Genomic DNA, 57,671 nt, shown 5'->3' with positions numbered 1-57,671 from the left:
CACTGCTTGGCCGAGATCGGCAAAGCCTTAGACCTGACCGGGGCGACGATCGCCCGATGGCGCGTTGGCGGCGATCCGGAGATTCCTCGCGCGGTGCGCCTCGAAGGCTCTTGGGGACGAGTACCCGACTGTTTCGCCGAACGGGACGAATGGACCGTGCTGCTCGACGCCATCCCGCCGCTCACGGGAGCCGGGGTCGTGGCGATCGCCGATTGTCAGGCCCTCCCCGCCGGGGCGATGCTCCGTTCGCGAAGCGACTCCAAAGGAGTCAGGAGCCGCTTCGCAAACGAGTCGGACCGCTCCCTCGACGAAGCCGGAGTTCGCGCCCTCCTGTGCATTCCCATTCGTCCCGCCCCAGAACAGTCGCCGAGAACCTTACCCGAAGGGCGGATCTGCCTCTACGACGATCGCCGTTCCCGCTATTGGTCTCCCGAACAGATCCAACCCCTCGAATGGCTCGCCGAGGCGATCGCCGGACTCTGGGAACGAGACGACCCCAGCGCCAGCGACACCGCCCCTTGCCCGCAATCGAGGGAGTGCGAAGCCACCCAAGAGGCTCTCGAAAACAGCGAACGGCGCTATCGGGAGTTACTCGAACTCTCCTTTGAAGCGATCCTGATTCACCACCACGGTCAGATTGTCTGGAGCAACGCCGCCGCCGCCCGCTTGTTGGGGGCTGCCGTTACGGGGGACCTCGAAGGGCGTTCGGTGTTCGACTTCGTAGCGCCGCCGTATCGAGAACTCGTGCGCCAACGGATCGAGAATGTCACGGTCGGACACCCGACCCCGACCGTGGAAGAACAATTTCTCCGCCTCGACGGCGAGACGATCGACGTGGAAGTGACCGCCATGCCGATCGCCTACGACGGACGAAGCGCCATTCAAGTGTTCGTGCGCGATATTAGTTCCCGGACGAAAGCCGTCGCCGAAGTGCGATCGCGCGCCCGCCAGCAGCAAGCCGTCGCCCAACTCGGCGAGCGCGCTCTCAAAGGGATTCCCAGCGCCGTGCTGATGCAAGACGCGGTGCAACTGGTCGCCGACACCCTCGCGGTGGAATACTGCAAGATTTTAGAACTGCTTCCCGACCCTGGAGACGATCGCGACGCCCCCCCCACCTTCCTCGTGCGGGCGGGAGTCGGCTGGAAAAGTGGGATTGTCGGTCGGGCGCGGGTCGAAGCGAGCGAACGGTCCCAAGCCGGGTATACCCTCAGACAGGGCGAAAGCGCGATCGTCGAAGACCTGAGAACCGAAACCCGATTTGAGGGAATGCCCCTGCTGCACGAACACGGGGTCATCTCCGGCATGACCGCCATTATCGGCCACCCTCCCCATCGGACGCCGCCATCGGGTACGAATCCGGAATTGGCGTTAGTCTCCGAGGTGCCATTTGTCGGAATTTTGGGGGTTCACAGTCGCAAATTACGGGCGTTCAGCGCGGACGACTTGCATTTTTTAGAGGCGATCTGCAATATTCTCGCGGCGGCGATCGACCGGGAACGCAGCGACGCCAGGGCGTACATCATGCAACGGGCGATCGCCGAATGCGCCAACGGGATCGTGATTACGGACGTTCGATCGCGAGACAATCCGATCGTCTATGTCAATCCCAGTTTCGAGCAAATTTCCGGGTACTCGGCCCGGGAGGCGATCGGTCGCAACTGCCGCTTTTTACAAGGGGGCGATCGCGACCAGAGCAGCTTGGAAACCGTGCGCTGGGCGATCGCCGGAGGTCAGAACTGTCACGGCATCTTGCGCAATTACCGCAAAGACGGCAGCATGTTTTGGAACGAACTGTCGATTTCGCCGATTCGCAACGAAGCCGGGGAGGTCACCCATTTTATCGGCATTCAAAGCGATATTACCTATCGCGTCGAAGCCGACGCCCGCTTGCGCGAGTCTCACGAACAGACGATCGCCATTCTCGAAAGCATTGCCGATGGCTTCGTCGCCCTCGATGCTGACTTTTGCCTGACTTATATCAACCGCACCGCCGAAAGCCTGTTGACCGACCGCGAAGGGGAGGCGATCGGACGATCGTTCTGGGATGCCTTTCCCGAGGCGATCGCCCTCGCGTTCGAGTCCGAATACCGACGGGCGATCGCCGAACAAGTCTCGATCGCCTTTGAAGCCTTCTATCCCGAAGACAATCGCTGGCTCGCCATTCACGCTTATCCCGCCCGAGAGGGCCTCTCGGTTTACTTCCAAGACATCACCGCCAACCGTCGCGCCCAAGAAGCCCTGCGCGAGAGCGAACAACGTTACCGCCGCATCGTCGAAACCATGACCGAGGGGGTCTGGAGTCTCGACGCCGAAGGGAACACCACCTTTGTCAATCGCCAACTCGCCCGGATGCTCGGCGTGCGCGTCGAACAGGCGATCGGCAAACCGTGGCTGTCGTTTGTAGACCCGAAGCATCGCCCTTGGGCGCAGCTATTTTTAGAACAAGTCCGCCAAGGTCTCACCCAGCAACAGGATTTTCGCTTCCGTCAAGCCGACGGCGGCGATCGCTGGACGATCGTTTCGGCGAATGCGGGACAACCGGGGGACAGCAAAGCGGGAATTTTACTGACGATCGCCGATATCAGCGATCGCAAACAAGCGGAAATGGCCCTGGCGCGCCAAATTCGCCGCGAACGCTTGATGGTGAAAATTCAAAACCGGATTCGCCAGTCTCTCGACCTCGACGATATTCTGCAAACCACCGTCGATGAAGTGCGCCCGTTTTTACAGGCCGATCGCGTCTTGATTTATCAGTTTAAACCGGATTGGAACGGTCAAATCGTGGTCGAGTCCGTCGAACCCGGTTGGTTGCCCCTCTTGGGGATGGAAATTAAAGATACTTGCTTTAACGATCGCTTCGTCGAGAGTTATCTCGACGGGCGTATCGGCGCGATCGCCGATCTGGAGCGCTCGAAGTTGAGCCAATGTCACAAAACCTTACTCTCCGAGTTCCAAGTCAAAGCGAACCTCGTGGTCCCGATCGTGAAAAGCCTCGGTCAGGGTCATCCTTCCGGCGATCCGAGTCGCGAAACCCCGAAGCGCCATTTGTGGGGTTTACTCGTCGCCCATCACTGCAGCCAACCGCGCCAGTGGTTGCCCCAGGAAATCGACTTGCTGCAACAGTTGGCGACTCAATTGGGAATCGCGATCGAACAATCGGAGTTATACGAAACGGTCCGCCAAATCGGCAGCGATTTAGAAATTCAAGTTCGCAAGCGCACCGCCGAGTTACAGCAATCCCTAGAATTCGCGCACGTCGTGCGGCGCATTACCCAAAAAGTCGGCGAAAGTTTGGACGAAGGGCAAATTTTGCAAACCGCCGTCCGCGAAATCGCCCAAGTGTTAGAGATCGATTACTGTTGTGCGGCGTTGTACGACGGCGATCGCACCACCGCAACCATCTGTTACGAATACAGTACGGACGATGTCGGCTCGGGTTTGGGACAAGTCCTCAAAATTGCCGACGCGCGCCAGATTTACGAGCGACTCTGGCGCGGGGAGTATTTCTTATCCTACGATCGCGGACGAGTCCCGTTAATCGACCCCCAAACTTTGGGCGATTTAGCCTGTCCCGATTTAGACCGGATCTTGCAAGCGCGCATTTTAGTGCCGATTTTCGACGATCGCGGCACCATCGGCCATTTGAGCGTCTTGCACTCCCAAGTGCGAACGTGGAGCGACATCGAGATTCGCCTCTTGCAACAGGTCGCCGCTCACTGCGCGATCGCCCTGCGTCAAGCCCGACTTTACGAAGCCTCCCTCGCTCAAGTGCGCGAACTCGAAAAGGTCAACCGTCTCAAAGATGAATTTCTCAGCACGGTTTCTCACGAACTGCGAACGCCGATGGCTAACATGAAAATGGCGATCCAGATGTTGAAAATCGGTTACAAACAGTACGATCCGAATCTCACGAACGATCTGCAGAAACAAGAGGCGATCGCGGCCAAACTGTCGCGCTATTTCCAAATCCTCGATGACGAATGCCATCGCGAAATCAGCCTGATTAACGACTTACTTGACTTACAACGGCTCGATTCCGGTCTGGCGAAGGAGTTTACCCCCGTAGACCTCGGCGAATGGTTGCCCCAACTCTTGCACGGCTTCCACGAACGCGCCCGCAATCGCCAACAAACGATCGCCTTGGAACTGGCGGACAATTTACCGACCCTGACCACGGATGTATCCGGTTTCGAGCGGATCGTCAGCGAGTTACTCAACAACGCCTGTAAGTATACGCCTCCCGGGGAAAGTATCCGTCTGGTAGCGTGCGATGCGGGCGATCGCCTGCAATTACAAGTCATCAATACCGGAGTCGAGATTCCCGCCAACGAGATCGGTCATATCTTCGAGAAGTTTTACCGGGTTCCCAGCGCCGATCCTTGGAAACAAGGCGGAACGGGTTTGGGACTGGCATTAGTCCAGAAACTCGCCACCCACCTCGGCGGGGCGATCGCCGTCGAAAGTGCTTCGAGGGTCACCTGTTTTACCTTAGAGTTGCCCTGGGACTTGGAAAGTTGACACGGGCAGGAACTGAGTTCGATTGAGCAATGGATCGATGGATTCGATGTCGCTCCTCCCGAGAGGGCAGGCAGGAGCGGCATACTCTATGCTTCGCTGGTGGGAGAGGGCAAGAGCTGTTCGTGCAGGAACTGGCGGACTCGCTCCAATTCGCGATCGAGGCGGGGGAGGACGTCGGGAATTGAGTCTAATTCGCCGTTGCGGGCTAAATTTTCGACTTGAGCGGCGATATCCGCCAACGATCGCGCGCCGATGTTGCGACCTGCCCCTTTAACGCGGTGAATGTGACTTTCCACCCCTTGGGCGTCGGCCCGATCCAACGCTTCCCGGGTGGCGGCTAAATCCGCATCACTGGCGTCGAGAAAGGTTTCGAGTAACCGTTGTTTTAACGCCAATTTACCCCGGGAAACCTGTTCGAGGCGTTTGAGATCCATACAGTTCGCCGATTCCGGAGAACTTGGGGGGGACACGTCGCCGACGGGTTGGGGTTCGCAGGCGGGAGAATCTTGAGCGGGTTCGGGTTTCCAGCGTTCTAACACGGCTTGTAAGCGTTCCAAATTGACAGGTTTGCTGATATAGTCGTCCATCCCCGCCGCCAAACACTTTTGGCGGTCTTCGGGCATGGCATGAGCGGTTAAAGCGACGACAATGGTATGACGGCGATTCCCTTCCTGGCGGCGAAGTTCCTGGGTAGCTTCGTAACCGTCTTTGATGGGCATTTGACAGTCCATCAAGACCAGATCGTAGTCTTTCTCGGTCAACCGAGTTAAGGCTTCGGCGCCGTTGTCGGCGAAGTCGGCGCGATGACCGAGGACGTCGAGTTGGGAAGAGATCACCTGTTGGTTAATTTTGTGGTCTTCGGCGACTAAAATTTTGAAGTTCGACGGGGGAAGGTCGCTCGTGCGCTTTGCTGGTAAAGTATGAAGGCCCGATTGGGCGATCGCCCCTTGCGTTTCCGGGGATCCTAACAGGGCGATCGCCCGTTCCAACAAACGAGACGGACGCATCGGTTCGATCGCGTACCCGTGACAGGCGCCGATCGCCACTAACGCTTGAGCTTGAGAACGGCGATTTAAAGGCGTCATCAACAAAATTTTCGCCTCCTGGGCCGCCTTTGGCAAGGCTTCCTGAAGTTCGGGACCGAACAATTCCAATTCGATCGCGATCGGATTGTAAGGGCGATCGTCCGCCACTGCCCCTCTCACTTTCTCTAAGGCGCTGGCTCCGTCGCGGGCTTCGTCACTCTCCATCCCCCAGCGTTCGGCCATGTAGCGCACCGATTGGCGCTGGATCTCCCGGTGGCTCACTACCAGTAACCTCGCCCGTTTCACCTCCGGCGGCAACGGCTCACTTTCTACACTCACTTGTTTGATAAAGGGAATACTCACCCAAAACGTCGATCCCTTGCCCCAGTCACTCTCCACGCCGATTTCGCCGCCCATCAGTTCCACCAACTGCTTGCAAATCGCCAAACCCAATCCAGTCCCGCCATACTTGCGGGTTGAAGAAGCATCGAGTTGAGAAAACGACTGAAACAACTTGTGCGCTTCTTCCGGGACGATGCCGATGCCCGTATCGCTCACCGACAGGCGAATCCGCGCTTTTTGGGGCGTTTCGGATTCCAAAACCGCTTGTAAAATCACTTCGCCGCGATCGGTAAATTTAATGGCATTGTTGAGTAAGTTGAGCAGAATTTGGCGCAAACGAGCCGGATCGCCGATTAAAAATTGCGGGACTTGACTGTGAATCAACAAAGTGAGATTCAATCCCTTTTCTTGGGCCGCAGTCACCATCAGATCGACCACCGCTTCCATACACTCTTGCAGGTCAAAACCGATCGTGTTGAGCTTCATTTCTTTAGCTTCGAGTTTGGAGAACTCCAGCAAATCGTTAATGATCGCTAACAAGTGTTCGGCGCTGGTGCAAATGGTTTGAGCGTATTCGCGCTGTTGGGGAGTCAGGTTGGTTTGCAACATCAAGCGGGCCATCCCGACCACTCCGTTCATCGGCGTGCGGATTTCGTGACTCATGCTGGCGAGAAACTGACTTTTGGCGCGATTGGCAGCTTCTGCGGCCCGTTTGGTTTTGTCGAGGACGATATTTTGTTGGGCGAGTTGTTCGGACGTGCGAGTTTCTTGTTCGAGTAATTGCGCTTGTGCTAAAGCGATGCTCACCTGATTGGCCAACTGTTCTAACAGCTCGATTTCCCACGGGGTCCACTGTCGGGTGTGGCTGCATTGGTGGGCGATCAGCAAACCCCAGAGTTTTTCGCGTTCGAGTAAGGGGACGACTAAATTCGCTTTGACGCCGCAACTTTTGAGCAGGTGGATATGACAGTCTTGCAAGTTGGCATTTTCGATATCGGCGATCGCCGTCACCCGTCCGGAGCGATATTTTTCCGTATATTTGTTTTTAAAACAGGGATCGTCGAATTCCTGACCTAAAATCGGGATCGTGTCGGAAATGACGGCTTCGGTGACGATCGTTCCCGACCCGTCGGGCCACAAACGATAAATAATGACGCGATCGGTGTCGAGAAATTGGCGGACTTCTTCGACGGTGGTTTTGAGGATTTCGCCGATATCGAGGGACTGGCGAATTTTAATCGTCAATTCGGCGAACAGTTGCGATCGCTGATTTTGCTTGAGCAGTTCTTCGCGCGCTTGTTGGGCGCTGGTAATATCTTGGGCGATCCCGAGAACGTACTCGGGTTGACCGGATTCGTTGAAAATGGGGACTTTGGTGGTTTGTAGCAGGCGGGTTCCGCGATGGGGCGTTTCTAAAGATTGGGCGGCAATTTCGATCGCCTCGGCGTTATCGAGCACTTGGCGATCGATCGCGCCGAGACAATCTGCTTGAGTGGGGGGGAATAAGTCGGCGTCCGTTTTGCCGATCGCCGCGATCGCCGGGTAACCGAACAGTTGTTCGCTGGTTTTATTCCAGGAAACGATCGTCAGATTCGCCGCCTCTTTGATAAACACGCCGACGGGTAAGTTTTCGACCACGGAATTGAGAAAATTCTGGGTTTGCGATAATTCCGCTTCCGCATGTTTGCGATCGCTGATATCGATAAAACTGCAGATCGCCTGTTCTACCACCCCCTCGTCATTGGCGATCGGATTGACATTGACCAACAACCAGCGTTTCACGGGGGCGATCGCCTCCTCGGCGGTCTCGGTGGCGCGCGAACGCCTCTGAATTCCCATCACTACATTATGCACCGGAGACCCGGTGGCGATCGCCTGTTGCACCGGACGTTCGGCTTTCGGGAACGGGGTGCGATCTTCGCGCACGATCGCCCAGGTTTCCTCAAAGATCGCCTCTTTTTGCAGTTCTTCGACGGTGACACCCAACAATTGCGCGGCGGCGGGGTTAGACAGCACAATTTTTAAATCCGGCGTCAATAACAAAACGCCGACTTGCATTTCTCGGATAAAGGTTCGCAGACGATCGAGGGTTTCTTGCTGGGTGGCTAAATGGCGATCGACCACGGAATTGAGGCTCGTTAAGCCTAAAATAGCCAATGTGGTAATCGCGATCGCGATCGCCAAATCTTCGCGATCGAGGGTGTAATCCGTCGCGAGGGCGACCGGATCCGTGGGCCAGCGAAAGCGCACCGCCGCCATACTGGTATAGTGCATCCCGCTAATGGTCAAACCCAAGATCGTCGCGCCGCCGAGTTTGCTCAACGGTTGCGATCGCCCGGAACCGATGGGAAATGCCAACCAGAGGGCGACTTCCGAACCGCCGATCGCCACGGCGATCGACAATCCCACGAATAAGGGATCGTAGTCGATATGATTCGGTAATTGCAGCGCCCACATTCCCAGATAGTGCATCGAGGCGATCGCCTCTCCGAGAATGCTTCCCGCTAACAGTAACTCTTTAAAACCACACGGCGATCGGTTGACCAACACCAACCCCGCGCCACAGGCGATCGCCGTCACCACCAGGGAACCGACGACGGTGGGGATATCGTAATTTAACAAAAACGGCAATTTGAGCGCCAACATCCCCACAAAATGCATCGACCAAATCCCCACCCCCATCGCGATCGCGCTGAGTACGACCCAGACCCACCCTTCGAGGCGATGTTCGTAGTGACCTTTACGACTCAGTTCGATCGCCGTATACGATGCCAACATCCCCACGACGATCGAAACGACAACCAGACGCCAGTCATAATAGGCGATCGCTCGGGCTTCAACGGGAATGTTTAATAAAAATTGCCAGCTTGCAGACATATGCTTAGATTTTAGATTTTAGATTTTAGATTTTAGATTTTACAAGGGAATATTTTTCCGACGTTGAAAGTTAAAAGAAAGATGGCGATCGCCGAGATTTCTAGAGAGTGTGTAGGGCTTAAACTCGCGCGCGACAGGCTAGATCCGTCATCGACACAGACGTACAAAATCCACAAAAACACGACTGTACTCCCGCCCTTGAGAACAGTTCTTTAACGATCTTCTTTAAGTTGTAAAGTTTAAGTTCTAAAATTGTCTTAAACTTGTCGTGACGATCGCGAAGTTTCCCCTGCTTTCCCTACCGCTCTACCGACGCGATCGATCGCCAATTTCCGCACCCAAGGAAATGACGAGTTTAGCGTCTGCGCGATTCTCTTCGGTCGATGCTTTGCGAACGCGACAAAGACGACAACCCCTTAGCTTGGTGTCGTCACACGCCACAGAATCAACAGGGTCATCCAGAGGAAGACCGACCTGGATCGACTCACTAGCAACGCGCGAATGCCCCTTATTTTGAATTTAGCATTCCCCCTCGGCGAAATCTTCTTTCTAAAGACAGAAAAGTCGATCGCGATCGAAACCCGGGGGTTGAGTGCGACCGATGGATGCGTCGATGGGGTAAAAGTTATTCAGATCGAAGCTTAACGAAAGGGTCAATGAGATCGCCTTCAAACGACCCGATCGCGAAATGACCGATCCGGGTTAAGTGGGATAGATTTTACAATGACCCTAGACCGTCAATTTTTTGTAATTTCCATCAAAACAATGATTCAAAATACCGAACTCGAAAATGATATTGTCACCCTCAGCGTCGTGCAAGTTGGATTGCGCGCTCAAGATTGTTCCATTCCTTCGGAACTGTCGGCAATGAGTCGCGAAGCGGATACGACGACGCCCAAAGGATTGTTACAAATTTTGCAAAATTCGGCGCGATCGCTATTAAATCATTCCCCGTCGTGGACTCATGTTTTAGGTTATTCGCAAACCTTCCCAAGCCGCGATCGCGCTGACGCCGAATTTCAACAAATTTCCTGGAAAGAACGGCAAAAATTCAGCGCCGAAACCCTAACCAACGTCGAAGGAAAAATTAACGAACCGAGTGCTTTACCCTATCCCAATCCCGGAGATCCGGCGTATATTGTCGTTACTTTGCTGGTCGGAACCGCCCACGATCGCCCTTTATTCGATCGCCTCAATTCGCGAGACCAACTCCATCGGGCGATCGAAATCCTCACGGAGATTTCCGAGGAATATTTGCTCGTTTTCGAGTTATTGTGGACCCCACAAATCGAAACCGATACCCTCAGCGAAGCCCAAATGCACGAACACTACGGACAGACCATTCCCATTAGTTAAAAAGTGCAGTTGGCGGGGATCGTCGCTGGACTCGATCTCGGAAAGGCTATATCCGCAAATCGGATAAAAATCGGGGTCGTCGATGGGATAAGCTAAACGATCGAGATTGACTTGGCAAGCAGCAACCCCACGAATGAACATCCGAATCGGGAATGGCTACGACATCCACCGCCTGACGGGCGATCGCCCGTTGATCCTCGGAGGCGTTAAAATCGAACACGAGTTAGGATTACTCGGTCACAGCGACGCCGACGTATTGACCCATGCGATTATGGATGCCATGTTAGGGGCGTTGAGTTTGGGAGATATCGGGCTTTATTTCCCTCCCAGTGACCCGCAATGGGCCGGGGCGGACAGTTTGAAGCTACTCGCCCAGGTGAACGCACTGATCGGCGATCGCGGCTGGAAAGTGGGCAATATCGATTCAGTCGTCGTCGCCGAACGGCCCAAACTCAAACCCCATATCGCCGCCATGCGCGATCGCCTCGCCAACGTCCTCGGCGTCGATTCCGAGCAAATTGGCGTCAAAGCGACCACCAACGAAAAACTCGGTCCGGTCGGTCGCGAAGAAGGAATCGCCGCCTATGCGGTCGCCTTACTCGAACGGCGATCGTAATTCCCGTTTTTCCGTGCATTCCGCCACAGGCGATCGCCGATTTCTCCCCTACAACCGATCGAAATTCAGCCGTATGTTCACACCGATCGTCACGATCCAAACAGTTATCAACTTAGGGCGATCGCCCCGCCGGATTCTATCCCTTGGCTTGGCGTTTCTCTTAAGTTTTAGTTTAGCCGCTTGCAATCCGGCGCGTTTCAAAACCGATGCGGCTGAAGTCAATCAATTAGTCTGGACGATTCTCAGCGATCCAAAAACCTTTAACCCCGCCTTAAGTACGGAAGTTCCTAATATCTTCAGTTTGACTTTTGAAGGATTGACCACCACCAACGGAATCACCGCCGAAGTCGAACCCGGACTCGCCGAATCGTGGGAAATTGCCGAGGACAAACTACGTTATGTTTTCACCTTGCGCGAAGGATTGCAATGGTCCGACGGCGAACCTCTGACCTCCGACGATGTAGTTTTTAGTTTTAACGAAGTTTACTTTAACGAAAAAGTCCCCACCAGTACCCGCGACGTCTTGAGAATTGGGGAAAGTGGGGCGTTACCCAAAGTCCGCGCGATCGACGATCGCCGCATCGAATTTACCTTACCCGAACCCTTCGCCCCCTTTTTACGCACGATGGGAACGGAGATTTTACCCGCCCATATTTTACGTCCCACCATCGAACAAACTGACGCCGAAGGTAACCCACTTTTCCTCTCCACCTGGGGGATCGATACCCCACCAGAAAACATTATCGTCAACGGTCCGTATCAACTCGAAAGTTATTTAACCAGCGAACAAGTTATTTACCGTCGCAATCCCTACTATTGGCGAAAAGATGCCGAAGGCAATTCCCAACCTTATATCGAACGGATTGTCTGGCAAATTGTCGAATCGACGGATACTTCTTTATTAAAATTCATTTCCGGAACGTCCGACTCAATTGGTGTTTCTCCAGAAAATTTTTCCTTCTTAAAACCGCGAGAAGAACGGGAAAACTTTACCATTTACAATGGCGGTCCGGCGTCGGGAACGACATTTATCGCCTTCAACCTCAATAAAGGGCGCAATCCCGACGGAACCCCCGTGGTCGAACCGATGAAATCGCGCTGGTTTCAAAAAGTCGAATTTCGACAGGCGATCGCCTACGCGATCGATCGCCAAACCACGATCGACAATACTTTTAGAGGATTAGGAAAACCGCAACATTCCCCGATTTCCGTCCAAAGTCCTTACTATCTCTCTCCGGAAGAAGGACTAAAAACGTATGATTTCAATCCGGACAAAGCTAAAGAATTACTATTAGGTTCCGGCTTTCAGTATAACGATCGCGACGAATTACTCGACGCCGAAGGGAATCGCGTTCGCTTCACCCTGATTACGAACGCCGGAAATAAAACCCGCGAAGCAATGGGGGCACAAATTAAGCAAGATTTGAGTAAAATCGGGATTCAGGTCGATTTCCAGCCGATTTCCTTTAACGCCCTCGTCGCCAAGTTATCGGACTCTCTCGATTGGGACTGTCATTTAATTGGCTTTACAGGTGGCGTCGAACCCAATGGCGGCGCTAATTTCTGGCTACCGGAAGGACGCTTGCACATTTTCAACCAAAAACGACAACCGGGACAAACCCCTTTAATCGGTTGGGAAGTGGCGGACTGGGAACGTAAAATCGGCGATCTTTATATTAAAGGCGCCCAAGAGTTGGACGAAGCGAAGCGAAAAGAAATTTACGCCGAAACTCAGCGATTGACTCAGGAATATTTACCCGTGATTCATTTAGTCAATCCCCTCTCTTTGGCGGCGGTACGCGATCGCGTCAAAGGGATTGAATATTCCGCCCTCGGTGGCGCGTTTTGGAATTTGTACGAGTTAAAAATAGAAGAGTCTACCGAGGAATAGAGGACAACATCAAGACCGACAGTTGCGATCGCTATCCCAAAAGATCGGCGCTGACGCTGAATTTGATTGACTCACTTGAGGTGGATTGGATTGAAAAGATAGGTTTCAATCCAGCGATCCGTAGGCTTGGGGGGAGATCCCCCTAAATCCCCCTTGAAAAGGGGGACTTGAAGAAGTTGCCATCTCCTGGGTACACTTCTTTGACTCCACCATCTAATACCTACAATCTAATCATCTAAAATCTAAAATTATTCAATGAAACCGGAAGCTTTACAGTCCCTCTTAGAAGCGGTAGCGTCGGGAAATTTGCCCCCTGAAAAAGCATTAGAAGAGTTGAAACATTTGGCATTCGAGCCCGTGGGTGGCTTTGCTCACATCGACCATCACCGCAATTTGAGAACTGGGTTTCCCGAGGTGATTTGGGGGCCGGGTAAAACCCCGGATCAAATTGCCGAAATTATGGAAGTCATGCGTCAGCGCAATCCGGTGGTCATGGCGACTCGCATCGCGCCGGAGGTTTACGATCGCTTACAAGAGCGCGTCAAGGGTTTATTTTATTATCGAGAAGCGCGGATTTGTACCTTGGGACTGCCCGCCGTCGAACCGACCTATCCCGGTAAAATGGGGGTGATTTGTGCGGGAACTGCGGATCTCCCGGTGGCGGAGGAGGCGGCGGTGACGGCGCAGTTATGCGGTTTTGATGTTTGTCGTTTTTGGGATATCGGCGTGGCGGGGATCCATCGCTTGCTGGCCCATCGCGAGGCGATCGCCGCCTGTGACGTGGCGATCGTGGTGGCGGGAATGGAAGGCGCCTTACCCAGTGTCGTCGCCGGATTGGTCAGTTGTCCGACGATCGCCGTGCCCACCAGTGTCGGTTACGGCGCCAGTTTCAACGGTTTGGCCCCTTTATTAACCATGCTCAATTCTTGCGCCGCCGGGGTCGGTGTCGTCAATATCGACAATGGCTTTGGCGCCGCTATTTTAGCCGGACAAATTTTGAGGACGGGTCTGCGGTTGGCGGGGAAGGGGTAGGGGGACAAGCGGTTAGCGGCGATCGCGCCGATGTCGAGGCTTCTCCAACCCTCTCCCTTTAAGCGCTCAAATCGAAAATCTCAAATCCAAACCCCCCTTTGCCTCTGCCAAAACCATAAGGGTCGCCAAGATGTGACAATAACTGTACCGGGAGCGATCGCGCTGCTGCTCGCATCGAACGCTATTCCGGTACTGTTGCCTAGGAATCATACTCATGTTTAAACGAATTGCAGCCGTTTTCTTAGTGGTACTCACTCTGGCGCTGACCAGTTGTTCGACTTCGGTGGTCGGCGCCCTCAAAAGTTATGCCAATACCACCAAGGGTTATGAATTTCTCTATCCCAACGGTTGGGAACAGGTGAAGGTGAACGGCGGCCCGGATGTAGTGTTTCACGATTTAATCGAACAAAGTGAAAACGTCAGCGTCGTGATTAGCGAAGTTCCCAACAACAAATCGTTAGAAGAGTTGGGAACGCCGACGGAGGTGGGTTACAAGCTCTCGAAATCGGCGATCGCCCCCCCGGATTCGGGACGGACGGCGGAGTTAATCGACGCGCAAATGAAGGAAAAAGGCTCGAAAACGTATTATTTATTGGAATATCGGGTGAAATTCCCCGATCGCGAACGGCACAATCTCGCCAGTGTTGCGATTTCTCGCGGTAAGCTGTTTACCTTGAATGTGTCCACCACTCAATCACGCTGGAAGAAGGTAAAAGATTTGTTTGAAGCGGTGGTCAATTCCTTTTCTGTTTATTAAGCGATCGCCTTCCCTTGAGGAAAACCCAGGGCGGACAGATCGCCTTGGGGTCTGTACAACCGATTCATTTGATATGGTCATTCCTGCATTTGTCCTAGCTTCCACATCTCCGGCGCGCCTGCGGTTACTCGAAAGTGCTGGAATCGAGCCGATCGTTTGTCGTAGCGACTTTGACGAGTCTCAGGTACAGTTGAGCGATCCGGACGAACTGGTCAAAACCCTCGCCGAGTGTAAGGCGAAAGCGGTGATCGAAAAGTTCAGTCCGACTCCGACAACGGGCGCATTGACGGAGGAGACGCCGAAGCGATCGCCGTTGTTAATTTTAGGTTGCGATTCGGTGTTGGTTCTCGATGGGGAAATTCACGGAAAACCGGAAGATCCCCAAGAGGCGATCGCCCGTTGGCAGAAAATGCGCGGTTCGTTCGGCGACTTGTATACAGGTCACGCTTTGTTGGATTTAGCACAAGATCGGGCGATCGTGCGGACGGCAATTACCCGGGTTTATTTTGCCAATATCGGCGATCGCCAGATCGAAGCTTACGTCGCCACCGGGGAACCCCTACGTTGTGCGGGGTGTTTTGCGATCGACGGTCGCGGCGGTCTGTTTGTCGAAAAACTCGAAGGATGTCACACTAACGTCATCGGTTTGAGTCTGCCTTTATTGCGTCAAGCGATCGACGATCTCGGCTATGACGTGACCGATTTTTGGTCGCTCCCCCATTAAGTTCTCACTTTTACCATCGGACGATCGCCCCGGGATCTCCCTCGGACAACCGATCGGACTGACGGGGCGATCGGTTCGATGTTCTGCTCGGTGACAGGCGATCGATCGCCCTTCCGTTTAGTCAGATCTTCTCGACGATTCCCCAACAGAGGCGCTGGCGTTTTTGGTCTTTCTTGAGTTTCACCCCTGTGGTAATAGTAAAAAAACTTGCTACTATTCTCCGAGGATCGAGCCGTGTTTCGATTACTTCATCCCTTTGTGGAAGTCATCCAACCTTTTTTAATTCCTCTTTGCTTTTGTTTGGCGTGGGGATTGACGTTACTCGTCGCGTGGAGTGTGGGAAGTGCGATCGCCAGTGGAGTCAGCCAAGCGAAGCGAATGCACCAAATTCCCTGCACCGGGTGCGTCTTTTTCACCAACGACCATCGCCTGAAATGTCCGGTCAGACCGAAAGTTGCCATGACGGAAGAGGCGATCGGCTGTATGGACTATCGAGAGCATTAAAAATACTAAGTGAGTTATTCAATAGTGAGTTAATCAATATCGAGTAACACTTTCAGAACCCCTCGGGTTTGGGCGCGATCGAACGCGGCGATCGCCTCATCTAGGGGATAATGGGCTTGAATTAACGGTTTGACATCGATGCGATCGCCCGCCAAAACCGCGATCGCCTCCGGAAACGGACCGCAACGCGACCCGACCAGGGTAAGTTCGTCAACCACGATCGCCGACGCATCGATCTCCAACCGCCCCGCATAGGTGCTTTTTAACACCAACGTCCCGCGCGGACGCAATGCACGACGGGCGACCTCGAATCCCTGCGGATTCCCCGTACATTCCACGGAAACATCGAAACTGCGGGCGATCGCCGCCTCCTCAAATCCCGTTTGAATCCCCCGCGCCGCCAATAAATCCAGCTTTTCCCGGTGGCGCCCGATCGCCACCAACTCGCAACCACTCAACGCCAGAGTTTGCGCCACCAACTGCCCCAACTTCCCGTCTCCGACCACCAACACGCGATCGTTCGGCCCAATTTTCACCTGTTTTTGAATCTCTAACGCCGCCGCTACGGGTTCGGTAAACGTAGCAACATCTGTATCAACATTATCCGGAATTAGATGCAAGTTTTCAATCGGTAGGGACAGATATTGAGCAAAAGCGCCATTGCGATTGACAATGCCCAAAACCGTGCGATTTTCGCAATGAGTCGGCACCCCCTGACGACAGAAACGACAGTCCCGACACGCTGCATTAATTTCGCCAACAACGCGGCGATTGACTAAATTTTCTGGACCGTTTTCGACCACCCCCACGAACTCGTGACCCAACACCCCTCGATAAGGATAGTAACCGCGCAATAATTCTAAATCCGTATTGCAAATTCCGGCGCGCAATACTTTAACTCGTGCTTCTCCCGCTTGTAATTCCGGTAGGGGAAGATCGGTTTTTAATTCTAATTTTTGATTTTCCAGCCAAACTGCTTTCATTGTTAAATAAATTACGGACAACTTTTCTTAGTTTAACCCTGGGTCTCTTCGCCTTCCAAAGATTTTAGAGTATTTTAAATTATCAATTAGGAGCGAGTAGATTTTTCCTCCCACCGTTATTCGCTTGGGTGCAAAAATCACCGGATCGGTTTGTGGAACGCCTCGGCGATTTCTCGATATCTTATCGATTCATCAGATAAATTGGTCAAACTCTGCGAATTCAAACCAATTAAGTTACAATACCCAATAATCTAAATCATTTGAATCGAGGAGCTTAGAGTACAATGCGACCTCAACGGATTCCCCCGGGTCCCGGTCAAGAGTCAGTATGGGATTACCCGCGTCCCCCGCGTATCGAACCCGTCAGCGAAACTTTAAAAGTTGTTTTAAATGGAATTACGATCGCCGAAACCGATCGCAGCTATCGAGTTTTAGAAACGAGCCATCCTCCCGTTTATTATTTTCCTCCAGAAGATGTAAACTTGGAATATTTACAAGAGACAGGACGTAAAACCTGGTGTGAATTTAAAGGATGGTGTCGCTATTTTTCTTTAAAAATGGAAGGCGTGGAATCGGCGATCGCCGCTTGGTCTTACGATCAAGTCACTCCCGGATTTGAAGCCATTCAAAATTACATTAGTTTCTACGCACAACCGATGAGTTGTTATGTCGGCGATGAATTAGTGCAACCTCAAGCGGGGGATTACTATGGCGGTTGGGTCACTAAAAACATTGTCGGTCCGTTCAAAGGGGGTCCGGGAACGATGGGATGGTAAATTTTAGGAGGGGCGGCGATCGCAAACACGCCATCCCCGAAGCCATTTTTATGCGAATTGCGGATAAGTTTTAACGAATTTGACATCGATCGCCCGTCCTTCACAAAAATTAATGAATCGAAGGAAGATTACCCTCGAATTTGATACATTCTGTATCATTTCTCAAGGATAATTCATGGTTATTGCTAAAGAGTTTCGATAATCTAAGAAATAAGAGATAGATTTTAGAGGCAATTCTTATGGCAATTATTCCTACGATTGAAGTTAGAAAACCCGCATGGCATATTATCGCGATGTTCGCCTTGGGGTTTTGGCTCAGTGCGATCGCCGTAGTCGATTTGGTCGTGATGCCGACGATGTACGCGGCTGGAATGACCGTAGAATCTGGGTTTGCTTCTGCCGGATACGTGATGTTCGGAACCTTCAACCGCATTGAATTACTCTGTGCGGCAGTGGTGTTGACCGGGTTGCTGACGATGGTTTACCGCCACCGCAGCGAAAGAAATTGGGGCAAAACGGAAGTTATTTTATCGGTCATTTTACTCGGCATCGTCCTGGCGCAGACCTATGCGCTGACACCGCAAATGAGCGCGTTAGGGATTCAACTCAACTGGCTCGATCGCGAGGTTTCCGTTCCCGCGATTATGGATGGGATGCACGAAAGTTATTGGTTCCTCGAATTAGTCAAACTCGGATGTGGCGGCTTTTTACTCAGTTGGTTGTATCGCAAAACCAAAGAAGACGAATTGCTGGTGCAATAAGTTTTGTGCGCAGAATTAAATTGAGAAAAAACCCTCACGATGGTGGGGGTTTTTATTTATTTATCGATCAACTCGCCCCACTGCCGAGTAAAAATAGACTGACCAAAGTTCCACTATTCCAAAGAGAATGTAACAACATCGGGGCGAGGAGATTGCGCGATCGCGTGTAAACCACTCCCAAGACCAAGCCGAGGGTAACCAAGGGCAAAACTTCCGATAAATTTAAGTGGGCGATCGCAAATAACAGACTGCTGAAGATAATAGCGCTCGGAACCGAGAAATATCGCGTCAGGGAAGGGAGTAAGAAACCGCGAAACATGATTTCTTCAAACATCGGCGCCGCCACGGAAGCAGTCAGAAAAAACACCGATAAAGCGAAACTGTCGCGACCTTCGAGGGCGATCGGTAAAATGGGGTTACTGCCGCCGCGTCCCTGCCAGAATTGCTGATTGAGGGCCGAAACCAGGATCACCAAAGGCAACGCCGTCAAATAACCGCCGACGCCCCATAAAATCCAATTCCCCCGCCAGCGAAAGCGGAACCAGCCCTCGGGGAGGGGGAAAAACGAGCGAACCGAGAAATAGAGAACCGACAGACCGCCGCCAGCGAGCATGATGTAACTGGCGAGAATGTAAAGCGCTTGGGTTCGGACGTTTAAACTACCCATCTGCCATCCGAGGGCGCTGGTACCGAGGGAGAGAATCACCGGAACCAGGATTTGACCGACGAAGAAGAAGCCGAGAATCAAGACTTGCCAAATCGTTTCCCAATCCCAGGGAGTTTGCCAGACTTCGTCTTCGTGACGGGCCAAGAGAGCTTCTTTACCTTTGACGAGGCGGGAGATGGCGACAAAGAGCAAGAGAATTAAGCCCAAGACAAAGCCCAATCCCGGCAATCCGGTGAGGAGGGCTAGTTTTAACAGGGCATCCCGTCCGATGTCGGCTTCTTTCGCTTCCAAGGTCGCTAAAGCATCCGGGCGTTGTTGCCGTTGGTAGAGTTCGCGCAGGACTCGATAGCGAAACCAGCCGTCTAAATTTTCGTTAACAATGGCTTCGGTATTGGGTGACAGGCGCGGCGGGTCGCTCCAAATTCCGGTAACCGCTTGGAGTGTTTTTAAAAAACTTGCATTGTTTGCCACCGAGGGGCGATCGCCCAACTGCTGCCAACGCGATCGCCCGGCGGCCACCTGGGACGTGTGAGCCTCAAGGATGCCAATTTTGAGGGTCAACTCGTTGCGTAACGTCTCCAATTTGGCGATCGTCTGGGTTAACTTCGAGGTTTGTGGCGAAACCCCCGATGGGTCTACCAAAGGCGGGGTCGGGGTTTGCGGCACGGTTTGCGGTACGGAAGGATTGACGACGACAGCTTCCTCTAACTGCTGCTGGGCGCGATCGAGATTGTCCTCAACCGATTCGAGGGCGTCTCGATATTGTTTTAACGCCGTTTCGTAGGGAGTGGCCCCGATTAACGTCTCAGTTCCCGCCATTCCCGGTTGTTCTTCCCCAAGCTGCACCTGGGCGGCATGAAGTAATAAATTGGTTTGATACAACTCCAAACGACTTTGAATTTGGGGTTGATTCCAGCTTTCCACCAGGGACACACTCACCAGAAACAAAGCGACCACAGTGAGAAAACTCAAGACCAAGCGCTTGACAATCGTCAACGTCATAAGCAGTTCGGGGTTAACTAAGATCGGGAAGGGGAAATCGGCAGTGGGGAATGGAGAAGCGATCGCTCTTGTATTGTGCAAAATAGCTCGCACTCGTCCCTTGGCCGCCAATGGCGATCGCCAATAGAGAACTATATCAGACTGCCTAACCCTTTCGCCTCTAGCGATCGCCCGGTTGCGATCGCCAGAAACATCGTAAGCCCGTGCCACCGACAAGGTAAAATTCTCCTGACCTTTGCTGTCGCCGGAATTGGCGATCGCCGATTCCCCGCCCTACTCGTTAAATGGAGGAACCACAAACGGCAATGACCCGCGTCATACTCGTCCGCCACGGCCAAAGTACCTACAACATCGAGCATCGCATCCAAGGACGCCTGGACCACTCCACCCTCACCGAGGTCGGACAGACCACGGCGCGTCAAGTTGCCACAGTTCTCGACGGAATTAGCTTCGACGCCATATATAGCAGTCCGCTTCAACGCGCCCGCCAAACCGCAGAAATTATCGCCGCCGAACTCGCCAAACGCGACTCGAAAGCCATTCCCGTGCAGTTTGTCGAAAATTTGCGCGAAATCGACCTCCCCTTATGGGAAGGAATGCTGCGCGACGAAGTACAAACCCAATTTGCCGAAGACTATCGCTGCTGGAAACAGCGCCCCCACGAACTCAAAATGATCGTGGAGACCGACGGCGAAACCCGCGAACATTTCCCCGTCCTCGCCTTGCGCGAACAAGCGAAAGCCTTCTGGGAAGACTTATTAAACCGACACCGCGACGGAACCGTTCTCGTCGTCGCCCATAACGGGATTAACCGTTGCTTACTCAGTACCGCCCTCGGGATCGACGCCAGCGCCTATCACTCCATCCAGCAGTCCAACTGTGGCGTCAGCGTCTTGAACTTTGCCGGAGGTTTGGGCGATACCGTTCAACTCGAATCGATGAACCTCACCCATCACGTCGGCGAGAAATTTCCGAACCCGCGTCCCGGACATCGCGGACCGCGCCTCTTGTTAGTCCGTCACGGCGAAACGGAATGGAATCGCAACGGGCAGTTTCAAGGACAGATCGACGTTCCCCTCAACGAAAACGGGAAAGCTCAAGCCCAGAAAGCGGCAGACTTTCTCAAAGAGGTCGAGATCGATGCGGCGGTCAGCAGTTCGATGTTGCGACCGAAAGAAACTGCCGAAATTATCTTGCAATATCATCCCCAGATCGAACTCAAACTACACGACGGCTTGCGCGAAATCAGTCACGGCTTGTGGGAAGGCAAATTTGAGGCCGAAATCGAGCAAGAATTTCCCGGAATGTTGACCCAGTGGCAGCAGTCCCCGGAAACGGTGCAAATGCCTGAAGGGGAGAACTTGCAAGATGTGTGGCGTCGCGCGATCGCCGCCTGGCGAGAAGTCGTCGAAGCCGCCGAACCGAATACCACGACCTTGGTGGTCGGTCACGACGCGATTAATAAAGCGATTCTCTGTCACTTGTTCGGACTCGGACCGGAACATTTCTGGAATTTCAAACAAGGGAATGGCGCGATTACGGCGATCGACTATCCCAAAGGGGCCGACGGTCCCCCCGTCTTGGAGGCGAGTAATATCACCAGTCATTTCGGCAGTGGGGTGTTAGATAAGACCGCCGCCGGGGCGCTGTAGCCGCCTCCGAACCCCTCTTCCGCCTTGTGTTCCCTATTCCAACCGCACCCACCCATGAGTACGAGTCAACTGATTCAACAGGTCCGCATTCTCGACCCGGTGACCGAACGAGACCAGATCGCCGATATCTGGATTGTCGATGGCGTCATTCGCGCCGTAGACGCCCAATTATCGGAAGCCGTCGGCAGCGATACGGACCGGATCGACGGTCGCGGTTCGATCCTCGGTCCGGGGTTGGTGGATTTATACAGCCATAGCGGCGAACCGGGCTTTGAGGAACGCGAAACCCTCGTCTCTCTCCAGCAAGCGGCGTGGGCCGGGGGATTTACTCGGGTGGCGGTTTTGCCGGATACGGTTCCGGTTCTGGATAACCCGGCGGGGTTGTCGTTCGTGCGCCGTCGGGTCGAGGAGGGGAATTTAGAAGGAAATCAGCCGCAACTGGGGTTCTGGGGGGCGCTGACCCTAGGTGGGAAGGGCGAACAGATGAGCGAGTTGGCCGAGTTGGCGGCGGCGGGGATTGTCGGCTTTGCGGACGATCGCCCGATGGAGCATTTGGGACTGTTGCGCCGGATTTTAGAATATATCGGCCCGTTGGGTAAACCCGTGGCCCTGTGGCCCTGTCGCCGGGATTTGGCGGGTAATGGGGTGGCGCGCGAGGGGTCGGCGTCGGTGCGCTTGGGTCTGCCCGGACATCCGGCGATCGCGGAAACCTCGGCCCTGTCGGCGTTGTTGGAACTGGTGGAGGCGATCGCCACTCCGGTACATATCATGCGCGTTTCCACCGCCCGCAGCGTCGAATTAATCGCCCACGCCAAGGGGCGCGGGGTTCCGGTCACGGCGAGTACGTCTTGGATGCACTTACTCCTGGATACGGAAGCCCTGGCGAGTTACGATCCGTCCCTGCGTTTGGATCCGCCCCTGGGCAATCCGGGCGATCGCCGCGCCTTAATTCAAGGGATCGACGACGGCACGATCGACGCGATCGCCATCGACCATCGGGGTTATACTTACGAGGAGAAAACTGTCGCCTTTTCCGAGGCCCCGGCGGGGGCGATCGGTCTGGAGTTGGCGTTACCGTTATTGTGGCAGCAGTTGGTCGCGACGGCAAAACTTTCGCCTCTGAGGTTGTGGAAGGCGTTGAGTCTCGCCCCCGCGCGCTGCTTGCAGCAAGAGTTCCGGGCGATCGCCCCCGGAGAAGCCGCCGAGTTGACCTTATTCGACCCGCAAACCACCTGGACCGCCGACGGGCGATCGCTGTGCTCGCTTTCTCACAATACTCCTTGGCTCGGACAAACGATAACGGGTCGGGTGGCGCGATCGTGGCTCAAAAAATAGAATGAATATTTTATACTGGCACAGTATAAAACACGCCCTCAATCTCAAATCTCAAATCTCAAATCTCAAATCCCCACTCCCCCGTCCCAGTTGTCCGAAAGCCCCTCCATATAGAAGAATGAGTAAGGCTAACCCAGGAGTTGGAGAATATCCGTGAGTCAGGAATTTGATTACGATTTACTCATTATCGGAGCCGGAGTAGGCGGTCACGGTGCTGCCGTTCATGCCGTCGGTTGCGGTCTGAAAACCGCCATTGTCGAAGCCGGGGATATGGGCGGAACTTGTGTCAATCGCGGTTGCATCCCTTCAAAAGCACTGTTGGCGGCGTCCGGTCGGGTGCGCGAGTTGCGCGACGCCCATCACTTGCAAACTCTGGGAATTCAACTCGGGGGCGTCAACTTCGATCGCGCGGCGATCGCCGAACACGCCAACAACACCGTATCGAAACTACGCGGCGATTTAACCAAAAGCTTGCAACGTCTCGGCGTCGATACCATCGAAGGCTGGGCCAAGCTGGCGGGCTTAAATAAAGTCAAGATCGAAACCGCCGACGGCCAAAAAATTGTTACCGCTAAAGATATTATCCTCGCCCCCGGTTCGGTGCCGTGGGTGCCCCCCGGAATTGTCGTAGACGGCAAAACCGTGTTTACCAGCGACCAGGCGGTTCGCCTCGAAAGTCTGCCCCAGTGGGTCGCCATTATTGGCAGTGGCTATATCGGTTTGGAATTTGCCGATATTTACACCGCGTTAGGGTCGGAAATTACCCTGATCGAAGCCCTAGACCAGTTGATGCCCACTTTCGATCCGGATATTGCCAAACAAGCGCAACGGGTCTTAATCGGTCCGCGTGATATCGAAACCCGGGTGGGACAGTTGGCGATGAAGGTCACCCCCGGATCTCCCGTGGTCATTGAATTGGCGGACGCCAAAACTAAAAAAGTTACGGAAATTCTCGAAGTCGATGCCTGTTTGGTGGCTACGGGACGGATTCCGGCCACTAAAAACCTCGGGTTGGAATCGGTGGGGGTCGAAACCGATCGCCGGGGATTCCTTCCCGTAGACGATCGCCTCCACCTGATGGCGGGAGAGAATACCTTGGGCAATATTTGGGCGATCGGCGATGCGACGGGCAAAATGATGTTAGCTCACACCGCCTCAGCCCAGGGAATTGCAGTGGTGGAAACCATTTGCGGGCGCGATCGCGTCGTCAACTATCGCAGCATCCCGGCGGCGGCGTTTACCCATCCCGAAATTAGTTTTGTGGGCTTGACGGAACCCGCCGCGAAAGAATTGGGTCAAGCAGAAGGATTCGAGGTCGCCTCGGTGAGAACCTATTTCAAAGGGAACTCGAAGGCGATCGCCGAAGGGGAAACCGACGGATTGGCCAAAGTTATTTATCGTCAAGATAACGGCGAAATCCTCGGCGTTCACATCTTCGGCTATCACGCGGCAGACTTGATTCAAGAAGCCGCCAATGCGATTTCCACAGGTCAATCGGTTCGCGAGTTAGCATTCTCGGTGCATACCCATCCCACGCTTTCCGAAGTCCTCGACGAAGCCTATAAGCGTGCGGCTATGGCGCATTAGAACGGGATCCTCACTCGGGAGTCAGAACCGAAACAGGGACGAGAACAACGTCCTTCTGACTCCCGAGTGTCCCCCATCTAAACTCTAAAATCTAAAATTCCCTCAAATTCCCCGATCTCCATGCACAACATCCGTCGTCGTCCCCCCAATCCTCCGGTTGATGTCCAATCCCTGCGTTATCAGGTTCGCTTACCCGACAGTCAACCCCGCCATATCTTAGAAGAGATTGTCTGGCATAAAGAAACAGAAGTCGAACAACGGCGCCAAACGCTTTCGTTAGTGGAACTGCAGCGTCAAGTGTTGAGTGCTCCGTCGCCTCGGGACTTTTTAGGGGCGCTTCAAAAGGCGGCGAAAAAGCCCGCCGCGATCGCCGAAATTAAGAAAGCGTCCCCCTCTAAAGGCGTCATTCGCGAGGAATTCGACCCGGTGGCGATCGCCCGCGCTTACGAAAAAGGCGGCGCCTCGTGCCTCTCCGTCCTCACCGACGAAAAGTTTTTCCAGGGTAGTTTCGACTACCTGCGTCAAGTGCGCGAAGCCGTCGAGTTGCCCCTCTTGTGCAAAGACTTTCTCATTTATCCCTATCAAATTTATCTGGCGCGGACTTGTGGCGCCGATGCGATTTTACTGATCGCCGCCGTTCTCCCCGATGTGGATTTGCAGTATTTCGTAAAAATTGCCAACGCCCTCGGGATGACGCCCCTCGTCGAAGTTCACACGATTGAAGAACTAGATAGAGTTTTAGCGATCGAGGGCGTGCGTTTAGTTGGAGTCAACAATCGTAACTTAGAAAATTTTACAGTAGACTTGCAAACCACCGCCCAACTGGCCCAAGCCCGCGCCCAACAACTCGAAGAGCGCGGCATTCTCTTAGTGAGCGAGTCGGGATTGCACCAGCCCCAAGACTTGCAGCAAGTCGCCCAAGCGGGGGCCGGAGCCGTGCTGATTGGCGAAGCCTTGATGAAGCAATCCGATCCCGGTGCGGCGTTAGCTCGACTGTTGAGTTAGGGAACTCCCCGCCCGAGCCTCGCGATCGCCTCGGTCCCAGAAATCGAGGCACCGTGGTAAGATAGACCTACATTTTCGCAAGCGTCGAAAACCCGTCTGGGTGGGGCTTAGCATCCCGTGACGACGACGATAATGCGTCGGCAGCAAAGACGATCCAACGGCGAGCGGCTCGATTCGCGCAAAAGGTCAAAACCATCCGTAAGCATCCTCGCTTATCCGGTTGTGCGAGAGCGTGTTGAATTGGCCTCAACGTCCGCACTGCGGTAAGAAAGTGTTCGAGTTCCTCCCTCGATTCCCGGCGACCCTAGCCCGGGGAACCGTTCAAGAGGGGAAGGAATGGGAGCGTTTACCGGGGAAGCGGTCAACCCCGCCCCGTTTTCTCGCGATCGCTTTGAGGACGGGTTGCTGTCAAGATCCCAGACAATTCTCGTGGCGGGAGTCCCCAAGCCAAACCTGAAGCATGGATCCAATTCCCCTTCCTTCCCCAATTCACTACGAACTGATCTTGCAACTGTTAGAACGGCAAACTTTGTTTTCGCTGAGTCCTCACAGTCGAGAACGCGAGCAAGTTCAACAGCTTATTATCACCCTTCGCAAGGCTCTGGCCCAACAGAAGCAATTTGAAGCCAGTTGTCAGCGCGAGAATCTGCCGATCGAGCATCGCTGGTCTCTCAATGAGGTGAGTGGAAGCCGGACGAGAGCCTCGAATACTGAAGATCGCGACCCCCTCCCACCGATTTAAGCGGTAGCGGGCGATCGCCGATCTCGGTACGTCCCCCCAGATTACCCAAAAAACTGGGTTGAAAACCCCGTCCTTCTAGGACGGCTTTGTGTTTGAATTAAAAACAGGTTGCCGACCGTGAGAACGATGAGGAAACAGGTTTAAGGTCCTACTGCGCGATCTCAAAAGCCTAACAGTCAATGGTCTAAAAGTCAGTCCAAACTGCAAGGACGCCAAGCCATGAAATAGGGTAGGGCATACCCAAATTTACGCTTGTGGGAGTGACTCGTTAAGAGGCTTGCTTGAGAGAGTGTAGTCGAGTCAGACATGAAACTGTAAGACCAAAGTTGACCTAGATCGATAGAGGCAAGATTCAGCCCAAGAATCCCCGCACTTCTAGGGCGGGGAGTGTCAATTTTCAACGTTAATCGAGCGACAGGACAGATTCAATGGACGACAAGCTGATGCTCATGATTCCTGGCCCGACTCCGGTGCCAGAACAAGCATTGCTCGCTTTAGCAAAACACCCCATCGGTCACCGCAGTAAGCCCTTTGAAGCGGTCATCGCCGATTGTACCGAGGGGTTGAAATGGCTGCATCAAACTCAAAGCGACGTGTTGATGCTGACCGCCTCGGGAACGGGGGCGATGGAAGCGGGAATCATTAACTTTCTCAGTGCGGGCGATCGCGTCTTAGTCGGTACCAACGGCAAATTTGGCGAACGTTGGGCCGAAGTCGCCACCGCCTACGGTCTCAACGTCGAAACGATTACCGCCGAGTGGGGAACCCCCCTCGACCCGGAACAGTTCCGCGAAAAACTCGAAGCCGATACCGCCAAAGAAATTAAAGCGGTCATCCTCACCCACAGCGAAACTTCGACGGGGATCCTCAACGACCTCGAAACGATTAACCGCCACGTCAAAGCTCACGGCGAAGCCCTCATCATCGTCGATGCGGTGACCAGCCTCGGCGCCGCCAGCGTTCCCATCGATGCATGGGGTCTCGACGTGGTTGCCTCCGGTTCCCAAAAAGGGTACATGATTCCCCCCGGTTTGGGCTTTGTCGCCGTCAGTACCAAAGCTTGGGAGGCTTATAAAACGGCAACGTTGCCCCGCTATTACCTGGATTTAGGGAAATACAAGAAAGCGACGGATAAAAATAGCAGCCCGTTCACCCCTCCGGTGAATTTGATGTTTGCCTTGCAGGCGACTTTGAAGATGATGCGCGCCGAAGGTTTGGAACAGATTTTCCAACGTCACGATCGCCTCAAACGCGCCACCCGCGCCGCCGTCAACGCCCTCGGTCTGCCCTTGTTCGCCCCGGACGAGTGCGCCAGTCCCGCCATTACCGCCGTGGCGCCGACGACGGTGGAAGCGGAACAGATCCGCGCGATCGTCCGCAAGCAGTTCGACATCGCCCTCGCCGGGGGACAAGATAGCTATAAAGGGAAGATCTTCCGGATCGGTCACTTAGGCTTTGTCTGCGATCGCGACGTTCTCACGGCAATCGGGGCGATCGAAGCCACCTTACCCCAACTCGGACACGAAAACTTTACCCCCGGTGCGGGGATTGCAGCCGCCTCTAAAGTGCTGGCCGAGTCTTAAGGTAATGGGCGTCAAAGCCGCTTGTTTCTAGCTTTAAAGCACGGGAACTAGCGCAGATCGGACAACGGCGATCGCCATCAAAGCGGCGATCGCCGTTGTTGCATTTCAAAACATACAAAAAAGCCCGAACGCTTCAGGCTTTGAGGGATTGGCTTCCGTGGGGCGATCGGGCAGCTTAGAGGTCGCCGCCGCGCGCCGCCAGCAAAAAGATCACAACCGGGCCAGAGATCACGACCAAAGCTAAACAAGTCAACTGCAGGATCGCCTCAAAGTTGAGGTTGTTGACCAAATTCGTTAAAAAATCCATATTTCCTAATCTTCTCCCTATGTGGCCTAAACAATTGACACTCCCCGACCTCAAGGTAAGGGGATTCTCGCTTCATCGGGAGTCCGACGACTTTCCCCTCGGCGAGCTTCTTGACCGTGTGCCCCACGGCTGCAAAACCTATGTCAAGTTAAAATCCGCCATCGATTTTACAATCTTGCGGGTCTTTTTTATTAAGGAAGTTTACAAAACTCTAGAAAATGCAAGGAAGAAACCCAGCAAAACCGCAGTGTTGTAGCCATCTTCCCCACGCCCCCTGTGGTCCGCTCATCTTACCCGCGCCCCTCGCTCCCAAGTCCCCCCTAAAGCTTATAATTGGGGAGAGACTCCCAATCCTTTCGCCCTCCGGAATTTGCTTGTGGCTACTTGGCAATGTGTAGAACGCTGCGGGGCTTGCTGTCATCTCGACCCGAGCGATCGCCCCGACTTAGAAGACTATTTGACTCCGGAAGAATTACAACAATATCTCAGCATGGTCGGGCCCGACGGCTGGTGTATTAACTACGACGCCGACCGCCGTAAATGCCGAATTTACGACGATCGCCCCCGTTTTTGTAGGGTTCGACCCGATGTATTTGCCGATCTGTACGGGATCGAACCGGAAGAACTCGACGAGTTCGCGATCGAATGCTGCGAACAACAAATAGAAGGAGTTTACGGAGATCGTTCCCTGGAATTAGTGCGCTTTCGACAGGCGGTCGGGATCGTCGAAGCGTGAACCCCGTTGACGGGCGATCGCGCGATCGCATCCCTTGCACTTGTTGCCGATCGGGGTAAGTTTCTGGAAAAATGAAAGAAATCTTAAAATGAAAGACCAGCCCGATTGGGTGACTTTCATTTCCTACTCCGCCCAATAAAGCGCTGACAGCGAAACTATGATTCAACTCCCCTTATTTCAACGGGAAGACGAGAACGAAAACGAGCCGATCGCCGAGATCGCCCCACCCTCGGAAGACGGGCGATCGTCCCTCGCGCCAACTTCGACTCCGACGAGCACAACTGAATCGAATGCGGGCGCCTGGGCCGTATTTGCTTCGACCTTCATCACCATCTTTTTTGCCGAATTTGGCGATAAAACTCAATTAGCGACCTTATTAATTGCCGCCGAATCTCACTCGCCTTGGATCGTCTTTATCGGCGCGGGTTCGGCGTTAGTCGCGACCAGTTTATTAGGGGTTTTAGTCGGTCGCTGGTTGGCGCGTCGGGTCTCTGCGAAAACGATCGAAAAATCTGCCGGAATCGTGTTGTTATTGTTGGCGGCTTCGCTATTTTGGGATATCTTGCGTTAAAGTGCTGGCGATCGCGAGAACGGGTCGGGCGTTAAGGAATTCAAAAAAACAATGGATTGGCAATTATTAAGTTTGAGCTTTATTACCGTATTTTTAGCGGAATTAGGGGATAAAAGTCAGTTGGCGGCGATCGCCCTCGGCGGGAGTTCCAAGCATCCTCGCGCGGTCTTTTTTGGAACGGCGGCGGCGTTATTGGTAACTAGCTTAATCGGGGTATTACTCGGACAAGGCGCGGCGGAATTGCTGCCCCAACGGGCGGTTAAGGCGATCGCGGCGATCGGGTTTACCATTTTAGCCGTGCGCTTGTTATGGTTCGACAGCGAAGCGGAAGAAGAAGACGCCTAGGGGGACAGAGGCGGCGGCGCGATCGCCGTTGGTGGGGATCCCAGCCGTTTAGCCGTTCCGAGATCCCCAGTTCACCATTTTAAAAATGCCGCCTCGGGGCCTTGTTCGCGGCGGATTTTGCCATCTTTTTCAAACCAATCGATAATTTGTTGCGCCGTCAGCGCTTCCATGGGCGTCTCTAAATCGGCGGCAATTTGTTTGAGTAATTTTAAAGAAGAAATCGTCAATCGGGTTAAAAATTTCTCGTGAGACGCCAATAAAGCGCCATCGACGGCGTAGGATTCTTCTTCGGTTAAAAATTGCGCGCCGGGTTGGGGGGATTGCATCGTCATTCCTGTCTGGATTTGTTAACTCCAATTTCGGTAAATCTTGACAAACTTCGCCACAAAATCGCCAAAAAATTGACAAAAATAGCGTTGGGTGCCACGGGGAGGCGATCGCCCCTCCAGCACCGTCAAAACTTTTAGATCTTTTTTAGATCTTATTAACTGTAGATCTTAACAATTCAATGAAAGCGCCAAATTTCAACCTCGCGATCGCGGCGTAATTAAATATCCGCAACGATGTTCGCCGTCGATCATCCAATAAGTCCGCTCTACGGTACAATCCGGGAGGATAGCGGCGAACATTTCCAACTCGTGGCCGCATACACTCGGGAACGATTCGGCCACATTGGAAATCGCGCAGTTGTGTTCCGTCAGGATATAGCGTTGCACCTTATCCCCATTATTGGGTTCGATCGCGTGCCATTCCGCCATATAGCCTTCCGCTTTACGCAATTCGACCAGCGCCGCCACCCGTTCTCCCAACGGGCGATCGCCCAACCGAGAACGATACTCGACCGCCTTGCGTTCCCACTGCTTTCGCAAAATCGTCGTGACTTGATCCTCGCCCACCGTTTCCGCCAACGTATCGAGCAAGGATACCGCAAAATCATCGTAACGATTGGGAAAGCGATCGCGACCCTTGTGGGTCAGCTCGTACATGTGCTGCGGGCGCCCCATCCCCACCTGAACCGCCTTGTGAGCGATCGATCCCTCCGCTTCTAAATCCTTCAAATGACGGCGGATCGCCTGGGGACTGATCGCCAAAATCTCCGCCAAATCCTGAGCCGTTGCCCGCCCGTGTTTGAGTAAATGTTGCAAGATATCTTCTTTCGTCGAAGGCTGCTGCGTCGTCGTCATTATTCTTGCCCGTAATCGCTTACCAAAAGGTCGATGGAAAATCACTCCAGACTTTGACAACATCATTGTTGTTAAAGTAACCTAAAGTTAAAGTTAAGCAACAACCATGTTGTTTTACACCCTATTATATATAGACGAGATTCGTTTGCCCTATCATTTCCCCGGATAATGACCCTTGAGAATCAGACCCAGCAGGCCACCGACAAAAGCCTAGAGGCCATGCGGTATTTCTCCGAAACCTATGCCCAACGCACCGGAACCTACTTCTGTGCGGACCCAGGCGTCACGGCAGTTGTCATCGAAGGGCTGGCTCGCCATAAAGACGAACTCGGCGCACCCTTATGTCCTTGTCGCCATTATGAAGATAAAGAAGCGGAAGTCAAGGCCGCCTATTGGAACTGTCCGTGCATTCCCATGCGCGAACGCAAAGAATGCCACTGCATGTTATTTCTAACCTCAGACAACGACTTCGCGGGCGATCGCCAAGAAATTAGCTTCAAACAGATTCGCGCCACAACCGACGGATATTGAACACTCGACCTGTTGCAAAATTGTCAAAAGCTCCGTCCTTTAAGAGACTTGATTCCCTAATTTTGCAGCAGCTCTACCAAAAATAGGGTCAGCCGAAACGTCAATCGTCAAAAATACTTAAAATTAATCCCCCTCGACCTTCGGCCTTTGGTTTCGATCCCCACCCGACCCGCTTTGAGATCCTTGAGAACCTGACTTAGAGAACACTAGAGAACACTGACGATGAGTGCAACCGCCAAAACCTTAGTCAACCAACCTTACAAATACGGATTCGTCACCGACATCGAATCCGACAGCCTCCCCCCCGGCTTAAACGAAGACGTCGTGCGTAAAATCTGGGCCCTCAAACAAGAACCCGAATTTATGCTCGACTTTCGGCTCAAAGCTTATCGCCAGTGGGAAAAAATGCAAGAACCCAACTGGCCCCACGTCAACTATCCCCCCATCGACTACCAAAAAATCGTTTACTACTCCGCCCCCAAGAAAAAAGACAAACTCAACAGCCTCGAAGAAGTCGATCCCGCGATCCTCGAAACCTTCGAGAAACTCGGCATCCCCTTATCCGAACAAAAACGCCTCAGTAACGTCGCCGTAGACGCCGTATTCGATAGCGTCTCCGTCGCCACCACCTTTAGAGAAAAACTCGCTGAATCCGGAGTCATCTTCTGCTCGATCTCCGAAGCCGTGCGCGAATACCCCGACCTGATCCAAAAATACCTCGGCAGCGTCGTCCCCGTCGGCGACAACTACTTCGCCGCCCTCAACAGCGCCGTTTTCAGCGACGGTTCCTTCGTCTACATTCCCAAAGGCGTCAAATGTCCGATGGAACTGTCCACCTATTTTCGCATCAACAACGGCGAATCGGGTCAGTTCGAGCGCACCTTAATCGTCGCCGAAGACAATAGCTACGTCTCCTATCTCGAAGGCTGCACCGCGCCGATGTTCGACACCAACCAACTGCACGCCGCCGTCGTCGAACTCGTCACCCTCGACAACGCCGAAATCAAATACTCCACCGTGCAGAACTGGTACGCCGGAGACGAAAACGGGAAAGGCGGAATCTACAACTTCGTCACCAAACGGGGACTGTGCAAAGGTAAAAACTCGAAAATTTCCTGGACCCAAGTCGAAACGGGCTCGGCGATTACCTGGAAATATCCCAGTTGTGTTTTAGTCGGGGATAACTCCGTCGGCGAATTCTACTCCGTGGCCCTGACCAACAACAAACAACAAGCCGACACCGGAACCAAAATGGTGCATATCGGCAAAAATACGCGCAGCACGATTATTTCTAAAGGCATTTCCGCCGGAAACTCCGCCAACAGCTATCGCGGTTTGGTAAAAATGGGGCCGAAATCCGACGGGTCGCGCAACTATTCCCAATGCGACTCGATGCTGATTGGGGATAGCGCCGAAGCGAACACCTTCCCCTACATCGACGTACAAAACGATAATGCCAAGGTCGAACACGAAGCCTCGACCTCGAAGATTGGCGAAGACCAACTCTTCTACTTCTCTCAACGGGGAATTTCCGCAGAAGATGCGGTGACGATGATGATTAGCGGCTTCTGCAAGGACGTATTTAACCAGTTGCCGATGGAATTTGCCGTAGAGGCAGATCGCTTGTTGAGCCTCAAATTAGAAGGTTCGGTCGGGTAGGGAAACTCGGGAATCGGGAATCGGGAATCGGACCGGACGATCTTTTTCCCCTCTCAACCCTCAAACTCCCTGTTTCCCGACTCCCCACTTTCCTTTCCCCCGCCTTCCCCCCTCATTGTTTATTCACGGAGTAATGTTCAGCGCAAATGATTGTAGAAAATAGCGAAGTCATTCTGTCCGTTCGCGATCTCAGAGCCGAAGTAGACGGGAACGAAATTCTCAAAGGATTGAGCCTGGAAATTAAAGCGGGTGAAATTCACGCGATTATGGGACCGAACGGGTCTGGAAAAAGTACCTTATCGAAAGTTTTAGCCGGACATCCCGCCTATGTCGTGACCGGGGGCGAAGTGGTGTTTAAGGGGCAAAACTTACTCGATCTCGAACCGGAACAGCGATCGCTGGCGGGGATTTTCTTAGCCTTCCAATATCCGTTAGAAATTCCGGGAGTGAGTAATCTGGACTTCTTGCGGGTGTCTTACAATGCGCGACGCAAACATGAAGGGTTAGAAGAACTCGATGCGTTTGACTTCGACGAATTAATTCAAGAAAAACTGGAAATTGTCAAGATGAATCCGGCTTTCTTGAATCGCAGCCTCAATGAGGGATTCTCCGGTGGGGAGAAAAAGCGCAATGAGATTTTGCAAATGGCGCTGTTAGAGCCGAGTTTGGCGATTTTGGACGAAACGGATTCGGGTTTGGATATCGACGCGCTCAAGATCGTGGCGAATGGGGTCAATCAGTTGGCGTCGGCGGACAATGCGATGCTGGTCATCACTCACTACCAACGGCTGCTCAATTACATCGTGCCGGATATCGTCCACGTGATGGAAGCGGGACGGATTGTGACCAGTGGGACGAAAGAATTGGCCGAAGAGTTGGAAAACCGAGGCTATGACTGGGTGAAAGAAGAGCTGACGGCGAAGGCGGGAGTGTAATGAGTATCCAAGTATCTGCGAAGCCTGAATTATCTTATCTCGACGGGTTGCTGTCGGAGGCGATCGGCGGTGCGACGAAGGTGGTGCCGGAGAATTATGCGATCGCCCCGGAAACCGCAGCCTGGTTGCAACAAGTCCGCGATAATGCGGCAACTTGGGTGCGCGAGTTGGCGATTCCGACGACGAAGGACGAGGAATGGCGTTTTACGGACCTGTCGCCGTTGCTGGCGGTGAATTTTGAGGCGGGTAAGCCTCTGGTGTTGCCGTCGGAAGCGTTAACCCCGTTTGAGTTATCTCAAGAAGCGAGTCGGGTGACCTTTGTCAACGGGGTGTACGCGCCGCAATTGTCGAAAGTGACCGCTTTACCCGACGGGGTGTTTGTCGGTAGTTTAGGACAGTTACCGCCGCGATTGCGCGATCGCCTCGCCGACTATCTGACGGCGCAAGAAGGGGGGAAAGAAGTGTTTACCGCCCTCAATACCTCCGGATTGGTGGATGCGGCGGTGGTGTGGTTGCCGAAAAATGCGATCGTCGAAACCCCGATACAATTCTTGTTTTTAGCGACTAACGGCGAAACTGCGTCTCTGATTCAACCGCGCGCTTTGGTGGTGGCGGAAAGTGGGAGTGCTTGCACCTTACTCGAAGAATACGTCGTCGCCGAACGGGAATGGTGCGATAACGTCAAACACGGTCAACCCTATTTCACCAATGCGGTCACCGAGATCTGGTTGGGAGACAACGCCCAAGTGAAGCACGCCCGCATCCAAAGGGAAGCCCACAACGCTTTTCATATCGGCAAGACGGCGATCGCCCAAGGTCGAGACAGTCATTACGAATGCACCGCCGTCTCTACCGGGGCAAAACTGGCGCGCCACCATCTCGACGTGTTCCAAAAAGGAGAAGGCACCCATACCGTACTCAATGGCTTGAGTGTGGTACGCGGGGAACAAGTGGCGGATACTCATAGCGCGATCGCCCTCAACTATCCCCACGGTAGCAGCCAACAACTGCACAAAACCATTGTGGACGATCGCGCCCAAAGCGTCTTTAACGGGAAAGTCTTCGTCCCCAAACCCGCCCAACTCACCGACGCGAGCCAACTCAACCGCAATTTACTGCTCTCGCCGAAAGCACGGGTTCACACCAAACCGCAACTGCAAATCACCGCCGACAACGTCAAATGTTCCCACGGCGCCACGGTCAGCCAACTCGAAGAAGACGAACTCTTCTACCTTCGCAGTCGCGGCTTAGACCCCAACACCAGCCGTAATTTACTGGTAGACGGCTTCGCGGGCGAAATTCTCGATCGCCTCCCCCTCAAACGGTTACAAACCCGTCTCGCCCGTTGTATTGCCTGCCGGACCGACAATTCTTAAACCCGATCCCGCTTTCTCGACTCCCGGGAAAGCGGGACGATTCCCTTCGACGATTCCCTTTATTGTGCAGATGTGATGGTAGTTACTCAACATAGAACCCTAGCCGATCGCGTGCGCGCCGATTTCCCCATCTTGACTCAGGAAGTCAACGAACGCCCCTTAGTCTATTTGGACAATGCGGCGACCTCCCAAAAGCCGATCGCCGTCCTCGACGCCTTACGCCACTATTACGAATGCGATAACGCCAACGTCCATCGCGGCGTGCATACCCTCAGCGCCCGCGCCACCGACGCTTACGAAGCCGCCCGCGAAAAAGTCGCCCGCTTCGTCAATGCGGCGAGTTCGCAAGAAATCGTCTACACCCGCAACGCCAGCGAAGCAATTAACTTAGTCGCCTACAGTTGGGGGTTAAATACCCTCACAGCCGGGGATGAGGTCATCCTCACGGTGATGGAACACCACAGCAATTTAGTCCCCTGGCAGTTGGTGGCCCAGAAAACTGGGGCCGTTCTCAAGTTTGTCGAACTCGGCGAGACCCAAGGCTTCGACCTCGACCAGTATCGCCGCTTGCTCTCGGAAAAGACCAAGCTGGTCTCGGTGGTTCACGCTTCCAATACCCTCGGTTGCGTCAATCCGGTGCAAGAGATCGCCCGACTCGCCCACGAGGTGGGGGCGAAGGTGTTAATCGATGCCTGTCAGAGCGTCCCTCACATGCCGATCGACGTGCAGGAGATCGATTGCGATTGGTTGGTGGCGTCGGGTCATAAAATGTGCGCGCCGACGGGGATCGGCTTTTTATACGGGAAACTGCACGTCCTGCGATCGATGCCCCCGTTTTTAGGCGGCGGCGAAATGATTGCCGATGTCTTTCTCGACCATTCGACTTATGCGGACGTTCCCCACAAGTTCGAGGCGGGAACTCCGGCGATTGCGGAGGCGATCGCCCTCGGCGCCGCCGCCGATTACTTGAGCGAGCTGGGGATGGAGAATATTTATGCCTACGAGAAACAGCTCACGAGTTATCTGTTCGAGCAGTTAAATCAAATCCCCGAAGTCAAGGTATACGGACCGCAACCGAATGCGGACGGCTCCGGAAGAACGGCTTTAGCGTCGTTTACTTGTGGTAACGTTCACCCCCACGACTTATCGACGATTTTGGATCGCGCCGGGGTGGCGATTCGCGCCGGACACCACTGCACTCAACCCCTGCATCGGGCGCTCGGCGCCCAGTCTACGGCCCGCGCGAGTTTGTATTTTTACAATACCCGAGAAGAAATCGATGTCTTTATTGCCGCGCTTAAAGAGGCGATCGACTTCTTCGGCGATATTTTTGGGGCTTAGTGGTACATCTCCTAACTCTTTTCAACCCGCTTCAAGCGGGTTTTTTTTGTTGGAAGTGTTCTACAGTAAAATAGCAACTTTCTAAAATCGCGCAGAATTTGGCGGATCGCGCGAATCTGAGATCGAGGGTTGGACTGCGATCGCGATCGCCCGGGGCGGCTTTAGGAGAGAATCACTAGAGTTTTCCGAATTGAAGTCTTATGCATGACAGTAGTTTGAAAAGGATTGCCAACCGTCTGACCAAAACGCTTAATTGCGATGTTTTTATCAAGCAAACTCTGGAACATTTGAGAACGGCTTTGCACGTCGATCGCGTCATTTTATATTATTTTTATTCTCACTGGCGCGGACAGATTACCTGCGAGGCGATCGCCGAACCGCAGTTTTCAATTGTCGGACGGCGCGGACCGGATGACTGTTTTAGCGATGATTATGCCGCCCTTTACACAGCCGGACGAGTTCGGGCAATCTCTAATATCGAAACCGCAAATATAGACCCCTGTCACCGCGATTTACTGCTAGAATTTCACGTCAAAGCGAATTTGGTGGTTCCCATCGTCACTGAAAAAGGATTGTGGGGACTGTTAATCGCCCATCAATGTCAGTCTACTAAAGAATGGTCCTCTCAAGAAATCGAAATGATGCAAAAAAATGCTCGAAAATTAGCAGAAGCTGCAGTCATTCGCGAAAGTTAGATCCAGTTCTTGTTTAATGTAATTGTATTCTAATTCTTTTTGCCGTTATTACTTTCTGACGGGCAAGATGCCCGCCGTCTGGACTTCTCACTCCCTATTGCCCACTCCATGCACCCTACCGAACCGATTATCATTGCTCGCGACGTTCATAAATGGTATGGAAAGTTCCACGCCCTCAAAGGTGCCAATTTAACCGTCAGTCGCGGGGAAGTCGTCGTCATTATGGGGCCTTCGGGTTCGGGAAAATCGACATTGATCCGAACCTTTAATGCCCTCGAATCTTATCAAAAAGGTAAAGTTTCTATCGACGGGATCGAATTATCCGACGATTTAAAAAATATCGAAGCCATTCGCCGAGAAGTGGGGATGGTTTTTCAACAATTTAATTTATTTCCCCATTTAACGGTGTTGGAAAATGTCACTTTAGCGCCGCGATGGGTTCGCAAGCGATCGCCCGGACAAGCAGAAACAGAAGCCTTACAATTGCTCGATCGCGTCGGAATTGTCGAACAAGCAGGGAAATATCCCGGACAACTTTCGGGAGGACAACAGCAACGGGTGGCGATCGCCCGCGCCTTAGCTATGCAACCGAAAATCATGTTATTTGACGAACCCACTTCCGCCCTCGATCCGGAAATGGTGCGCGAAGTTCTCGACGTGATGAAAACACTAGCAAAATCGGGCGGTATGACGATGGTAGTGGTCACTCACGAGGTCGGTTTTGCCCGAGAAGTGGCCGATCGCGTGGTCTTGATGGATGGCGGTATCGACATTGAAGAAGCAACGCCAAAGGAGTTTTTCCAATCGCCAAAGTTAGAACGAACGCGCCAATTTCTATCTCAAATTTTATAAAAAAATCAGAGACAATACAGCACTCGGGCGTCTGATGAGGGAGAGTACCGATCCGGGGGGGAACGAGGAAAGTAGGGGTTGGGTTACCAAACCCCTACCTGGCGAGGGGGATTTAGGGGGATCTAAATGTCTTGCATACAGCGTTTCCCTAACCAGAGAAGTACACATAAACCTTACTACATCAGGACTTCAGTCATAACTTTGTACCTCGCCAGACTGAGAAATGCTGTAAGCGGTTAGACCTTTAAACTGCATGAATCAACCCGGGCATCTGTCCTCAAATCACCATAGAAGAAAGTGTCCGGATCCCTTCAATTAAACCTCTAAACGACCCGACGGGGAGGAAAGGGCAAAGGGGTTACAATTCGATACGGGCGAATCACTTGTTGTACATCTTGGCGAAAGTGATGAAAGCTGGTTTCAACCCGTGCCTTTTTCACCCGAGAGAACAGTTCTTTGAAGGTGCAAGTTTCTAAGACTTCGGAACTCTCGAATAATAAGTATCGAATCGTCTGCATCAATCGTCTGAAAGAGGATACATCGGAATAAGGATGGGGTAAGAACGATCGCCCCCGATCGCCGATCTCCGGCACCTGAAAGGCAATCGGTTGCCGTTGACGGTCGAAGAGATGAGTAGACTGAATCCACTCTAAATCCCGGGCGATCGCCTCGGGATCGGCATAGAAAGGGCTAGCATCACTGGCCACCCGTCGGGTGAGCCTTTCGACGGTTTGCGGGCGATTTAGAGGGGAGTGGGACGCTTCGGCGAGGGCGGCGATCGCGTACATCAAGCGCTCGAAATCGATCGAGTGGGAATAGAGATGGGGGGCGATCGCCTCTTGGCGTTGGCGACGACGGGCGATCGCTTGCGGGAGGCGATCGAGTTCCTGGCGGACGAAGGAGGCGATCGCGAAGCGGCTCCCTTGCAGCATCGCCTCGTCTTCCTCGGGAACGAAGCGACAAACGCGGACGAATCCCTCCGCGTCGGTCGGGGGAAAGCGCCGCAAACTCCGGTAAAATGCCTCGATGACCGCATCGGGAACCTGGCGATCGCGCTGGCGGTTAAACTGCTGGCAACGCGATAACGGCGGTGTCAAGTACCATGCCATCCACAGCACGTCCAAATCTGCCAGTTTGTGCAACATCTCGATCCGCCAGCAGCGTTTGGCATTGGTGGCGTCGTAAATGACCGGACGGCGATCGCGCACCGTCGCCCGAATTTGGGCGATCGCCTCCGCTTCGATCGCCCGCCAATCCCCCTGAATCGCTTCGTCGCCAAACAATTGCGCCCGGATGCGATCGGTAGAGACGATCGCCCCTCCCGTGACCCGTGCTAACTGCCGCGCGAAAGTCGATTTCCCACTCCCGGGAACGCCGATCAGAAAGTGACCGATTTGACCGATGTTCGACGAACTCAATGAAACCTCCTCTCAACCCCCGAAGGGAAATTTCACTCTCCCTTCGGGATCGACGATCTCACTTATGGCGGATATGTTCGTAAACCCCCACGTATTGAGTGCCGGGATTATTCCACGAGTAATCGCAAGCCATCCCCTGTAACACCAACTTGCGGAATTCCTCCGGTTCGTTAAACCACAAGTCTAAAGCACGCCCCATCGCCGACTCTAAAGCATTAAAGTCCGTTTGATAGAACACGTAACCGTTGCGCTCTTCCGGCGGTTTGTTCGGATCGTGGTCGCGATCGAAGACCGTATTGAGCAAGCCGCCGACACCGCGCACGATCGGGACCGTACCGTACCTCAAACCGATGGTTTGGGTCAAGCCGCACGGTTCGTAATTACTCGGCACCACAATCAGATCCGCCCCGGCATAAATTAAGTGGGATAATTCCTCATTAAAGCCGAGTTCTAAATGACAGTTGGGATTGTCATTCAAATGATGTTTTTCGTGGTGGAACCAACTGTTAATTCCCCCTTCTGTTGCCGATCCCAATAATACGAATTGGGCGCCTTTATTGAGGGCGTAGTACATGGCATGGTGAACGAGATGAACCCCTTTCTGTTGGTCGAGTCGTCCGATAAAGGCGACGAGGGGTTTGTCGCTTTCTTCTAAGAGCAAGCGCTCTCGCAAAGCTTTTTTGTTGAGGACTTTATCTTGCAGATTTTCCGGGGAGTAATGATAGGGAATGTAGCGATCGACTTCCGGATTCCAGACCTCGTAATCGATGCCGTTGAGAATGCCGCCAAATTTATGCTGGTGCAGTTCGAGGGTATGCCCCAAACCGTAGCCGATATCGGTGTAACGGGCTTCCCAGGCATGGTGTGGGGAGACGGTATTGACGTAATTGGAGTAGACGATCCCGCCTTTCATGAAGTTGATCGCAAAGGGATTGAAATTATCCTGGAGGCGATCGTAAGTGAAATAGTACGGTTCGCGGTTTAATCCCGTCGCCCAGAGGACGTCAGCCCCGGCAATTCCTTGGTGTTTGAAGTTGTGAATGGTGTAGCAAACCCGTTGATTCCACAGCCCATTGTATTTGTACATCTCGAACAGCAGCACGGGCAGTAACCCGGTTTGCCAGTCGTGACAGTGGATGATGTCGGGACGTTTGTTGCTTTGCAGGAGGAATTCTAAGGCGGCTTTGCTGAAGAAGGCAAAGCGCATGTGGTCGTCGAGTTCGCCGTAGTAGCGACCACGATTGAAAAAGTTATCGCCGGAATGGGGCTGGATGAAGAAGCAGACGCGCCCGTGGACCCACCCGCAAAAGACCGAGCAGTGAATTGCACCGCCAAACCAAGGCACCCACAAGTCGCGGTAGGCGTCGTGCAGGCCCCAGATGTGGTCGTAGCGCATACAGTCGTACATCGGCAGGATCAGTTCGACGCAATGACCCCGAATTTCGAGTTCGCGACTGAGGCCATAAACGACGTCGCCTAAGCCACCTGCTTTGATGACTGGGGCGCATTCAGAAGCAATCTGGACTACGTACATACTCACTCCTGGCGTTACAAAAATGTGTTTGGGTCGTTTGGGTTTGCCCGCGTGGGACTTGGAAATTGAACTTTAAAAAGGGAGCGGTTCGGGCGGGAGTGACTTCAAAATTTCATGCTTTTTAGTTTTGAGAATGACTTTAAGTGTTCTACAAGATTGGCTTTTAGTTTAAATCTTTACAAAAGTATACATTTTCTGGGCAAGCAAGCAAGGGACTGGGGAAAATTTCTGTCTTTTGGAGGAATCCGAGGGGATGGCGGGGAGGTTGGGGAACGATCGCGCGATCGCGACTGCTGCGTGGAAGCGGGGATCTGAATAAGATGAAGTGTGTTGGCGATCGCAAACTTATTGAGATCGGGAATCATCATGACATTTGATTTACAGCAAACGATCGCCCTCGGATCGGGAGGGCCGCAGGTAAAGCCTCTCGGAATTGGAGCCTGGTCGTGGGGAGATACCTTATTTTGGAATTATGGCAAAGATTACGGCGTAGCAGAGGTCCGTTCGGCGTTTGACGCGGCGATCGCCTCTGGAGTGACGTTTTTCGATACGGCAGAAGTGTACGGACGGGGGGAATCCGAGCGGCTCCTCGGCCAGTTTAGCCAGCAATGCGATGCGAGAGTACAAATTGCCACCAAATACGGTCCGTTTCCCTGGCGGTTGACCGGGGAATCCGTGCGCGAGGCGATCGCCGCCAGTCTGGAACGGCTGCAAGTCGATCGCGTCACCCTCTACCAAGTCCACTGGCCCTTTACCTTCTTCATGAGCCAGGAAACCTTAATCAACGCCCTCGCCGATGCTGTCGAACGCGGCCAAATCGAAGCCGTCGGCGTCAGCAACTATTCCGCCGACCAAATGCGGCAAGCCCACGACCTACTCGCCCGACGGGAGATCCCCCTAGCGGTCAATCAAGTTCGCTATTCCCTGTTAAGCCGTCAAGTCGAAACCCAAGGCATCGTCAGAATGGCGCGAGAACTCGGCGTCACCTTGCTCGCCTACAGTCCCCTCGCCCAAGGCTTGCTCACGGGCAAATACACGCCGGATTCGCCCCCGCCAAGCGGTCCGCGCCGTTGGGACGGGCGTTTCAAGCGGGAAGGATTGCAAAAAATTGCCCCGGTTTTAGACCTGCTCGATCGCTTCGGGGAAAAATACAACAAAACCCCCGCCCAAGTCGCCCTCAACTGGCTGATTGCACGAGGGGGGGTCATTCCGATTCCTGGTGCCAAAACCGCCGGACAAGCCCGCGACAATGCCGGGGCGCTGGGTTGGCTGTTAAACGAGGCAGAAGTCGCCGAATTGGACGAGCGATCGCGAGAGTGGCTCTAAGGCCGTATCGTTCCTTTCCCGGGGGGCGATCGGGCAAAATCGAGGCGATCGCGGCACGAAAACGACAAGCCTCCCCTAGAACTTTGCGGGAATTTCCCCAACCTTGAGGGGGAGCGACGATGCACCGCCAACCTTTGCGATCGATCTTCCGATTTCGCGAAGCGCTCCCCTCGAAAGCGTTAGAGGGAAGGAAGGTTCGCCGAAAAGAGGGGCCAATCGGCCCGACGGCGCCGATTGGCCCGGGCGCCAAGGGCCAGACTCCCGGGAAGGGGACGCTGACGGCGCGGGCGAAGGCTTTGGCCGAACCGTTCGACTCCTCCCCCTTAGCCTTCTTCTTGGCTTCCGAAAACCATTTGTAAAATCATCGGTTCGCCACCCTCTTGGTGATAGCGGTCGGCCCATTGCCGCACGATTTCGTCTAACTCTTCGAGGGCGCGTTCCATCCGTTCCGGTGGAATATCCAGTTCTTCTAAAACTCGCATCGTTTGGGGTTTGCGTTCGGCCCAATCTTTCATCAGGCGAAAATAGCGAGCCGTATCTTCCACCATGACATAGGTGCGTTCGCGATCGTCTGCCGGGGAATAAGACGCCCGCGTCAAAGCGTAGAACGGCATTCCCCAGGGCGAATCGATCCGCGTCACGGTCCCGGAATAGACCAAACGCCGTTTGATATGCTCGGCTAACGCCTCACTCAAGGGCATTTGTCGTTCTGGGGGAAAGTCTTCCTGAGAACGCCTGTGCAGAAACTCGATCAATTCCATGAACTGGAAGGAGTTGATCAGTTGGGCGTCCGGTAAAGGCTTGGGCAATTTACGCTCGATTTGCCGCTTTTCTTCGCTGGTGAGGTTGGTTCCCGGAACCCGAGAGATCCCGGGTTGCCACGGGTACTGTTCCAGCCAGACATAAGGAAACTGGATCAGATAACGCGGTTCTTGAGAACCGAGCATTTTGAGCAGTTTGCCTTCCGTCAAGGCTTGTTTGACTTCCTCGACGATCGCTTTGACCCGTTTCGGTTCGATGTGATGCAAATGCCCCGTCATGCGCAGGTTCTGCCCCTGCTCCATGTAGGTCGTGTAAATGGCACATTTCGCGGCTGTTGCTGCTGCATCTAGAAATGCTCCGTGCCGATGCCCACTGGTTCTCATGGCACTGAAGGCCAGATATAGCATGATCTGATCCATCGCACTGGGGCTAAGGCTTTTGATCAGATCCACGTCGTTGCTCATCTCAATCCTCGTATTACGGATAGGTCAAGTTGTAGTTGCACCCTTCTCCGTTTATTGTCTTCGATGATGGTTACAACTCAACCAGCCCTGGGTAAGCCGATCTTGGCTCGCTTCGCAGCAGGCTGACTCGCAACCTCCGTTTTCCGATCGCGATTGCATTAGGCTTTGGTTCACCATAACTTACACGCACGCAGTTGGATGGAGACAGTTTTGGGGGTGAGTCAGGGGTGGGCTGCTCGAATTTTGCCATTTTTCCCGCGCGATCGCGAGATCCGGCCAGATGGCAGCGAGAGGGTGCGCGAAGGACGGCGGCACTATCCCACACAAGTGATGGCGTTGTCAAGACGATCCGAAGATCTCCTGACGCGCCGTCTCAAGGCAGAATGCAGCGCCTCGATTTGTCCCTACGAAACGCTTTACACTTTTGTCTCCACAGTCGTGTTTGCCAGTTTAAGGGCAACACTTTTTACTGCTCTGCGTCATTTGTTACTCAATTAACAAATTTTGTCAAAATTCTATCCTAGAAAGAATATTCGTGGCAAGTTTTGAGATTTTCGCGTTCGTCGTTGAAATTTTAGATTGAAACATCTCGAAAAGCCTAAAGGTAAATCAGGTCTGAGGAAGACCCAGGGGCGCTCAAACCATGCAGGTGTTTTAAAAAATATTCAAAAAACTTCTCAAAGCTTGTAGCAACAAGTGCGATCGCACGAAAATAAAACACTCAAGTTTTTCAGTCAAAACCCGAGTGTTTTAATCGCAACAGGACGAATGAGAGTGCAATTAAGAACCATGAGATCGCAAGCCAGTCAAGGAGGAACTCGGTGCGGAGTTGGCGATCGCCCGATCGGGATGCGATCCCTCAGTGACCTCACACCGTCCGCTTCCGCGATGAGGACAAATATCCTCACTTTGTCGTCCTTGAGCGGAACTCGGTAGGGTTTCCCACCGGGAGAAGCGATCGCGCTGACTTGCTGGATCCTTGCCTTGAGATCCGGCAAAGCCCGCTAATAGCAAGCCGCAGAGGATAATAGAAGCTTGAGTCCGCATCAGTAATCTGTATATCGGATTTTCCGATCCACTTTTCCCGAGTTTTTGGGAACTATCCGGAGGAAAGACCCCCGAGTTCCCCAACGAATTTTTAGATTTTAGATTTTAAATTTTAAATTTTAAATTTTAGATCGTCGGTTGGGGAGAGGGGTTACCGCCCCGATCGCGGGCTTTAAAAGCTTAATATTAATTAGCTTTTATCGACCGATAGAAATCGACACGCGATCGATAAATGTAGTGCTAATTAATTAAAATTTCTGACAGGACTCCCAGGCTTCTACCAAAATCCATCCCCCGGCACGGTTCGATCGCCCCGCGATCGCAATTTTCTCTCCTTCGGGTATAACTTCGCGCAAGTCGCGTTCGATATCCGGGTACAAAGTCACCAAAATCCAGGGTTCCCCGCCCGATCGCGGGCGATCGCACTGCGTCAAGCGGTAATCTTGCTCGCCGAGACGCTGCAACACCCCCACGTACTGCTGCGGACCGACCCGGGCGATCGCCGTCCCAGGGGTCGGGGTCTCGCCCTCAAGGGGATACGCCTGGGGACAGTCGAGATAATAGCGCTGCCAGTCGAGCCAATCGGGGCGATCGCGGGTGAGGTCGAAGAGGGGAATCACCGCCGTCGGGGCGATCGCATCGGTCAACAACGCCTCTTGCAACAGTCGCACGGGTAACTCCCTCGGTTCGCAACCGCGTTCCACACACAACGCCGCCGCCATCCCCGCCGCCTGTCCGATCCCCATGACCGCAGGTTGCAAACGGGTCGCACCATTGGCAATATGAGAAACCGAAATATTTTTCTCACAAACTAAAAACCCGTCCGTTTCTGCGGGAACCAAACAACCGTAGGGAATCGCAAACGGCGTTCCCGTCAGCCGACCGCCCCACCGTATCGATTTACGTTGTACTTGCAACTTAAAATCCCCGGCGATCGTCTCGGGATAATGGTGGTCGTTCTCGTAATTGCCGACCGCCACCGCACTGACTCGCTCCGATCCCGGCAATCGGGCGACCCGACCGCCGGACATCGGTAAAATATCCCGTTCTGTCAGGGTTTCGAGCCCTTCAATCCGCCGACTTTCGCGGTAGTACGGATGCAAAGCAAAGGCCCCACCGCCGTTCGCCCCCTTCCCTTTGAACCCGGGGGGGAAGATTTCCTCCGCCAACCCGTAACGCCGCCCCAATTGATTCTGCACGTAAAGTGCAAAACTCTGGGAGTGCCAGAGCGCCTCTTGCAGGAACTGAGATCGCGCCGTCTCCGAGGCCACGAGGCGATCGAGTCCTTCCCCGTAATCGTTGCCGCGAATCGGCCAATTCAGCAAAAAGCGATCGCCCGGTAACCGGGCGTAATCCACGAACTGACGGGGGCCGTAAGCGTCCCACGCCCCCGCAAATAACTCCGGGCGATCGATCTCGGGGACGGGAACGGGGGGCGCCTGCTCTCCTTCCCCAAAATCGCGCAGGACCGCCACCCAAGTTGGCGCCTGCACCGGATACCGACAGGTGAAGGCATTCGGACCGACAGGGGCACTCGGTTCGTTCCAGCGATCGCGCCATTCCCAGCCCCAGCGATAGGGAATCTCTGCTAACGGCAGTAAATCCCCCAATTCCGTACCGTCGAGGATAATCCGGGCGCGAACTAGCACCGTATCGAACCGAACCGCGATCGGGCGATCGCCGTCGCGCAGGACTTCCCGAGGCCGTTGTCCCCCAATCCAGTGCAAATTGGGCAATTGCCGCACCCAATCGGCAAAAATCGCCGCCCCGACGCGGGGATCGTAAGTAAAAAAACTTACCCAACCCCAATCTAAACCGCCCACTTGGCGCCGTTCCAATTCCCGCAGAAACGCCCCCCACAAACCCGTCTGAAACGCAGCTAACTCGTTCCCATCCGGCGCGCAAACCCCCGCCGAGGTCAGCATCCCGCCCAACCAAACCCCTTCGCCGACCAAGATCGTATTTGCCCCCCGTCGCGCCGCTTGAATCGCCGCCGCCGTCCCCCCGGTTCCCCCACCGACGACTAAAACATCGGCGTCGAGGGTTGTTATCTCTGGATTCATCTTTTGTGGAATTTTAGAGATTTTAGAGTTTAGATTTAGATGCAGGAGTTGGGGCCTATCTACCACAAGGGCATGACGATGCCAAAATTAAATAATAAACCCGCGATCGCGCCGCCGATACCCGCGCCCACGGTGGCGGCGACGGCCCAGTTTTTCAAAGCAAAACTACGGCTTAATTTATCGGCGCGAATTTGGCGACGAATGTGGGAACTTAACACTAAAGTGGCGATACCTGCTTCGGCTAAGGTTCCGACAAAGCCCGTGGTCAAACCGACTAACACGAAAGACGTTCCAAAAATGAGAATTGGCGCGATCGCCAGAACTCGTTTAAAAACAATAGTAAACAGTTTGACAACGCCAAAACTGACGCCGCCCATCGCTGCAATAGTCAAGCCCATCGCGATCGTTCTCAAGGTCGAATTTTCCACAGTTTGGAAGTCGATTTGAGTTAATCCCCACAAGCAAATGACGGCCAAGCCGGGGGCGACCATCCAGCGATCGATCGTTTGGGCGATCGGGTCTAAGTCTTCGTTGGTGAGGGTTTCCGAGAGGTCTTGAGCGACGACGAGGGTGAGGGGAACGCTCAGGGCGATCGCCAATCCGGGCCAGACTAAAGTCAGTGGAGCGATCGCCCCCATCGAAAAGACGATCGCCCGCGACGTTTGCAGGCGATCGCGACTCAGCCACCGCCCCAATTTAGGAACGCGAACGCACGGCGGTCTAACTTCTAATTGTAAGGGAATCGAATAGGTATCGGGAATCGAATTGGCGTGTAAAATAAGGGTGTGACGGTAAGTTTCGTTAACCGATAGTTGGTGCGTATCTACGCTGATGCGACATTCAGTTTCATTCCCGCTCAACTGGGCGGGTTCGATGTAAATCCAGTTGCAACTTTCGGCGTCATATTCCGGATCGGTTGCGATTTCCCATCGCGCTTCGAGTAAGGTCTTCGGATCGGTGTTTTTAACCGTCACCGTTTGAGAAACAACTTTATTCGGTTCGGCGGTAAAGTCGAGGCGAGATGCACTCAATTCGACTTGTGGCAGTCGGCGACGAATGGGAATCGGTTTGAGGGCTTTTAAAGCTTCCGTGGCATTGGCAAAGCGATCGCCTGCATTCGGCTGCACCATTTTTTCCAGCCATTCAATAAATTCATCGCTAACTTGGGTGAGTAAATGGCGGAAGTTTACGCGATAAGTGCTATCGATTAAGTTATTAATAGCGCTCGATTTTGTCCCAGTGAGCAAGCAGGTTAGGGTCACGCCCAAACTGTAGAGATCCGAGGCTTCACTCAGTTGTAAATTGAGTAGTTGTTCCGGGGGCATAAACCCGGTCGTTCCCGAAACGACGCTACTGAGGGCGATCGCCTCCCCCCCCATACGCGCGAAGCCGAAGTCGATCAGATAAACGTTGGTGTTGTCATCGACGAGGATATTTTCGGGTTTGAGATCGCGGTGAATGACCGGAGGAATTCGATTTTGGAGATAAACTAAAATTTCGAGAATGGAAACGGCAATCGTTTTAATTTCTTCCGGGGTAAACGTGCGCGGATTGACTAAAGATTCGGCATTTTTATATTCGTGAACCAGACAAAATCCATCGGGGGTCTCGAAGGAATCGAGATATTGTGGAATTCCGGGATGATTGAGTCCGCGCAACACTTGGATTTCGCGTTCGTGTGCTTTATAGGCGGACCAGTCGGCGCCGGGACGGGCAAATTGAAATTGTTTGATAACGACGGTTTTTTGCGTTTTGAGTTGGGTGGCGCGGTAGGTGGCGCGACCGCCGAGGTAGTTGGTTCCCAGGGATTCGACCACGTCGTAACCACGATCGCGCCAATCGGGACGAGTTAGAGTCGCGGCGGTCGGCACGATCGAAGATGTATTGACATTTGTAGGGGTTTTACTCTCGGTCGATTCAGCCGCGATCGCCGCGTTCTCGGGGGTTTGGGAGTTGACCTCCCGGCCATTTTGCGATCGTCCAATTCGATCGCCAATCAGTCGGGTGACTGTGGCGCTCAACCAATTTTTCTCGTGATTGTCTGTCATATTTCGCTCGTCCTTCGGGCGCGATCCCTCTATTATTTTAGGGGATCGAATCCCCCTCGTTCTTGGGAAAGGTGATGGCGGCGACGGGCGATCGCGGTTTTAACATCGATGGTTCTGGAGAGAAGCGGTGTATTTTGATGAGGGGAATGGGAAGATCGTGCTGGTTTTTTGGGCGAGCGATCGTCAGTTGAAACTGGGTAAAAATCGAGATTTTATTGTGAATTAAAAAGGAGGACTAAACCGAGCAATTCAGACTTTCGATCCGTCGATCGATCTGGTTTTCAATAGTGGATAAAGCGATGTCGGCAGAGAGGCGGTCGAGATCGGGAACGCTCCAATATTCGATCGCCTCACTCCAGTCGGGAAAGCGATCGCGCATGAGGGAACGGTGTTCGGATTCATCTAAAGCAACAATGGCATCGGCTGCGCTAAAATCACTACTATCAACCGCTTTAGGAAAGCGAAGATCGGAGGGTAAAAAGATTCCCAGTTGCTGAAGACGTGCGAGTGCATGAGGTGAAATCGGTCCGATATTATCGGTTCCTCGTTCTAAGGCTAATCCGCGCGAGGTAGCACGCCAGCATAGGTTCTGTTGTTGGCAGCGATCGTTAAATAGATATTCGGCAAAGCGACTGCGATAATAATTCCCAGTGCATAAAAATAAAATAGTTTTCATCGACGATCCTTGTCGTGCAGTTATCTTGAGTGTAACGGGAGATCTCCAATGGCGTCGAATTCAAATTAAAAGTTATCCGGTGGGAACGAGATTGATGGAAGTTTCTGTATTAAGAATAGATCCCGCGATCGCTTTGATGCAGATGAGCGATCCAGAAAGGGCAAGTTTTCGGCGATCGGTCTATTCCCTCCCGATTTAACTCCCGAAACCTCCTGATTTTTTCGTGTTAATCTCGATTCAGTAAGGACTCTAGCTAATTTTTTATTGTTTTAGAGTGAAATTATGTTACGGCAAACTATCTTATTTGATTTTGACGGTACCCTTGCCGATACGTTGGAGGCGATCGTAGAAATTACAAATCGATTGTCCGGAGAGTTCGGTTACGACACGATCCGAGCGGAAGAAATCGCCAAATTGCGGAATTTAACGTCAAAACAAATTATAAAAACTTCACCGATTCCGATCTCGAAGTTGCCTTTTTTATTGCAAATGGTCAAAATGGAACTCAAGCACGAGATCGATCATCTCAAACCGATCGCAGGGATGAAAGATGTCTTAAAAACCCTCAAAAAGCAAGGATTTCAACTGGGTATTTTAAGTTCCAATTCAAAAGAAAATGTGCGGGGGTTTGTAGAAAAACATCGGTGGGAATCTTTGTTTGATTTTATTTATTCTGGTGCGACTATTTTCGGTAAAAATAAAATTATCAAAAATTTTTTAAGGAAAGAAAATCTCAGCCCCAGCGATATTATTTATATTGGGGACGAAACCCGCGATATTGAGGCGGCGAGAAAAAGTAATATTAAAGTGATTGCGGTGACGTGGGGCTTTAATTCTAAAGACGTTTTAGCTCAACGCCATCCCGATGTGTTAGTGGATTCTCCCGAACAATTAATCGAGGCGATCGCCCAGTTACAAGCTTCGGTGACGGGAGAAGCGGTATAAAAAATCCCTCAACTTTTTTGAAGGCTTGGCGAGGGAAATCGGCTTTAATACTCTCGGGGGCTTGGCTCGACGAGCCCCCGAATCGGAGAGGAACGATCCAAGGGAGTCGAGGGCGATCGCCAACGATCTGGAATCGAGCCGATTCTCCGGTCCCGGTCTGCCAAAACATCCCCAATCTTAGATCTAAAATCTAAAATCTAAAATCTAAAATCCCATCTTCTCCAATCTGTCACGATAAGCTGTACACACAGGGTCAAGCATCGAACACCCCGGACGCCCGCAGATTTTCGCGCGCTAAATTCGTGGGCGATCGGGGAAATCTAACAACAACGAGGACGAGTGGCCGAACACTTCCCGGAGAGTTTCGTCGTCTGTCTCCAGACTGCCAAGCGGGATGGGGAGGAGATGCGAGGCTCCATTCGACTCGCTCCATTTGACGATCTGACATGGAGAGAATCAAAGCTGGCTCGCGCGTATGAGGAATTCAAGATGGGGGATTGAGGTGAAACTTCGACAGGGAAGCATCGATCGCGCCGACTGCGGCAACACTATTCGACAGTCGAGACCTCTGAGCGATTCGCAAAACGATCGAATCTGCCGGAGTGTTGGCGTTGTCGTGCTGTCGCCAACCCGTGCGCAGGGGGTTATGCTATGAAACTCCGTCAAAAAACACTCTTAATGCTCGGCGCGGCCTTGGTCGCTCTCAATGTGGTCTTGTATGCCACGGCTTCGACGATTTTACTCGATGATTTTCGCCAGTTAGAAGAAAAACGAGTGATTCAAGAGGTGACCCGAGCGATTGAAGCCCTCGACGACAATCTCGCCGAACTCGACTCGATGGCGGAATATCACGCCCAATGGGACGATACCTATCGCTTTATCGATCCCGGGGATGAAAATTATATTGCGTCCAATTTTGGCAATTCTACTTTTTCGCAATTAAGGCTCAATTTCCTGTCGCTGTTTGCTCCCGACGGCGAGCTAGTCTTTGGTAAAGCCTTTGACTGGGAACGCGGTCGCGAAATCCCGATTTCCCCGGAAATGCAAGGGTTAGCGCGGCAGTTAGTCGAGCAGTTACGCGCCCGTCAAGATCGGGACGGGGCTCAGAAATTGGCGGGGTTAGTCCTCCTTCCCCAAGGGCCGCTCCGAATTTCGATCCAGTCGATTCTCACCAGTGACGGATCCGGGCCGAGTCGGGGTTGGTTGATGATGGGACGGGCGCTCAATCGATCCGAACTGCAACGGTTGGGAGAACTGACCCAATTACCGTTAAAGCTTCATCTGTGGTTCCCCTGCGAAGAGCGGCAATGGGGTGAAAACTGCACGCCGTCGGACGATTCGACGATCCCGGCGAACGTCCGTCAGGCGATCGCGCCGTTCCAACGGGCCACCTCGGGACAGTGGCAACTCGGCTTACCCTTACCGGAATCGCTGACGTTGTTAAGTAGCGACAAACTGAATACGCCGATTGTCATGGACCGTCTCGGAGACGATCGGATTTCCGCTTACGTCCTGCTGCAAGATCTGTTCGGACAGGGGGTTTTAGTCTTAGAAGTAGACCTCGATCGCGATATCTACGGTCAAGGTCGCACCAGCGTTCGCTATTTAGTCGGCTCTTTGCTGGCGGTGGGGGTGGTGTTTAGCATCGTCACTTTATTCTTAGTCGAAAAACTCGTGTTGTCGCGGCTGTCGGCGTTGAGTCAAAATGTGGAACGGATCGGTGCCAGTGGGGACCTGTCCCAACGGATCGAGGTGAGCGGCGCCGACGAGTTATCCCATTTGGCAGAAACGATCGATAACATGCTGGGGGCGTTGGAACGCTCCGGGCGATCGGCGCAAGAAAGCGAAGACCGTTACCGCTTGATGGCGGAAAATTCCACCGATTTAATTGCGCGACAAACCCCGTCCGGTCGATATCTCTATGTTTCCCCGGCGAGCCGATCGCTGCTCGGCTACGAACCGGAGGAATTGGTCGGCCATTCCGCTTACGAATTATTCCATCCGGACGACCTACAGGCGATCGAAAAATCTCACGCTGCCGTGTTAGACGGGCGGGTAAGCTATACGATGAGCTATCGAATGCGGCGTAAAGATGGCAATTACGTGTGGTTTGAAACCACCTGCCGCACGATTCGCGACGAAGAGAAGGGCGGCGTTCGGGAAGTCGTGGCCATTTCCCGAGACATTAGCGAACGCCAGCACACCGAAGCCGAATTGCGCGAGAGCGAGGCATTAATTAGAACTTTATATAAAATTACCTCGTCGCGGAAGCTCAACTTCAACCAACGGCTGCAAAAGTTGCTGGCGATGGGACGGCAGCGTTTTGGGCTCGAAATCGCAATTTTAGCGAAGATAGAGGGCGATCGCTACGAGATCCTCGCGGCCCAATCTCCCAAGCAAGCGATCGCCGTCGGCGAAGTTTACGATTTAAACCAAACCTACTGTCGCGAAACGATTCGCCAAAGCGAACCGCTCTATTTTGAATCGGTGATGGTGTCGCGCTGGCACAAAAATCCCACCCTCACCCCCTTCGGTCAGGAAGCCTATATCGGCACGGCGGCGATCGTCAATAACGAAGTCTACGGAACCTTGAGTTTTTCCAGTAGCGAACCGCTCAATCGCCCGTTTAAAGCCGTCGATCGCGAATTGCTCAAACTGATGGCGCAGTGGATTGGCGGCGAACTCGAACGCCGTCAGGCGGCGGAAGAACTCGCCCGGGCTCGGGACGAAGCCCTGGCGGCGACCCGGGCCAAAAGTGAATTTCTGGCGACGATGAGCCACGAAATCCGCACGCCGATGAATGCGGTAATCGGGATGACCGGACTGTTGCTCGATACCGACTTGACCCCGGAACAGTGCGATTTTGTCGAAACGATCCGCAACAGTGGCGAGGCGTTGCTGACGATTATCAACGATATTCTCGACTTTTCTAAAATCGAGTCGGGTAAACTCGAACTGGAACAGCAACCGTTTAATTTACGCTCGTGTATCGAAGAATGCCTCGATTTACTCGGGTCGAAGGCGACGGAAAAAAATCTGGAACTGGCGTATGCGATCGCCCCGGAAACGCCGGAAACGATCGCCGGGGACGTGACCCGGTTGCGACAAATTTTGATTAATTTACTCAGTAATGCGGTCAAATTTACCGATCGCGGCGAAGTCGTGGTCGCCGTGAGCGCCCGGGCGATCGCCCCGAGCACAAAAAGCCCGTCGAAGGAGCAGTTTTACGAGCTGCAATTCTCCGTGAGCGATACCGGAATCGGCATTCCCGAAGAACGGATGAACCGCCTGTTTAAATCCTTTTCTCAGGTCGATTCTTCGACGACGCGCCAGTACGGGGGAACCGGGTTGGGATTGGCGATCGGCAAGCGTTTGAGCGAGCTGATGGGCGGCACGATGTGGGTGGAAAGCCACCCGGGAGAAGGATCGACGTTCTATTTTACGACGATCGCCCCGGCGGTAGAATCGGAGGCGACGCCTAACCTCGATCTCAATTGTTTTCAAGGGAAACGCTTGCTCGTGGTCGAGGAAAGCGCCACGGTCCGGGACATTCTCGGCGAACAGTTGCAAGGGTGGGGACTCGTGGTGGAGACGATCGCCTCCGGGGCCGAAGCGTTGGCGCGCTTGCAAGCGGATCGAAGCTTCGACGGGGCGATCGTCGATTGGCAGTTGCCGGATATGGACGCGATCGCCTTCGCCGAAGCGGTCGGCGCGATTTCCGAGGAGGCGGATTTTCCCTTAATTCTGCTCACCGCCGTCGGACGGCAAGATACCTGGATTCAAAGCAAGGGGATTCAGTTGGTCGGTGGGCTCAACAAACCGATCAAGCAATCGCAGTTATATAATGTGTTGGCCAGCCTGTTCGGCGGTGCGCCCTTACCGACCCTACGCCCGGGAAATGGGGAGGTTCAAATCGATCCCCAACTCGCCCAAAAATTACCCCTCCGCATTCTCTTAGCCGAAGATCACTTAGTCAATCAAAAAGTGGCCTTGCAAATCCTCCAGCGCTTGGGTTATCGCGCCGACGTGGCGGGGAATGGGTTAGAAGTGTTAGCCGCCTTGCGCCGCCAGCGTTACGACGTGGTGCTGATGGACGTGCAGATGCCGGAAATGGACGGCTTGGAAACGACCCAAGCGATCTGTCGGGAATGGGCGGACGACGCCAGACCGCGCATCATCGCCATGACCGCCAATGCCATGCTCGGCGATCGCGAAGCCTGTATCGAAGCGGGCATGAACGACTATATCAGCAAACCGATTCGGATGCCGGAGTTGGTGCAGGCTCTGTCTCAATGTCAGCCGAGGGTCGAGGTCAACACCCGGGTGGTGACCAGCAGCGAGGTTCATTACCGAACCACCCTCGACCCTCGATCGCGGGTCGCCACCAACGAAGGCTCCGCCAAGACAGACGATCCCGCCAGCAGTGGGGTGACAACTCTCACCCCGCCGCCCGTGTTAGATGCGAAAATGCTCGACTCCTTGCGAGAGATCGAAGCCCTCGAAGAATTAGTCGAACTTTACTTACACGAAGCCCCCAAATTACTCACCTTGATGGAATCGGCGATCGCCGATTCCAATGCCGCCGCCTTGCGCGAGTCGGCCCATTCGCTCAAATCCACCAGTGCGGCCCTCGGCGCCAATCGACTCTCGGAATTGAGTAAAGAACTCGAATATTTGGGGCGATCGGGAACCACTTGCGATGCGTCGCCGTTGTTCGAGCGCGTCGAACGGGAATACGCGCGGGTGAAAACGGCGTTGCGGGAAGAAGTCGAAAAAAGCGATTGAGCGGCGATCGCCCCTTGTTTTTCTACAGCGCCTTTACGGATGAGTGAGGAGGCGATCGAACAATTTGAACCAAATTAAAATCAAGCTTGAAAGTAAAGCGAACTCGGTCACGAGAGCGAGACGGATATGGAAAGTTGCTAAATAATAAATCAAGCCAAACAGCAAAACCAGAGAAATTGGCAGAATCCCAAAAAGTTTACTAAAATTCCAGTCTTTCATGACTCAAAGACCTCCTTAAATTGCGGTCTCGAAGCAAGCAGACTCCCTCCTCCAATTCTAACTCGAAATTTTGCTGGTCAATCGGCTTTTTTTGTAGGCTTTTTCTTCGTAAATGGGGTAGATCGCTCGGGTTTGAGTGGCTATTCAAACCCGAGTGCCACGATCGATTAGCGCATTAACGCAACGTTACGAACTCTTCCGACGTACTCGGGTGAATTCCGATGGTCGCGTCGAAATCTTTCTTGGTAGCGCCCATATTGACGGCGATCGCCATTCCTTGAATAATTTCCGCAGCATCTTTACCCACCATATGCACGCCGAGGACGCGATCGGTCGTTTTCTCGACCACTAACTTGACCATTACTTTCTCATTCGCCCCGGTCAAACTGTGGAACATGGGACGGAAACGGCCCCGATAGACTTTGACTCGATCTTCGCCGAAATCGGCGATCGCCTCTTTTTCCGTCATTCCCACCGTCGCCCCTTCCGGTTGGGCGAAAACGGCGGACGGTACGCCTTTATGACTGATATAGCGCGGGATATGGCCGAAGACCGTATCTGCAAACGCCCGACCTTCCGCGATCGCCACCGGAGTTAAATTGAGGCGATCGGTACAGTCGCCGACGGCGTAAATATGGGGCTGACTGGTGGCGCTATCTTCCGTCACGGCGATCGCCTCGTCGCGAACCTCCACCCCCGCATTGTCTAAATTTAACGGATCTAACTGCGGTTTCGGCTTGCGACCCGTCGCGCACAAGATCGTATCGACCACTAACGGTTCGTTATCCCCGGTTAAGGTCAATTTCAACCCCTCATCGGTTTTCTCGATCTTCTCAATTTCCGTATTCGTTAAAAAATTAACCCCGTGTTCGGTCATTCCCGCCTGAATGTCCGTGCGGATATCCTCGTCAAAACCGCGCAAAATCTTCTCGCGGCGGATAATTTCGGTGACCTCAGCCCCCAATCCGTTCATAATTCCGGCAAACTCGACGCCGATATAGCCACCCCCGAGGACCGCGAACCGTTTGGGAAACTCCGGTAAGTGAAACATCTCCCGGGAAGTAATCGTATGCTCGATACCGGGAATATTCTCCGGTTTGACCGGGGCGCCACCCACGGCAATTAAAATCTTATCCGCAGTAATTTGGCGATCGCCCACGTCCACCGTATGGGGATCCACAAACCGCCCCAACCCTTTAATCAGTTCGACGCCCGCTTTTTCCAGCAACTTGATATGCACCTGGTTGAGGCGCATCACCTCGTTATCGACCACTTCCACCAGCTTTTTCCAGTCGAAACTCGGCTTGACTTCACTCCACCCGTAACCTACGGCGTCGTCGTAGAGGTGGGAGAACGTCGAAGCGTAGACCATCAGCTTTTTGGGAACGCAACCGCGAATCACGCAAGTTCCGCCCACGAGGTCGTTTTCGACGATCGCCACCTTCGCCCCGTAAGAAGCGGCCCGTTTCGACGCCGCCAAGCCTCCCGATCCGGCGCCAATGACTAACAAATCGTAATCGTAACTCATGATTCGGTTTATTTCCTTGAGAGAGACTGCTCTCTATCAGAGTAGACCACAGCCCCACGGTCTCGATGGCTTGCAACGCCCCCGGACGCCGACCCTCTAACGCCCTTAAATTTGCCAACGACAGGCGAGACTCGGAGATCTTACGTGTTTTTACGGATAGAAAGAGCGCGTACAAACACGGATAAAAGGTTTCTCATTTTTACTGATGTTTTAACCTAAATTCATTGTTAACGTGTATTTAAAGTAACAGTACCTCTCGGTGAAAAATGTCATTAAATGAGATCGACAAATCCTATCGTCTGACGGCCACACCGAGAGCTTAAATCCGCGACCATCCCGTATTTATCCTTCAATTTAGATCTTTGCCAAGACAGGCATTCCTGAATAAGAATTATTTTATCGAGATAGAGAAAAAAATGGAAGAAATCACTAAACTTCAAAAACCCTCCACCCCAACCGAAGCGCCCAAAAGTGCGATCGCCCGTCCGGCAGTTCAGAAAATGATCGGTTCCCCCGCCAAAGCCTTGCAACATATTGCCAGCAAGAAACTGTCCGGAAGACTGACCATTCGCAATCCCAACGATCGCTC

General features: G+C 53.3%; 46 protein-coding genes (2 of these 46 cut by a window edge). 31 read left to right on the top strand and 15 right to left on the bottom strand.

The annotated features are described in order from the left end of the window. A protein-coding gene (locus JJD41_RS20550) for a PAS domain S-box protein (protein WP_234489032.1) crosses the window boundary here: on the top strand, nt 1-4,518 show its 3' portion. 666 nt of this gene lie to the left of the window's left edge; only the last 4,518 of its 5,184 coding nucleotides appear in the window; its start codon lies off the left edge, out of view; it ends in the stop codon at nt 4,516-4,518. An 86-nt stretch (nt 4,519-4,604) separates the two neighbouring features. Here JJD41_RS20550 and JJD41_RS20545 read toward each other — a convergent pair whose 3' ends face one another. Further along, complete coding sequence (locus JJD41_RS20545) at nt 4,605-8,762, bottom strand: MHYT domain-containing protein (protein ID WP_200669391.1); 4,158 nt, start codon at nt 8,760-8,762, stop codon at nt 4,605-4,607. Nucleotides 8,763-9,485: 723 nt separating this feature from the next. Between JJD41_RS20545 and JJD41_RS20540 the strand changes: the two genes are divergently transcribed. The 7 genes from JJD41_RS20540 (at nt 9,486) to JJD41_RS20510 (ending at nt 15,642) form a co-directional block, all read left to right on the top strand. After that, nucleotides 9,486-10,118: a DUF1517 domain-containing protein gene (locus JJD41_RS20540; RefSeq protein WP_234489031.1), complete on the top strand. Its 633-nt coding sequence runs from the start codon at nt 9,486-9,488 to the stop codon at nt 10,116-10,118. Between the two features lie 133 nt (nt 10,119-10,251). Further along, the gene (gene ispF, locus JJD41_RS20535; protein WP_168569903.1) at nt 10,252-10,734 is read left to right on the top strand and encodes a 2-C-methyl-D-erythritol 2,4-cyclodiphosphate synthase; all 483 of its coding nucleotides are present in this window, start codon (nt 10,252-10,254) and stop codon (nt 10,732-10,734) included. A gap of 73 nt (nt 10,735-10,807) precedes the next feature. Beyond that, on the top strand, nt 10,808-12,625 hold the full coding sequence (locus JJD41_RS20530; protein WP_200670214.1) for an ABC transporter substrate-binding protein: 1,818 nt from the start codon (nt 10,808-10,810) through the stop codon (nt 12,623-12,625). A gap of 255 nt (nt 12,626-12,880) precedes the next feature. Beyond that, nucleotides 12,881-13,657: a nickel pincer cofactor biosynthesis protein LarB gene (gene larB / locus JJD41_RS20525; protein WP_200669389.1), complete on the top strand. Its 777-nt coding sequence runs from the start codon at nt 12,881-12,883 to the stop codon at nt 13,655-13,657. A 214-nt stretch (nt 13,658-13,871) separates the two neighbouring features. Beyond that, nucleotides 13,872-14,414: a photosystem II reaction center PsbP gene (psbP, locus tag JJD41_RS20520; protein WP_200669388.1), complete on the top strand. Its 543-nt coding sequence runs from the start codon at nt 13,872-13,874 to the stop codon at nt 14,412-14,414. A 73-nt stretch (nt 14,415-14,487) separates the two neighbouring features. Beyond that, nucleotides 14,488-15,138, top strand: coding sequence for a nucleoside triphosphate pyrophosphatase (locus JJD41_RS20515; protein ID WP_200669387.1), 651 nt, complete (start codon nt 14,488-14,490; stop codon nt 15,136-15,138). A 234-nt stretch (nt 15,139-15,372) separates the two neighbouring features. Continuing rightward, on the top strand, nt 15,373-15,642 hold the full coding sequence (locus tag JJD41_RS20510) for a hypothetical protein (protein WP_168569898.1): 270 nt from the start codon (nt 15,373-15,375) through the stop codon (nt 15,640-15,642). 29 nt (nt 15,643-15,671) lie between these two features. Here JJD41_RS20510 and JJD41_RS20505 read toward each other — a convergent pair whose 3' ends face one another. Then, entirely contained in the window at nt 15,672-16,625 is a 954-nt protein-coding gene (locus JJD41_RS20505) for an MDR/zinc-dependent alcohol dehydrogenase-like family protein (RefSeq protein ID WP_200669386.1), read from the bottom strand. Nucleotides 16,626-16,909: 284 nt separating this feature from the next. On the opposite strand from JJD41_RS20505, the gene JJD41_RS20500 reads away from it, so the two are divergent. Then, complete coding sequence (locus JJD41_RS20500) at nt 16,910-17,401, top strand: DUF427 domain-containing protein (protein ID WP_200669385.1); 492 nt, start codon at nt 16,910-16,912, stop codon at nt 17,399-17,401. Nucleotides 17,402-17,640: 239 nt separating this feature from the next. Then, entirely contained in the window at nt 17,641-18,162 is a 522-nt protein-coding gene (locus tag JJD41_RS20495) for a DUF4149 domain-containing protein (protein WP_200669384.1), read from the top strand. 67 nt (nt 18,163-18,229) lie between these two features. On the opposite strand, the gene JJD41_RS20490 is transcribed toward JJD41_RS20495, so the two are convergent. Continuing rightward, nucleotides 18,230-20,041, bottom strand: coding sequence for a CPBP family intramembrane glutamic endopeptidase (locus JJD41_RS20490; RefSeq protein WP_370583909.1), 1,812 nt, complete (start codon nt 20,039-20,041; stop codon nt 18,230-18,232). 95 nt (nt 20,042-20,136) lie between these two features. Here JJD41_RS20490 and JJD41_RS20485 point away from each other — a divergent pair, with 95 nt between their 5' ends. From JJD41_RS20485 to JJD41_RS20460, 6 genes are all read left to right on the top strand, one after another. Next, nucleotides 20,137-21,483 (top strand): histidine phosphatase family protein, encoded by a 1,347-nt coding sequence (locus JJD41_RS20485; protein ID WP_200669383.1) that lies wholly within the window; start codon nt 20,137-20,139, stop codon nt 21,481-21,483. Between the two features lie 54 nt (nt 21,484-21,537). Beyond that, nucleotides 21,538-22,818 (top strand): dihydroorotase, encoded by a 1,281-nt coding sequence (locus JJD41_RS20480; RefSeq protein WP_200669382.1) that lies wholly within the window; start codon nt 21,538-21,540, stop codon nt 22,816-22,818. A gap of 153 nt (nt 22,819-22,971) precedes the next feature. Then, on the top strand, nt 22,972-24,405 hold the full coding sequence (lpdA, locus tag JJD41_RS20475) for a dihydrolipoyl dehydrogenase (RefSeq protein WP_200669381.1): 1,434 nt from the start codon (nt 22,972-22,974) through the stop codon (nt 24,403-24,405). Between the two features lie 120 nt (nt 24,406-24,525). Further along, on the top strand, nt 24,526-25,410 hold the full coding sequence (trpC, locus tag JJD41_RS20470) for an indole-3-glycerol phosphate synthase TrpC (RefSeq protein WP_200669380.1): 885 nt from the start codon (nt 24,526-24,528) through the stop codon (nt 25,408-25,410). Between the two features lie 460 nt (nt 25,411-25,870). Continuing rightward, nucleotides 25,871-26,152 (top strand): DUF5340 domain-containing protein, encoded by a 282-nt coding sequence (locus tag JJD41_RS20465; protein ID WP_200669379.1) that lies wholly within the window; start codon nt 25,871-25,873, stop codon nt 26,150-26,152. Nucleotides 26,153-26,580: 428 nt separating this feature from the next. Then, nucleotides 26,581-27,735 carry a pyridoxal-phosphate-dependent aminotransferase family protein gene (locus JJD41_RS20460; protein ID WP_200669378.1) on the top strand — a complete coding sequence of 385 codons (1,155 nt, stop codon included), beginning with the start codon at nt 26,581-26,583 and terminating at the stop codon, nt 27,733-27,735. A 175-nt stretch (nt 27,736-27,910) separates the two neighbouring features. Here the strand turns inward: JJD41_RS20460 and psb30 are convergent, their stop codons facing one another. Continuing rightward, on the bottom strand, nt 27,911-28,042 hold the full coding sequence (gene psb30, locus JJD41_RS20455) for a photosystem II reaction center protein Ycf12/Psb30 (RefSeq protein WP_168569885.1): 132 nt from the start codon (nt 28,040-28,042) through the stop codon (nt 27,911-27,913). Between the two features lie 376 nt (nt 28,043-28,418). Here psb30 and JJD41_RS20450 point away from each other — a divergent pair, with 376 nt between their 5' ends. The 3 genes from JJD41_RS20450 (at nt 28,419) to JJD41_RS20440 (ending at nt 29,694) form a co-directional block, all read left to right on the top strand. Further along, nucleotides 28,419-28,778 carry a YkgJ family cysteine cluster protein gene (locus JJD41_RS20450; RefSeq protein ID WP_200669377.1) on the top strand — a complete coding sequence of 120 codons (360 nt, stop codon included), beginning with the start codon at nt 28,419-28,421 and terminating at the stop codon, nt 28,776-28,778. 157 nt (nt 28,779-28,935) lie between these two features. Then, the gene (locus JJD41_RS20445; RefSeq protein ID WP_200669376.1) at nt 28,936-29,349 is read left to right on the top strand and encodes a TMEM165/GDT1 family protein; all 414 of its coding nucleotides are present in this window, start codon (nt 28,936-28,938) and stop codon (nt 29,347-29,349) included. Nucleotides 29,350-29,400: 51 nt separating this feature from the next. Further along, nucleotides 29,401-29,694, top strand: coding sequence for a TMEM165/GDT1 family protein (locus JJD41_RS20440; RefSeq protein ID WP_200669375.1), 294 nt, complete (start codon nt 29,401-29,403; stop codon nt 29,692-29,694). Nucleotides 29,695-29,765: 71 nt separating this feature from the next. On the opposite strand, the gene JJD41_RS20435 is transcribed toward JJD41_RS20440, so the two are convergent. Together JJD41_RS20435 and sufR are read right to left on the bottom strand one after the other, a co-directional pair. Then, nucleotides 29,766-30,020 (bottom strand): hypothetical protein, encoded by a 255-nt coding sequence (locus tag JJD41_RS20435; RefSeq protein ID WP_370583908.1) that lies wholly within the window; start codon nt 30,018-30,020, stop codon nt 29,766-29,768. A 198-nt stretch (nt 30,021-30,218) separates the two neighbouring features. After that, on the bottom strand, nt 30,219-30,878 hold the full coding sequence (gene sufR, locus JJD41_RS20430; protein WP_168569879.1) for an iron-sulfur cluster biosynthesis transcriptional regulator SufR: 660 nt from the start codon (nt 30,876-30,878) through the stop codon (nt 30,219-30,221). Nucleotides 30,879-31,046: 168 nt separating this feature from the next. On the opposite strand from sufR, the gene JJD41_RS20425 reads away from it, so the two are divergent. The 7 genes from JJD41_RS20425 (at nt 31,047) to JJD41_RS20395 (ending at nt 38,267) form a co-directional block, all read left to right on the top strand. Continuing rightward, nucleotides 31,047-31,409 (top strand): ferredoxin thioredoxin reductase catalytic beta subunit, encoded by a 363-nt coding sequence (locus JJD41_RS20425; RefSeq protein ID WP_200669373.1) that lies wholly within the window; start codon nt 31,047-31,049, stop codon nt 31,407-31,409. Between the two features lie 222 nt (nt 31,410-31,631). Next, the gene (gene sufB / locus JJD41_RS20420) at nt 31,632-33,068 is read left to right on the top strand and encodes a Fe-S cluster assembly protein SufB (RefSeq protein WP_200669372.1); all 1,437 of its coding nucleotides are present in this window, start codon (nt 31,632-31,634) and stop codon (nt 33,066-33,068) included. 146 nt (nt 33,069-33,214) lie between these two features. Beyond that, nucleotides 33,215-34,003 carry a Fe-S cluster assembly ATPase SufC gene (gene sufC, locus JJD41_RS20415; RefSeq protein ID WP_200669371.1) on the top strand — a complete coding sequence of 263 codons (789 nt, stop codon included), beginning with the start codon at nt 33,215-33,217 and terminating at the stop codon, nt 34,001-34,003. Continuing rightward, nucleotides 34,003-35,379 carry a Fe-S cluster assembly protein SufD gene (gene sufD, locus JJD41_RS20410; RefSeq protein WP_200669370.1) on the top strand — a complete coding sequence of 459 codons (1,377 nt, stop codon included), beginning with the start codon at nt 34,003-34,005 and terminating at the stop codon, nt 35,377-35,379. Before sufC ends, sufD begins: the two co-directional genes overlap by 1 nt. Nucleotides 35,380-35,454: 75 nt before the next feature. Further along, the gene (locus JJD41_RS20405) at nt 35,455-36,720 is read left to right on the top strand and encodes a SufS family cysteine desulfurase (protein WP_200669369.1); all 1,266 of its coding nucleotides are present in this window, start codon (nt 35,455-35,457) and stop codon (nt 36,718-36,720) included. 200 nt (nt 36,721-36,920) lie between these two features. Beyond that, complete coding sequence (locus tag JJD41_RS20400; RefSeq protein WP_200669368.1) at nt 36,921-37,415, top strand: GAF domain-containing protein; 495 nt, start codon at nt 36,921-36,923, stop codon at nt 37,413-37,415. A gap of 108 nt (nt 37,416-37,523) precedes the next feature. Next, nucleotides 37,524-38,267: an amino acid ABC transporter ATP-binding protein gene (locus tag JJD41_RS20395; protein ID WP_200670212.1), complete on the top strand. Its 744-nt coding sequence runs from the start codon at nt 37,524-37,526 to the stop codon at nt 38,265-38,267. 323 nt (nt 38,268-38,590) lie between these two features. Here JJD41_RS20395 and JJD41_RS20390 read toward each other — a convergent pair whose 3' ends face one another. Next, a complete protein-coding gene (locus JJD41_RS20390; protein WP_234489027.1) occupies nt 38,591-39,685 on the bottom strand; it encodes an ATP-binding protein in 1,095 nt (364 codons plus the stop codon). Between the two features lie 58 nt (nt 39,686-39,743). Continuing rightward, a complete protein-coding gene (glgA, locus tag JJD41_RS20385; RefSeq protein ID WP_200669367.1) occupies nt 39,744-41,219 on the bottom strand; it encodes a glycogen synthase GlgA in 1,476 nt (491 codons plus the stop codon). Nucleotides 41,220-41,585: 366 nt separating this feature from the next. Between glgA and JJD41_RS20380 the strand changes: the two genes are divergently transcribed. Next, a complete protein-coding gene (locus JJD41_RS20380) occupies nt 41,586-42,545 on the top strand; it encodes an aldo/keto reductase (protein WP_200669366.1) in 960 nt (319 codons plus the stop codon). A 323-nt stretch (nt 42,546-42,868) separates the two neighbouring features. On the opposite strand, the gene hetR is transcribed toward JJD41_RS20380, so the two are convergent. Further along, nucleotides 42,869-43,771, bottom strand: coding sequence for a heterocyst differentiation master regulator HetR (gene hetR / locus JJD41_RS20375; protein ID WP_200669365.1), 903 nt, complete (start codon nt 43,769-43,771; stop codon nt 42,869-42,871). Between the two features lie 198 nt (nt 43,772-43,969). Here hetR and JJD41_RS20370 point away from each other — a divergent pair, with 198 nt between their 5' ends. After that, nucleotides 43,970-44,269 (top strand): hypothetical protein, encoded by a 300-nt coding sequence (locus tag JJD41_RS20370; RefSeq protein ID WP_234489026.1) that lies wholly within the window; start codon nt 43,970-43,972, stop codon nt 44,267-44,269. Nucleotides 44,270-44,551: 282 nt separating this feature from the next. Here JJD41_RS20370 and JJD41_RS20365 read toward each other — a convergent pair whose 3' ends face one another. From JJD41_RS20365 to JJD41_RS20350, 4 genes are all read right to left on the bottom strand, one after another. Further along, nucleotides 44,552-44,818 (bottom strand): hypothetical protein, encoded by a 267-nt coding sequence (locus tag JJD41_RS20365; protein WP_200669363.1) that lies wholly within the window; start codon nt 44,816-44,818, stop codon nt 44,552-44,554. Nucleotides 44,819-45,066: 248 nt separating this feature from the next. Beyond that, nucleotides 45,067-46,881: an FAD-dependent oxidoreductase gene (locus JJD41_RS20360; RefSeq protein ID WP_200669362.1), complete on the bottom strand. Its 1,815-nt coding sequence runs from the start codon at nt 46,879-46,881 to the stop codon at nt 45,067-45,069. Between the two features lie 59 nt (nt 46,882-46,940). Next, a complete protein-coding gene (locus JJD41_RS20355) occupies nt 46,941-48,929 on the bottom strand; it encodes a serine/threonine protein kinase (protein ID WP_200669361.1) in 1,989 nt (662 codons plus the stop codon). A 235-nt stretch (nt 48,930-49,164) separates the two neighbouring features. Continuing rightward, a complete protein-coding gene (locus JJD41_RS20350) occupies nt 49,165-49,605 on the bottom strand; it encodes an arsenate-mycothiol transferase ArsC (protein WP_200669360.1) in 441 nt (146 codons plus the stop codon). Between the two features lie 282 nt (nt 49,606-49,887). Between JJD41_RS20350 and JJD41_RS20345 the strand changes: the two genes are divergently transcribed. Next, entirely contained in the window at nt 49,888-50,550 is a 663-nt protein-coding gene (locus JJD41_RS20345) for an HAD-IA family hydrolase (RefSeq protein WP_200669359.1), read from the top strand. A 651-nt stretch (nt 50,551-51,201) separates the two neighbouring features. Then, on the top strand, nt 51,202-55,335 hold the full coding sequence (locus JJD41_RS20340; RefSeq protein WP_200669358.1) for a response regulator: 4,134 nt from the start codon (nt 51,202-51,204) through the stop codon (nt 55,333-55,335). 33 nt (nt 55,336-55,368) lie between these two features. Here the strand turns inward: JJD41_RS20340 and JJD41_RS20335 are convergent, their stop codons facing one another. Beyond that, the gene (locus tag JJD41_RS20335) at nt 55,369-55,554 is read right to left on the bottom strand and encodes a hypothetical protein (RefSeq protein ID WP_200669357.1); all 186 of its coding nucleotides are present in this window, start codon (nt 55,552-55,554) and stop codon (nt 55,369-55,371) included. 175 nt (nt 55,555-55,729) lie between these two features. Continuing rightward, the gene (gor, locus tag JJD41_RS20330) at nt 55,730-57,082 is read right to left on the bottom strand and encodes a glutathione-disulfide reductase (RefSeq protein ID WP_200669356.1); all 1,353 of its coding nucleotides are present in this window, start codon (nt 57,080-57,082) and stop codon (nt 55,730-55,732) included. A 416-nt stretch (nt 57,083-57,498) separates the two neighbouring features. On the opposite strand from gor, the gene JJD41_RS20325 reads away from it, so the two are divergent. Then, on the top strand, nt 57,499-57,671 hold the 5' end (the start) of the coding sequence (locus JJD41_RS20325) for a response regulator (RefSeq protein ID WP_200669355.1). The gene runs 1,066 nt beyond the window's last position; the window shows 173 of its 1,239 coding nt (coding positions 1-173); its start codon is at nt 57,499-57,501; the stop codon falls past the right edge of the window.

Origin of the sequence: Oxynema mangrovii CENA135, from assembly GCF_016632315.1 — a bacterium.
GTDB lineage: Bacteria > Cyanobacteriota > Cyanobacteriia > Cyanobacteriales > Laspinemataceae > Oxynema > Oxynema aestuarii.
Note: the sequence above shows the minus strand (reverse complement) of the source record. Positions and strands in the feature narration are given on the sequence as shown.

Excerpts from the sequence above, each read along its gene's own strand:
- JJD41_RS20545 (WP_200669391.1), bottom strand. The coding sequence starts at position 8,762 with ATGTCTGCAAGCTGGCAATTTTTATTAAACATTCCCGTTGAAGCCCGA.
- JJD41_RS20540 (WP_234489031.1), top strand. The coding sequence starts at position 9,486 with ATGACCCTAGACCGTCAATTTTTTGTAATTTCCATCAAAACAATGATT.
- ispF (WP_168569903.1), top strand. The coding sequence starts at position 10,252 with ATGAACATCCGAATCGGGAATGGCTACGACATCCACCGCCTGACGGGC.
- JJD41_RS20530 (WP_200670214.1), top strand. The coding sequence starts at position 10,808 with ATGTTCACACCGATCGTCACGATCCAAACAGTTATCAACTTAGGGCGA.
- larB (WP_200669389.1), top strand. The coding sequence starts at position 12,881 with ATGAAACCGGAAGCTTTACAGTCCCTCTTAGAAGCGGTAGCGTCGGGA.
- psbP (WP_200669388.1), top strand. The coding sequence starts at position 13,872 with ATGTTTAAACGAATTGCAGCCGTTTTCTTAGTGGTACTCACTCTGGCG.
- JJD41_RS20515 (WP_200669387.1), top strand. The coding sequence starts at position 14,488 with ATGGTCATTCCTGCATTTGTCCTAGCTTCCACATCTCCGGCGCGCCTG.
- JJD41_RS20505 (WP_200669386.1), bottom strand. The coding sequence starts at position 16,625 with ATGAAAGCAGTTTGGCTGGAAAATCAAAAATTAGAATTAAAAACCGAT.
- JJD41_RS20500 (WP_200669385.1), top strand. The coding sequence starts at position 16,910 with ATGCGACCTCAACGGATTCCCCCGGGTCCCGGTCAAGAGTCAGTATGG.
- JJD41_RS20495 (WP_200669384.1), top strand. The coding sequence starts at position 17,641 with ATGGCAATTATTCCTACGATTGAAGTTAGAAAACCCGCATGGCATATT.
- JJD41_RS20485 (WP_200669383.1), top strand. The coding sequence starts at position 20,137 with ATGACCCGCGTCATACTCGTCCGCCACGGCCAAAGTACCTACAACATC.
- JJD41_RS20480 (WP_200669382.1), top strand. The coding sequence starts at position 21,538 with ATGAGTACGAGTCAACTGATTCAACAGGTCCGCATTCTCGACCCGGTG.
- trpC (WP_200669380.1), top strand. The coding sequence starts at position 24,526 with ATGCACAACATCCGTCGTCGTCCCCCCAATCCTCCGGTTGATGTCCAA.
- JJD41_RS20465 (WP_200669379.1), top strand. The coding sequence starts at position 25,871 with ATGGATCCAATTCCCCTTCCTTCCCCAATTCACTACGAACTGATCTTG.
- JJD41_RS20460 (WP_200669378.1), top strand. The coding sequence starts at position 26,581 with ATGGACGACAAGCTGATGCTCATGATTCCTGGCCCGACTCCGGTGCCA.
- psb30 (WP_168569885.1), bottom strand. The coding sequence starts at position 28,042 with ATGGATTTTTTAACGAATTTGGTCAACAACCTCAACTTTGAGGCGATC.
- JJD41_RS20445 (WP_200669376.1), top strand. The coding sequence starts at position 28,936 with ATGATTCAACTCCCCTTATTTCAACGGGAAGACGAGAACGAAAACGAG.
- JJD41_RS20440 (WP_200669375.1), top strand. The coding sequence starts at position 29,401 with ATGGATTGGCAATTATTAAGTTTGAGCTTTATTACCGTATTTTTAGCG.
- JJD41_RS20435 (WP_370583908.1), bottom strand. The coding sequence starts at position 30,020 with ATGCAATCCCCCCAACCCGGCGCGCAATTTTTAACCGAAGAAGAATCC.
- sufR (WP_168569879.1), bottom strand. The coding sequence starts at position 30,878 with ATGACGACGACGCAGCAGCCTTCGACGAAAGAAGATATCTTGCAACAT.
- JJD41_RS20425 (WP_200669373.1), top strand. The coding sequence starts at position 31,047 with ATGACCCTTGAGAATCAGACCCAGCAGGCCACCGACAAAAGCCTAGAG.
- sufB (WP_200669372.1), top strand. The coding sequence starts at position 31,632 with ATGAGTGCAACCGCCAAAACCTTAGTCAACCAACCTTACAAATACGGA.
- sufC (WP_200669371.1), top strand. The coding sequence starts at position 33,215 with ATGATTGTAGAAAATAGCGAAGTCATTCTGTCCGTTCGCGATCTCAGA.
- sufD (WP_200669370.1), top strand. The coding sequence starts at position 34,003 with ATGAGTATCCAAGTATCTGCGAAGCCTGAATTATCTTATCTCGACGGG.
- JJD41_RS20405 (WP_200669369.1), top strand. The coding sequence starts at position 35,455 with ATGGTAGTTACTCAACATAGAACCCTAGCCGATCGCGTGCGCGCCGAT.
- JJD41_RS20400 (WP_200669368.1), top strand. The coding sequence starts at position 36,921 with ATGCATGACAGTAGTTTGAAAAGGATTGCCAACCGTCTGACCAAAACG.
- JJD41_RS20395 (WP_200670212.1), top strand. The coding sequence starts at position 37,524 with ATGCACCCTACCGAACCGATTATCATTGCTCGCGACGTTCATAAATGG.
- glgA (WP_200669367.1), bottom strand. The coding sequence starts at position 41,219 with ATGTACGTAGTCCAGATTGCTTCTGAATGCGCCCCAGTCATCAAAGCA.
- JJD41_RS20380 (WP_200669366.1), top strand. The coding sequence starts at position 41,586 with ATGACATTTGATTTACAGCAAACGATCGCCCTCGGATCGGGAGGGCCG.
- hetR (WP_200669365.1), bottom strand. The coding sequence starts at position 43,771 with ATGAGCAACGACGTGGATCTGATCAAAAGCCTTAGCCCCAGTGCGATG.
- JJD41_RS20370 (WP_234489026.1), top strand. The coding sequence starts at position 43,970 with ATGGAGACAGTTTTGGGGGTGAGTCAGGGGTGGGCTGCTCGAATTTTG.
- JJD41_RS20365 (WP_200669363.1), bottom strand. The coding sequence starts at position 44,818 with ATGCGGACTCAAGCTTCTATTATCCTCTGCGGCTTGCTATTAGCGGGC.
- JJD41_RS20360 (WP_200669362.1), bottom strand. The coding sequence starts at position 46,881 with ATGAATCCAGAGATAACAACCCTCGACGCCGATGTTTTAGTCGTCGGT.
- JJD41_RS20355 (WP_200669361.1), bottom strand. The coding sequence starts at position 48,929 with ATGACAGACAATCACGAGAAAAATTGGTTGAGCGCCACAGTCACCCGA.
- JJD41_RS20350 (WP_200669360.1), bottom strand. The coding sequence starts at position 49,605 with ATGAAAACTATTTTATTTTTATGCACTGGGAATTATTATCGCAGTCGC.
- JJD41_RS20345 (WP_200669359.1), top strand. The coding sequence starts at position 49,888 with ATGTTACGGCAAACTATCTTATTTGATTTTGACGGTACCCTTGCCGAT.
- JJD41_RS20340 (WP_200669358.1), top strand. The coding sequence starts at position 51,202 with ATGAAACTCCGTCAAAAAACACTCTTAATGCTCGGCGCGGCCTTGGTC.
- JJD41_RS20335 (WP_200669357.1), bottom strand. The coding sequence starts at position 55,554 with ATGAAAGACTGGAATTTTAGTAAACTTTTTGGGATTCTGCCAATTTCT.
- gor (WP_200669356.1), bottom strand. The coding sequence starts at position 57,082 with ATGAGTTACGATTACGATTTGTTAGTCATTGGCGCCGGATCGGGAGGC.